Raw genomic sequence first — 53,653 nt, forward strand, 5'->3', positions numbered from 1 at the left:
GGCCTTCGTCGAGTACCAGCAGCATGTCCGCTGGCGGGGCGATCAGCGGCTGGCCGTTTTCGGCATCGCCCAGCGACAGCGACGACAGCAGCAAGGCGTGGTTGGTGACCACGATCTGCGCCTCGCGTACATCGGTGCGCGCCTTGAGTACCGGACATTGCGCCGCGTAGCTGCAGCGGCGCCCCGCACAGCCGGAGGCCGGCGTGGTGATGCGCATGCGCAGCGGCACGGAGATCTGTTCCGGCGCATCGTCCAGATCGCCATTCCAGGTGCGGGCGGCGTAGGCCTTGGCCAACCGTTTGGCCAGATCCGCATCGACGGGGCTGAGCGGGCGGTCGTACAGCGCCTGCTCGTCTTCGAACATGGCGTTCTGACTGGTGTCGCCTTCCAGTTCGGCGGCATTGCGGGTGCACAGATAGCGGGTACGGCCCTTGGCCAGCGCCACGGTCGCTTCCAGTCCGGTGGCCTTGAGGAAGGCCGGGATGTCGCGTTCCACCAGCTGCGATTGCAGCGCCACGGTGCCGGTGCTGATGACCAGTTTTTTCTTGGTCGCCAGTGCGATCGGCACGCCGGCGGTGAGATAGCCCAGGCTCTTGCCCACGCCGGTGGGCGCCTCGGCGATGCCGATGCCGCCGGAGGTGGCCAGGGCACGGGAGACCAGGCCGATCATCTGGCTCTGTGCGCGCCGCGTGGCAAAGCCCGGCGTATTGGCCTGCAGCTTGGCGTAAGCGTCGCGGATGCTGGCCTTGATCGGGTCGGTCAGGCTGCGCTGGGTGGAAACGGGCGCCGACGGCGCGGCCGGTGGGGCAACTTCACTCATCGCGCTATTTTCGCACGGACCGGCGCAGTGACTGCGACCGGCGCGCCGCACGGCTGAACAGGTTGCCTGCTTGCGGCGGCCACCCGGCCACTCCCACGCTGGTGCGACTGCTACGCGGCCGAGGGCATGGTTCGATTCTCCGATCGTGGCCCAGCACCGGCCGCCTGCAGGCGCCCGCCGCCGGCGCGACCCGGAAGGCGGCGCAGTGAATGCCGATGCACGAAACGCCGCTGTCTTTAACGCGTCGGCAGGATCGGTGCGCGCTCAGTTCCGCTGCCGGCGTGCCGGCCACGCATGGCGCGCCCACACCAGGCCGATGGCCGCCATGGCCACGCCCATCAACAGCATGCCGGCGCCGACGCCATTGGGCCCGAAACGTTCGTACAGCAGGCCGCCGCGATTGACCGCCGCCAGCGCCTGCGGATGCAGCAGCGTCCACACGCCCTGCCCGGCACAGACCAATCCAACGATCACCAGCAAGATGGCTTTGAGCGGGATCACGGGCGCGGACCAGTGCCAGCCGGCAAACGCTGCAGGCTGGCCGCCAGCGTCCACACCAGTACGCCGATGCCGACGGCCTGCATGGCCATCAGCACGAAGTGGGCGATGCCGACCACCATGCTGATCTGGCGCACGTTGCCTTGCTGCAGCAACACCATCGGAATCGCCTGGACGGCGACCTCGGCGAACAGGCAGCCCAGCAGCAGCCAGAGCGCGGCCAGCCCCGCGCGCCGCAGCGGGCTATGCGGTACGCGCCACAACAGAGCCAGCCCGAGCAGCACCGCAATCAGCATCGGCACGCGCGACAGCAGGCTGGTGACCAGGGTCAGCAGGATCGCGGTGGCATCGGCGCTGCCCACGTCAGTCGGCACTGACCAGCACGGCCTCGCGCGCGCGCAGCGCGGCATAGACCGGGTCGGTGTCCGGGCGCACGCCATGCCACAGCGCGAAGCTCTCGGCAGCCTGTTCCACCAGCATGCCCAGTCCATCGATGGCGTACCGGCATTGCGCCGCGCGCGCCCAGGCCAGAAACGCAATGGCGGTGTCGCCGTAATTCAGATCGACCGCGGCCGTCAGGCTGTTGACCAGACCCAGTGGCAATGCAAACGCACCGGCATCGCGGTCGCGACCGGCCGCAGTGGCATTGACGATCAGTTCGAAGTCGCCCAGCTCGCGCAGGTCTTCGATGTAACGCGACGTCACCCGCGCAGGCTCGCCCAGCGCATCGCACAAGGCATCGGCGCGCTCGGGCGAGCGGTTCACCACCACCATTGCGGTGATGCCCGCCTCCAGCAGCGCCGGCGCCACACCGCGTGCAGCGCCACCGGCGCCCAGCAGCAGCACGCGGCGGCCACGCAGATCCAGGCCCTGGCGTTCGGTGAGATCGCGCACCAGGCCGGCGCCGTCGGTGTTGTCGCCCTGCCACTGGCCGTCGTTGCGCACCAACGTGTTCACCGCCCCGGCCAACCGGGCGCGATCGCTCAGGCTGCTGGCCAGCGCATAGGCGGCTTCCTTCAACGGCAGGGTGACGTTGGCGCCCTTGCCGCCCTCATCGGCGAAGCGTTGCAACGCGGCGCTGAAATCCTCTAGCGGCGCGTCGATGGCGGTGTACTCCAGCGCAATGCCGGTCTGCTTCCCGAACTCGGTGTGGATGGCCGGCGACAGCGAATGGGCGACGGGGTGACCGAACACGGCATAACGGGATACGGGCATGAAACGCTCTCTGGTTGACTAGACTGTGCGCGACTTGGAGCCGCTCTTGAGGCAGGAACACCGCATGCACTATCGATGGACGCTGCTTACGCTGGCGGCAAGTTTACTCTGCGTCCCGTCTGCTTCGGGGCTTGCTGAATTCGGTATCGAGGGCATGGGTGTGGTCTCCACGCCGGCCAACGAGGCGCGCGCCACGCTCAGCCCGGACGGGCAGCGCATCGTTTGGGCCAGCGACCGGGCCGGTGGCACCGGCGGCTGGGATCTGTGGCAGGCGCAGCTGCGCGGCGGGCGTTGGCAGGACGCGCAGCCGCTGCCGATCAATACCGCGCAGGACGAGACCACCCCATTGTTCAGTGCCGACGGCCACTGGCTGCTGTTCGCCTCCACCCGGCCCGGCGGCGCGGGCGGCAGCGACCTGTACCGTGCACCAGTGGGTGCGCAAGGCGCCGTGGGCCCGGTGCAATCGCTGGGCGCGGCGATCAACAGCGCCGGCAACGAGCGCGCACCGACGCTGTCGCTGGACGGCACACGCCTGCTGTTCGCCAGCGACGGTCATGGCGGTGCTGGCGGCATGGATCTGTTCGTCGCGCGCTGGGATGGGCAGGCGTTCACCACGCCGGTGGCCTTGGTCGACATCAATAGCGCAGCCGACGAGCTGGACGCAGCCTGGCTCGGCGACGGGCGCGCATTGGTCTGGGCCCGGGGGAAGACCGATGGCCCCAGCCAGTTGCTGCTGGCCATCTGCAAGGACGGTCGTTTTGCCCAGGGCTTGCCGCTGCCACTGTCGTTCAACGGGCCGCAGGAGCGCACTTTCGGCGCGGTCGTGGATACCGCCAAGCCGGGCGAATTGCTGGTGACCGGCAGCGCCCGTGCGCCACGCGCAGGGCAGTTGGACATCTACCGGATGAAGGCACCGGCAGCCGACGGCGATGCGAGTTGCCGTTGAGGTGGATGGGTGCATCGGTCCGATCGAGACCATGTTGCCTGGGCATTCGCCGCAGAGCTGCTGATCACTTCCAATGCGGGGACAAGCAAACCGTGCGACGCGACGTGCTCATTCTTCGATAAACAGCCCGCGAACTGACTGGCGTGGTGCCTGCGCCGCTTGCTGGACCGTTGGCGGCATGGCTGCCGCCGTTAAACCACAGGAATGGGTTCATGGCGTGTCCCGCGCGCGACGAGGACAGCGCACGCTCGACCGGCGAGGCGTTGTTGATGGGTCCAACAGGTCGTCAGCCGACACAACGCTGCACCAATGCCATGCAAACGTAGAACGCTCGCCACTCGGAGTGGGCGCGTATCCGTCGTCCACGGTGGTCTGCGGCTCTCTGCTCTGCGCACCCGCACAATGCTCACTGGCCAGGTTCTGCTAGCCGATGTAAGGCGGGGCTGGCGCCGTCATCGCCGCGCTCAATACACATCGCGTCGATAACGGCCGGCCGCGGTCAGCGATTCCAATCGCGTGTCGCCGAGCAGTTCTCGCAAGGTTGCATCGACCTCGCGCGCCATGCTGTCCAGACTGCCGCAGACGCAAATGACCGCGCCGCGGTCGATCCAGTGTCGCAGCGTGTCGCCGGCGTCGCGCAAGTGATGTTGCACGTAGCGCTTTTGTGGTTGATCGCGCGAGAACACCCACTCCAGCTGCTGCAGATGCCCACTCGCCTGCCAGGCCTGCAGCTCGTCGGCGAACAGGCGGTCGTGCGCCGCATGCCGTTCGCCGAACAACAACCAGTGCCCATGCACGCCGGCCAACTCGGCCTCGCGTAGCAGCGCGCGCAGGCCCGCAATGCCGGTTCCGTTACCGATCAAGACCATCGGCATCGTTTCGAGCCGATGAAACCCGGGATTGGTGCGCAACCGTGCGCGCACCGGCGTGCCGATCGCCGCATGGCAGATCAACCACCCCGAACCCAGACCGGGACTGCCATCGACACGCGTCGTCAGCCGCACCACCACCATCGCGGTGCCGTCAGCCGGTACGCTGGCGAGCGAATAATCGCGTGTGGGCAGCCAGGCGCAAGCATCCAGCCAGGTCTGCGGATCAGGGCGATGGGCAAGCGGCGTTGCGGGCGGCTCGGGCAGGACGCGCTCGGCGGCAGCCTGCTGCAATGGCAGCAGCTGCGCATCCACGTGCACCAGTGCGTCCGGCGCCAGGCCCCATGCCGCCAGACAGGCGCGCACTTGTGCTTGGGCATGCGCAGGCTGCACTTCGAGGATGTCGCCGGCCTGCCACTGCGCATCGGCAGGCGGCTGCAGATCGACGCGCCAGATCGGCGCCCCCTCGCTGCCCGGATTCAGATGCATGCGCGAGGAAAGGGTCCATTCGGTCAATTTGGTCCGTGCCAGCGGCGCCACGCGCAAAGGTGCACCGGCGATCTGGCCCAGCTGCGCATGCCATTGCGCCAGCGCCTGCGGGTCGACGTTATCCAGTTCCACCGCAGGAAACAGCGCGCGTGCACCTTGCGCATCCAGCCACTGTTCGACACGCCGCGAGAACCCGCAGAACTGCGCATATTGGCGGTCTCCCAGCGCCAGCACCGCGTAGGTCAGGTGCGGCAATTGCAGGCGTTGCCGCAGCAGCCCACGCTCGAAACCGCGTGCCGCATCCGGTGGCTCGCCATCGCCAAACGTGCTGATCACAAACAGCGCATGCCCGGTGCGTTGTAGCGCCTGCGCATCCAGCTGCGCCAGCGAGCACACCTGCACCGGCAAGCCGGCGGCCTGCAGATGCCCGGCGGCCTGCCACGCCAGGCGCTCGGCAAAACCGCTCTGGCTGGCAAACGCAATCAACCACGGGGCCGCTTGCGAGGCCGGTGCTGCGCCTTGCAACACCTTGCGCGCAGCGCGCAGTTCGCGTTTTTTGCGGCGCCGATCCAGATACAGCATCCAGCCGGTGACGAAGAACACCGACATGCCCAGGCTGGCGAGCATCACCACGATGCGCCCGGGCAACCCGAAGAAACTGCCCGAATGCAGCGGGAACATGCTCACCGCCAATTGCTGCCCGCGCGGCAGCAGCGCGTAGTCCAGGCGCTGCAGCAGTGCTCCGCTGTCCGGCGCGATATCAAGACTGTTGTAGGCGCGATCGTGAGCGGGATGGTCGGGCAAGAACCGCACATTCAACGGCTGCCCGGCGCGCGCGGGAATGCGCAGATCCAGGGCGGCGCTGCGCGTGGCGGGAATGCCATCGAGCGTGCGCTGCACGCGTGCAAGATCGACGGTGGCCGGGCGGTTATCGCCTTTGTCGCCGCGTATTGCAGGCAGGCCGCCAAGCAAGGCCATCATGCCATCGCGATACCAGGGGTAGGACCAGGTCAGCCCGGTCAGCGCGACCAGCAAATACACCAGCAAGCACCAGGTGCCGAACACCGCGTGCAGGCTCCACAAAAAACTGCGCCCCTGCCGTCGCCATTCCACCACCCACCAGGTGCGCGGGCTCCACCACCGTCGCGGCCAGCGCAGATACAGCCCCGATGCGCAGAAGAACAGCAAGATGAAGGCGCTCGCACCGGTGACCGCCTGCCCGCGTTTGCCGGCCGTCAGATTGCGGTGCAGGTCTTCGATGAAGGCAAACGCAGTGCTCAGCCGCGGCGGCGCGACCCGCTCACCCGTATAGGGGTCGAAATACACCCGGCCCGCGCCCTTGCCGGAGAGGCGCGCGGCAGACGGGCGCGCACCAGTGGGATCGATCAACAGGCGCGTCACCGTCTGTTTCTGCCCGGCACCGGCTGGCGCCAGATCGAGCCGTTGCAGCAACACATCCACCGGCAAGGGCTGCTCGCCCGCCGCATGCCGTTGCGCCAGTTGCGCAATGGCCGGATTGGCCATGCGCACGATCTCGTTTTCGAACGACATCGCCGCGCCGGTCAACCCCATTACCGACAGCACCAGCCCGGCAGTGATGCCGAGCAGCCAATGCAGCTGGAACAGGAGCGTCTTGATCAAGACCTGGACACGAAACGGGACGGCCGCCCATTGTAGATGAGAATGAGTCTCGCATCCGATCCGCATCGATGCCGACGGCGTTCTATGGCTCGCTGCACGCCGCGCCCGGCAGCGGTCTGTCTGGTCTGACGCGTGCTGCCGCGCCGTCATCTGCCGCACATGGCGCGGTCATCGTTTGGACATCGCGCCTTGCCACCTTCCTCACTCCCTTGGCGAGCGAGCTCTGCAATGTCCTTCCTCCTGCGCGGTTGTGTGGCCCTGGCAGTGTTGTGCACGACCTCCGTGGCGATGGCCGCCACCCGTTGTCCCAGCCTCTACGCGAATGGCACCCCGCCTAGCGTGGGCAGCAGTACGACCCGCACCACCGAGGTCTGCCACACCGAATACGTGTTGCTGGCCTCGGGCGTGACCAAGGACCCGGTGTATTCGGCCGAGCACCTCACCGACCAACAGGTTGCCGGCGCCGAGGCGATCGGCCGGGTCGGCTCCTTCCACGACGAAACCGGCATCCCCGCCGCTGATCGCTCGAAAAGTTCCGACTACACCAATACCGGCTACGACCGCGGGCACATGACGCCGGCCGGCGATGCATCGACCGAAAGTTCGGAAAAAGAAACCTTTTCCATGGCCAATGTCGTCCCGCAAGACCACAAGCTCAACACCGGCGAGTGGGCGCACATCGAAGAGCAGGTGCGTCAGCTGGCCAAGCAGCACGGCGAGTTGTACGTGGTGACCGGCCCGGCGTTCGACAGCGGCACTGCAACGACGATCGGCACCGACAACGTCGCCGTCCCGACGTATGTGTGGAAGGCGATCTACGAACCGGGCGTGGGCGCGGGCGCGTATCTGTGCGTCAACGACAGCAGCATCAACTGCGACGTGGTGTCGATCGACGACCTGGTCGTGATGACCAACGTCGACCCGTTCCCCTCGCTCAGCGCCAGCGTGAAGTCGCAGGCGATCGCGTTGGTACTGCCCTGAGATGAGAGACGGGATTTGGGATTCGGGATTTGCACCACTATCAGTTGCTGGCTCGGCACTGCGCCGTCGCCAGGCGCGTTGCGCGGCTGACCCGGAAATTTCAAGCGTAGCGCGCCGGTCCTGTTGCGGCGTACGCAAGCCATACCATCAAAAGGTTTGAACGCTAGTGCATGGGAGCGACGTGCCGTATTGCATCTGATGCAGGCGGCACGTCGACTCCTCGCGATCCAGCGGGCGCTGGCGCATCTGTCAGGCTAACGACGCCCATCGAACCAGACCGCCCGCTCCAGACCCCACTGCACGCAGGCGACTGCCTGGCCGACGCGAGCGGCCCTCACTCTTGCGTAACTGAGTGGCAGCGCCGTCGCACCGTGCTCGCGCTCAGCGCGTTTCGCGCAACCAGCGCGCCACTTGCGGGGCGAAATAGGTCAACACGCCATCGGCGCCGGCACGCTTGAAGGCCATCAATGCTTCGAGCACGCACTTGCGCTCGTCCAGCCAGCCATTGGCTGACGCCGCCTTGAGCATCGCGTACTCGCCGCTGACCTGGTACGCAAAGGTCGGCACGCGGAATTGATCCTTCACCCGGCGCACCACATCCAGATACGGCATGCCCGGCTTGACCATCACCATGTCCGCGCCTTCTTCCAAATCCAGGGCGATCTCGCGCAAGGCTTCATCGCCGTTGGCCGGGTCCATCTGGTAGGTGGTCTTGTCGGCCTTGCCCAGATTGCCGGCGCTGCCTACCGCATCGCGGAAGGGACCGTAGAACGCCGAGGCGTACTTGGCCGAATACGCCATGATCCGCACGTTGAGATGATCGTCGGCATCGAGCGCGCGGCGGATCGCACCGATGCGGCCATCCATCATGTCCGAAGGCGAAATGATGTCCACGCCCGCCTGCGCATGCGACAACGATTGCTTGACCAAGGCCTCGACCGTGATCTCGTTGAGCACATAACCCTTGTCGTCGATGATGCCGTCCTGGCCGTGGGTGGTGTACGGGTCCAGCGCCACGTCGGTCATGACGCCCAGCTCCGGGAAGCGCGACTTCAACGCCCGCACCGCGCGCTGCGCCAGGCCGTCCGGGTTCCAGGCTTCGGCCGCGTCCAGGCTCTTGCCGGCCGGGTCGATCACCGGGAACAGGTCGATCACCGGGATGCCCAGCTCCAGCGCGTTTTCCGCCTCGCGCAGCAGCTCGTCCAGCGACAGGCGTTCCACGCCGGGCATCGACGCGATCGGCGCGCGGCCGGACAGTTCGTGTACGAACACCGGCCAGATCAGGTCATCGGTGGTCAGCGTGTTCTCGCGCATCAACCGACGCGAAAACCCATCGTGGCGCATGCGGCGGGGGCGATAGTGCGGGTGGGCCATGACAAGGCTCCTGTAGACAGCGCATCAGTTTACGCCCGCCATGATGCGCAGAACGCGCTGCGACGCAGTGTCGCAGCGCTGCAACGGCACGCGGGTTCTTGCTCGCTTTCTCTCAGCCACAGGTCGAGCAAGGCGCCGACGTCTGGCGATGCAGACCCTGCCGGACACGCGCGCACCCGACACATGCACACGCAGGTGCGCATCGCCGCCTTGTCGAGAGCCCGTTAGATAATGCCGCCGCCCAGGGTCAGGCGCATCACCCCGACCACGATCACCAGGCCGTTGAGCACCAAGCCGGTCTTGGCACGGCCACGGTTGCCTGCCGAGGTGAACAACAGCGCGATGGCGGCGATCAGCGCGCCCACCGCCGCGAACGGAATCAGGAACCAGTTGCCCCAACCCAGCAGCGGAATGAAGGCCAACACCATCCAGAGCAGCGCCACGATGCCCCACAACAGGCTGATCAGTCCCACGTGCCACCTCGTCTTGAAGAAAGCACGAGCTTACCGGCGCGGCCGTCCTCACGCCGTGGGCGGGTGGTCATCATGACCAATGGCGGTTTGGCGGCAGCCTCACACCGGCATGGCTAGGGTGCGCCAAAGTGCGGCGCGATTCAGTCCAGGCGCCGGATCATCGCTGCCACTACGCGGATTTCATTACCCAGCTTTCATCACCCAAGGGGGGTCCACCATGCACAAGCAATCGCTGATCAGGAACGTCGCCATCGCCGCGGCGACCGCCGCCTTGCTGGCCGGTTGCGCCAGTAGCTCCAAGGTGATGCTGGGCCAGGCGCGCGCGCCGATCGACCCGGCGCAGGTGCAGGTGTATTCCAACGCCCCGGTCGGCTCGGTGGAAATCGCCCAGCTCGAATCGACCAGCGCCGCCGGCTTCGGCACCCAGGGCCAGACCGACGCTGCCGTGCAACGCCTCAAGCGCGAAGCCGCCAAGCTCGGCGCCAACGGCGTGGTCATCGTCGGCCTAGGCTCCGAACGCTCCGGCGGCGGCCTGTCGGTGGGCGGTGGCAGCTACGGCGGCCGCGTCGGCGGCGGCTTGGGGATCGGCATCCCCACCACCCAAAAGCGCGCGGCCGGAGTGGCGATCTGGGTGCCGGCGGGGGCACAGCAGCGTCCTGCACCGGACGTCTCCCCAGCGACGCGGTAAAGCCCGCAAAGAATCACCCGCATCACTGCGCCAGGGCGCGACGGAAGGCTGTTTGCGGCCTTTTATCGCGCCCTGTTTTTTTGAACTCCACGGAGCTGGTCAGCGCTTGGCCTGTTGCGCCGGAATGAACTGCGTCTCCACCGCCTTGGCCAGCTGATCCGGTGGCAGCAGGCCCTGGTCGAGCAGGAAGTTGTTGAAGGCCAGGCGGTCGAACTTTTTACCCAGGGCCAGTTCGGTGCGCATGCGCAGTTCGAGGATGCGGGTGTAGCCGTAGAAGTAGCTGCCGGCCTGGCCGGGGGCGCGGACGGTGTAGCGGTCCAGTTCCTGGCGGGTCATGGCCGGCGAAAGGCCGACGTCGTCTTCCAGTACCTGGCGCGCGCGTTCGCGGTCGATCAGGCCCAGGTTGAGCATCGGGTCGAGCATGGCGCGGGCGGCGCGCAGCAGGCGGAACTGCAGGGCGATCAGCTGGCCGTCGAGCGGTTCGTACGGCACCATTTCTGCTTCGGCATACAGCGCCCAGCCTTCGACGTTGACCGAGTTGAAGGCGAACATACTGCGCGCCAGCGAGACGCCGCGTTCGACCATGGCGGTGAACTGCAGTTCGTGGCCGGGGCGGCCTTCGTGGGCGCTGAGCGTCCAGGCGGCCGAGCCGAAGTTGAAGTCGTCGTATTGCTCTTTCTTGGCGCCATCGGCGGTCGGGTTGCCCAGCGGCAACACGAACTGGCCCTGCTGGCCGGTATTGCCGATCAACGGGGCCGGCAGGAAGTGCGGGGCCGGTTGCGCGGCGCTTTCGGCGGCGCTGCCCAGGCGCATCTGCATCGGGCGGTTAGGCACATCGACGATGCGCTGCTGGCGGATGATCGGGTCGATCTGATCGATCACGCCGCGGTAGTGGGTTTCCAACTGGTCGTCGGCGATCTTGTTGCCCTTGAGGGCGCGGATCACCTGCACATAATCGCCGCCCTGCACGCCCTTGGCCTTGGCCACCAGCGGCGCCAGTTGGCGCATGGCCGAACGGGTCTCCATGAACTCCAGTTGCGCGCGCTGGATCAGCTGCTGCGGCGCGATATCGATCCCGACCTGCTTGAGCTGGAAAGCGTAAAGCGGCTCGGGCAGGCGAGTGTCCTTGCGCGCCTTGGGTAGCACGGTGGCGCGGGTCCACGCGGCGTAGTCCTTCAGTTGCGTGGACATGGCCTTGAGCGCCTCGTCGGCGCCGGCGATCTTGTACTTGGCGAACAGCTCGCCAATACCGGCGACGTAGGTGTCCACATTGGCCAGCGCCTGCTCCACTTCGCGCTGGGTGGGCTGCAGCAGGGCCTTGTTGCTCAGCTTTTCCTCGTAGCGCTGGCGCGCCAGCGTGGTGGTGGGCGTGCTTCCCGGTACCAGGCCGACGTAACGCTTGAGGCGATCCAGCGCCTTGGCGCGGCGCTCGGGCACGGTCTGGTCGGAGAGCAGACCGTTGAGACCACTGAAAACCGCCTCGGGAGCATCGCTCCAGGGCAACAGATACCGTTCGTTGAGCTCGCTGCCTTCGATGTTCTGCTCGGCCGCGCCGATCATGATCTGCAGGTCCTGGCGCACGTTGGCATCGCGCTCGGTGGTCAACTTCGTTTGCAGCGTGGCGCGCGCCTTGCGCATGGCATCGCGATAGCGCGCGGCGTTGTCCGGGCCGAGGTCGACGACCTGATCGTCGTAGCCGGGCACACCGAAGAAGCTGGCGTATTCGGGCTGGAACGGCGCCTGCGCATTGAGCAGGATCTGCGCATAGCCGTTGCTGGTCTGCACCCAGGCCGGGCTGGCGGGTACCTTGGCGGTGCTTTGGCTGGTCTGGGCCTGCAGCGGCAAACAGGTGCCGAGCGCCAGAGCGACGGCAATCACAAGAGGCTTCATCGAGAAGATTCCAACAGGGCGATGCGCGACCGTACGCGGAGCGCGCGGCGTCGACAACCTGCCGAAGGTCATCGTGCCTGCTGCCACAGTCCATCTTCTCACCGCACACTAAAGAATCGATGCAAGCAGACAGGCGAAGCGATTCAGACATTGAGCGGGAAAACAGAAGACTGCCCCCCTCCGAGGCCAGCTGCACGCATACCGACTTTGACTTACCATAGATAGAACGTACACTTCAAGAATCGGCACTCAAGGAATTGTCATGAAACGCTGGATAGGGATGTTTGCAGTTCTTCTGTTCACTCAGGCGGCTAGCGCAGCGGGACAAAGTGTTTATCAGGAGCTGGCATGCCGCAGCAATGACCCCTTTGTTTTTTGTACCCAGGGGTGCAAAGACGAGGACAAAAACTGGACTCCGATTGATCCGATCTCCGGAACCTGGGTCGCTGTTCCAGGCTACTGCCCATGGCCAACAAGTACCGGCCCATGTTGTGTTGGCAATGTCTGCTTCAACGTCTGGACACAGACCGCTGTCAAAGCAGTGGGCCAGTACATGAGTATTTGTCCTCAGGCGAAGAAGCAGGGCCAGTGGAAAGGAAAGCAACGGCCTGAAAAAGTTCCGTTTGACCATTAAACGGCGCCTTCCGGATACCGCTTGGTTTGAAGTGCAGCAAGCGCGGAGTTTCTTGCGAGCGCTGCACCTCTCTACGCGCAATTCTGCAGCGAGACGCGAGCCCTGCTTTATCCAAGGGTCGCCCGGCTTCAATACTATGCATTGAGCCGTCTACTCCTTAATGAGAAGAAAGCTTGAATCTCTGACCAAGGAGTAGTCGCCACTCTCTATTTTTCGTAGCTTTCGTCAGTCTCGAACAGAGCTATTCAACAGACGTCGGGCCCCCGACTGGCCCCAAGCAGCGTTTGATAAACGCTTCGGCAGTCTTGTAACGATGCAGCGCCGTGGCACCCGACATCCCATGCTTCGCACCGGGATACGTCATCAATTCGAATGGGGTGCCGCGTTGCTGCAGCGCGCTCATCAGCGCGGTGGAATTGGTGAACAACACATTGTCGTCGGCCATGCCGTGGATCAGCAGCAGCTTGGCGCGCAGGCCATCCAGATGCGTGGCGATGCGTGCCTCGCGGTAGCCTGCGGCGTTGCGAGCCGGCAGATCCATATAGCGCTCGGTGTAATGGGTGTCGTACAGGCCCCAATCTGTGACCGGTGCGCCGGCTACGCCGCAGGCATAGGCGTCGCTGTGCTTGGCCAGCAGCATCAAGGTCATGTAGCCGCCGTTGGACCAGCCCTGCACGCCGATGCGCTTGGCATCCACCCACGGCTGTTGCTTGAGCCAGGCCACGCCTTGCAACTGGTCGTCCACTTCCACCGTGCCCTGCCTGCCGTACAGCGCGCCACCGAACGCGCGCCCGCGCCGCGGCGTGCCACGGTTGTCCAGCGAAAACACCACGTACCCGCGCTGGGCCAGGTATTGGTCGAACAAGGCATCGCCGCGGCTGGGCCAGGCATCGAGCACGGTCTGCGCCGCCGGGCCGCCATACACGTAAACGATGACCGGGTAGCGCTTGGCCGGGTCGAACTTGTCGGGCTTGGTCAGCCGGTAATGCAGCGGTGTCTTGCCATCGGCAGCGGTGAGCGTGCCGAATGCGATCGGGCGCTGCGCATCGCGGTAATTGGCGTACGGATGCTGCGGATCGCTCAGATCGTTCTTCAGCAGCGTGGCGATCTTTTCGCCACTGGCGCGGAACAACTCGATCTGCGGCGGCGTGGTGGTGTTGGACCAGGTATCGACGTACACGCTGGCGTTATTTGCAAAACTGGCTGCGTGCGTGCCGTTGGTGACGGAACGCTTTTCGATCGCGCCACCGGCCAGGGGGACGGCGTAAATATGCGTTTGTGTGGGCCCGTCCTTGCTGGCGGCGAAATACACGTTGCCGGCCTGCTCGTCGACGGCGAGCAGGGCATCGACCACCCAGTTGCCGGAAGTCAGTGGCGTCAACGTGCGGCCGTCTTCGGATGCAAGATACAAATGCTCGTAGCCGCTGCGTTCGGAGTTCCAGAGAAAGCGGCCGTCCTTGAGAAACCGCAGGTCGTTGCTGAGCGGCACCCAGGTGGGCGAGGTTTCGGTGACGAGCGTGCGCTGCACGCCGCTGGCCAGCGTGGTTTCGATCAGCTCAAGGGTTTTCTGGTCGCGCGACTGCCGCTGGAAGGTCAGCCGCTGTGCATCGCGCCAATCCACGCGCGCCAGATAGATGTCCGGGTTCTTGCCCAGGTCGATCCAGCGCGGGGTGGCCTTGGCGCGCGGCGCGATCACACCTAGCTGCACCGCTACATTCGGCTGGCCGGCCTGCGGATAGCGCTGGCTGATCACTTCGGTATGGTCGGCATACACTTCCGGGCGCTTTTGCACCGGCACTTGCGATTCGTCGATGCGCGCAAAGGCGATCGCCGAGTCGTCCGGCGCCCACCAATAGCCGGTGTGACGATCCATTTCTTCGTCGGCGACGAATTCGGCCACGCCATTGCCGATGGTCTCGCTACCATCGTGGGTGAGCTGCAGCGCGTTGCCGTTGGCCAACTCGATGACCCACACGTTGCGCTCGCGCACGAAGCTGACGAAGCCGCCCTTGGGCGAGAGCTTGGCGTCGGTGGCGAAGCCTTCGCCGTGGGTGAGCTTGCGTACCGCGGCCGCGCCGGTCTTGCGCAGGTCGTACAGATACAACTCGCCACCGAGCGGGAACAGCAGCGCGTGCGCATCCGGTGCCCATTGGTAATCGACGATGCCGGTGAACGCGGCGATGCGCTGGCGTTCACGGCGGGCTTTTTCGACATCGCTCAAGACCTCGGTGCCGGGCAGCACGACCTTGGAATCGACCAGCAGGCGCGTCTGGCCGCTGGCGATGTCGTATTCCCACAGATCCAGCTGATTGCGATCATTGTCCTTGCCGCGCAGGAAGGTCACGCGCGAGCCATCCGGTGCCACCTTGGGCTTCATCAACGTGGGACCGGCAAGCGGCAATGGGCCGGTGATGGCCTCCAGGGTGAGTTTTTCGGCATGGGCCATGGGAACGGTGCTGAGCATGAGGGCAAGGGCTACGAACAGGGCGCGCATCGATGATCCTGTCTGACGACTGCGCACAGGATGCGGCGGCGTTGTGGATTTGAGAAGCGCGGCGATCCTGGCGTTGGCCGCTCAGGCGTGCGCGCGTTGGGATTGATGGGGCCGGGGATGCGCATGCATCGCAAGATGTCTGTGGACGATGGGGACTAACGCGCCGCTACGTATGGCGAGGGAGCGCAATTGGGGTCGCTGTCAGTCTCCGGCGATGCCGTACCCTCATCCCAACCCCTCTCCCGTGGGAGAGGGGCGCATGCCGCCCCGTTGATGTGCCGCGCGCGTTTGATGCGCGTGTACTGTTACGCATCCGCGCCTAAGACGTTGCTTCAACGCTTGCCGAACAGGTGCTTGCGCTCTTCATCGCTGAGCGGCTGGCCCGCATTGGGATTGACCTGCTCCTTGAGCGCGTAGGCGCGCTGGGTGGCGGGGCGGGCGGCGATGGCGTCGTGCCAGCGTTTCAGATGCGGGAAGGCCGAATAGTCCGGCTTGAGGTCGCCATACACTTCGATCCACGGATAGCTGGCCATGTCGGCGATGCCGTAGTCGTTGCCCGCCAGGAAGGCGTGGTCGGCTAGGCGCTTGTCGAGCACGCCATGCAGGCGACGCACCTCGGCGTTGTAGCGCTCGATCGCGTAAGCAATCTTTTCCGGTGCGTAGACGTTGAAGTGACCCATCTGGCCGCTCATCGGGCCCAGCCCGCCCATCTGCCAGAACAGCCATTCCAGTGCAGCGATCCGGCCGCGGGCATCGCGCGGCAGGAAGCGGCCGGTCTTCTCGGCCAGATACAGCAGGATCGCGCCGGACTCGAACACGCTCTGCGCACCGCCGCCATCGGCCGGTGCATGGTCGACAATGGCCGGCATCTTGTTGTTGGGCGAAATCTGCAGGAATGCCGGTTCGAATTGCTCGCCCTTGCCGATGTTGACCGGCTTGAGGGTGTACTGCAGCCCCGCCTCTTCCAGAAACAGCGTGACTTTGTGCCCGTTGGGCGTGGGCCAGTAGTACAGATCGATCATCGTGCGCTCCAGTCAAAGGTGATCGTTGCGGCAGGCCTGACTCAAGGGCGGCTGCCTGGCGTGCAGGCGTCGGGCCGGCAACGCACTCGCACCTGACGAATCCGCTTGCCAGGTGCGCATCCAAGGCGTGTGCCCGCTACCTCAGTGCCATCGCATCTTGAGAGAGGTTGCCATCCAAGCGCGATGGTAAGGCCAAGCGTTTGCCTATGGCGGCATGACACACCTGGCTCGGTGGAACGATGTGTGACGCGACAGGGTCGCGGCCGATGCTGCAGTGCAAATTGACTTTGTTAAGGCTGCACTAACAAATGCTCGATTGTTCCGTCGACCTTTGCCTGCCCCCGTGGGGCCGGCCTTATCTTCTGTTTGGGGAAGCAATCACCGTGAGAGAGACTCGCACCCTGCCGCGCACGCGGCGCTTGACGTCTGCCCTGCTGTTCGCCTTGTCGACTCCGCTGGCCGCGCAGACCGCGCCGGCGCCGCAATCGGCATCCACTGTCCCGGGTTCCAGTCAGGCCGACCCCGCCACCCTCGATACCGTCCAGGTCAGCGGTATTCGCGGCAGCCTTACCTCGTCGATGAACGTCAAACGCGATGCGCAAGGCATCGTCGACGGCATCGTGGCCGAGGACATCGGCAAATTCCCCGATACCAACCTGGCCGAGTCGTTGCAGCGCATCAGCGGTGTGTCGATCGACCGCTCGCTGGGCGAAGGCTCGCGCGTCACCGTGCGCGGCGTCGGCCCGGACTTCAACCTGGTGCTGTTGAACGGCCGCCAGATGCCGGGCGCCAGCATCGAAGAATCCAATGCCTCCAACTCGCGTGCGTTCGACTTCGCCAACCTGGCGTCCGAGTCGATCTCCGGCATCGAGGTGTTCAAGACCAGCCGTGCCAGCACGCCCACCGGCGGTATCGGCGCGACCATCAACATCAAGACTGCCCGGCCGCTGGATAATCCCGGCATGCATGCCAACGTGGGCCTCAAGGGTGTGCACGACTCTTCCAACGAGAACCTGCCCGGCCGCTTGCAGGGCGATTCGCTGACGCCGGAAATCTCCGGCATCTTCAGCAACACCTCGGCCGACGGACGCTTCGGCGTGTCGCTGAGCGGCAGCTACCAGGAACGCGACTTCGGCTACAGCCAGGTCGGCGTCCCCAATGGCTGGCGCGCATTCCGCGGCGATTCCACCGCCTACGGCACCATTCCGCAGCCGGGCGCACCGGGTTCGGAAAACATCGTCAACCGCCCCGGTCCGAACGATATCTATTCGGTGCCGCAGAACCTCAACTACCGCGTGGTCGGCGTCGAACGCCAGCGCACCAACGGCCAGCTGGTGCTGCAGTACAAGCCGCTGGACAACATCACCACCACGCTGGATTACACCTACTCGGAAAACAAGATCCAGCAGCAGCGCAACGAGATGTCGGTGTGGTTCAACTACGGGCCGTCCGCCAGCTCCTGGACCAAAGGACCGGTCGCCGGTCCGATCACCTATTCGGAAATCGTCAATCCGCCCACCAGCGATCTGGCCACCGCCGGGTCCAATGCGGCCACGCGTAACCAGAACAAGTCGCTGGGTTTCAACGTGGATTGGGCGGTGAACGATCAGTTCAAGCTCAACTTCGACATCCACCGCTCCACCGCCGAAGCCGGCGCGGACAGCCCGTACGGGTCGAGCAACTCGCTGGGCGTGTCCGGCTTCTACCGCGGCACCTCGGTGGTGGATTTCAGCAAGGATTTCCCGGTGCTGCAGCAGCAGCTGGGCTTCGGGCTGAACGGCCTGGACCCGTCGCGCACGCTGGTCACCGGCTCGGCGTTCCGCAACAGCTACATGAAGTCGGAAATCGATCAGGCGCAGGTCAACGGCGATTTCACCTTCGAAAACTATTCGCAGTTGAAGTTCGGCATCGGCAGCACCGAGGTCAAGAACCGCTCGGCGTTTTCCAACGTGCAGCGCGACACCTGGGGCGGCAACGGCACTGCGGCCGATTATCCGGACGACCTGTGGATTCCCAGCTCGTTCGCGCAGTACTTCGATGCGATCGACGGCAGCGGCAATCCGGCGCAGTTCAACCAGCTGTTCCTGTTCGATTTCGAGCGCGCGCGCCAGGCCGCTGCGCAAGCCGCTGGCGACGAGTCGCTGTACCGCATCTCGCCGGTGTTCACCACCGACCGCCGCGTCACCGAAAAATCCAAGAACGCCTACCTGCAGTGGGGCAATAGCTGGGACGATCTGCGCGTGCCGATCAGCCTGGCGGCCGGTGTGCGTTACGAAGAAACCAAAGTGGAAGCGCGCGCGCTGGTGCCGGTGGCCGTGGGCATCGACTGGGTCGCCAACAACGAGCTGCCGATCCGGCTGGCCGACTCGGCGTTTTCCGGTGGCAGCGGCAAGTACGAATACTGGCTGCCCAGCCTGGACCTGAGCTTCAAGCTGCGCGAAGACCTGGTGCTGCGCGGCAGCTACGGCGAAACCATCGGCCGGCCCGGCTGGGGCGACATCCAGGGCGGGCAGACGCTCAACCAGATCGGCCGCATCGAAGGCGGCTCGGGCCAGGAAGGCAATCCGGGCCTGAAGCCATTGCTGTCGCACAACATCGACCTGTCGCTGGAGTGGTATTACGGCGAAGCGAGCTACGCCTCGGTGGGGTTCTTCCGCAAGAACATCGACAACTATGTCGGCGTCACCACCCGCAACGACACCTCGCTCGGCCTGCACACCCCGGTGGGCGGCGCCTACTGGAACCAGGCGCTCGCCAATGGCTGCGCCACTGCCGACCTGACCTGCATCCGCAACTACATCTTCCGCAACTTCGCCGGCCAGCCGGGCGTGGTCCGCGGAACCGACGACACCAATGGCAATGCCACCGGTACGATCAGCGGTCAGCCGGGCGACCCGGTCGCCAACTTCTCCATCACCGCGCCGGCCAACCAGCGCTCGGCCTCGCTGGATGGTTGGGAATTCAACGTGCAGCACATGTTCGGCCAGAGCGGCTTCGGCGTGTCGGCCAACTACACCAAGGTCGACTCCGGGTTGACCTACAACAACTACGTGATCGGCGAGCAGTTCGCGCTGGAAGGCTTGAGCGATTCGGCCAACCTGGTCGGTTTCTACGACAAGGGACAATGGCAGGTCCGTGCGGCCTACAACTGGCGCGACGAGTTCCTGGCCGCGCGTTTTGACGGCAGCGGCCTGCCCAACCCGGTCTACACCGAAGCCTATGGCCAGCTGGATCTGAGCATCGGCTACCAGTGGACCGAGAACCTGTCGCTGAGCCTGGAAGCGATCAACCTCACCAACGAGATACAGCGCCAGCACGGCCGGCAGAAGAACGAGATCATCTATGCCACCCAGACCGGCCCGCGCTACATGCTGGGCCTGCGCTACAAGTTCTGGTGATGCCGCTGGGCGATGCAGGACTGACTGCATCGCTACAGCAACCCACACGTTTCCCGGCAGCCTGGCTGCCGGGAAACGTACACGGCCGTTGCACCGCCCGGGGACGTAAAGGCATCCGGGGCTTGCCGTGCAATGGCGATTCGTTGAAGCATGGGCCACGCGCCCCCGCGTGCAGTGCCAATCCCCATGACCAATGCCGTGTTGTTGAACAATCTCGATCACCGCGATCTGCGGGTGATCACCGCGCACGGCGCCGCCTACGGCGATGACGTGATGTCGGCTGCGACCTTTCCGCAGGAATTTCGCCAGTTGCAGGCGCAATACCCCATCGTGTTCCATCGCAGCGGCGAGCGCAGTTTCCAGCCGCTGGCATTGCTGGGATTACGCCTGGGCGAGAACCTGTTCCTGGATGGCGCGCGTTGGGATGCGCCCTATGTTCCGTTGGCGATTCAACGCCAGCCGTTCCTGATCGGCGAACAGCCCGATGGGCCGATGGTGCATGTGGACCTGGACAGCCCACGCGTCAGCACCACCGAGGGCCAGTTGCTGTTTCGCGAACACGGCGGCACCACCGAATTTCTGGACCACATCAGCCAGGTGCTGCGCACGCTGCACGATGGCCTGGCGGCCAGCACGGCATTCGTCGAACGTGCGTTGCGTTACGACCTGCTCGAACCCTTCGTGTTCGAAGCCACCTTGAACAACGGCCTGGAATGCCGCCTGGCCGGGCTCTATGTCGTGCACGAAGAACGCCTGCGCGCACTCGATGAGGCGGCGCTGCTCGAACTGCACCGGCATGGCGATCTGGAACCGCTGTACATGGCGGTGGCCTCGATTGCGCAATTGCGCCATCTGCTCGAACGCATGAACCGCCGTCATGCCGGCTGAGCCACGCCCCATCCAAGAGCGTCACGGCCTGGACCGGCAACAGCTGGACCCGGCCATCCTTCGCTCCACCAGCCCGCTGGTGCTGCGCGGGCTGGTGCGCGACTGGCCGCTGGCCCGCGCCGGTGCCAGTTCTGCGCAGTCTGCTGCCGCCTACCTGCGTGGTTTCGACCGCGGCGAGGCGGTGGTGGCGCAGGTTGGGCCACCGGAGATCGGTGGGCGCTTTTTCTACAACGCAGACATGAGCGGCTTCAATTTCCGCCCCGAACGCGTGCCGTTGGGCGTGGTGCTGGACACCTTGCTGCGCGACCTGCACGCCTCCCAGCCGCCGGCGATCTACGTCGGCTCCACCACGCTGGACACCTACCTGCCCGGCTTGCGCGCGCACAACCCGATCGCGCTGCCACAGGGCGAGCCGCTGGCCAGCATCTGGATCGGCAACCGCACCCGGATCGCTGCCCATCAGGACCTGCCCGACAACCTGGCCTGCGTGGTTGCCGGGCGCCGCCGTTTTACGCTGTTCCCGCCCGATCAGCTGGCCAATCTCTACATCGGCCCGCTGGATCTCACCCCGGCCGGGCAGCCGGTCAGCCTGGTGGATATCGCCGCACCGGACCTGCAGCGTTTTCCACGCTATGCGCAGGCGCTGGACCACGCCCTGGTCGCCGAGCTGGCGCCGGGCGATGCGCTGTTCATTCCCAGCATGTGGTGGCATCACGTCGAGGCACTGGAGAGCTTCAACGTGTTGGTGAATTTCTGGTGGCGGCAGAGCCCGGCCTACATGGATTCGCCGATGAACGCGCTGATGCTGGCGCTGCTGACCATCCGCGACCTGCCGGCCGAACAACGCGCCACCTGGCAGGAAGTGTTCCGCCACTATGTCTTCGAGTCCGACGAAAGCACCGCCGCGCATCTGCCTGATGCCGCACGCGGCGTGCTGGCCCCGATGGACGACGCCAGCGCGCGCAGCCTGCGTGCGCGGCTGCTGCAACGCTTGAATCGCTGAGGATTTGACCATGCCCGACACCACGCCTTCGGACCCGCAACAGCGCCCGGTACGCCGCGTCGTCATCGCCGGTGGCGGCACGGCCGGCTGGATGGCGGCTGCAGCGCTGTCGAAACTGCTGGGCCGGCACCTGCAGATCACCCTGGTGGAGTCCGACGAGATCGGCACGGTGGGGGTGGGCGAAGCCACCATCCCCAGCCTGGTCACCTTCCACCGCTTGCTGGAAATCGACGAAGCCGCCTTCATGGCCGCCACCCAGGCCACCATCAAGCTCGGCATCGCCTTCGAACACTGGCGCGATGTGGACCAGCATTACATCCATTCCTTCGGGCATGCCGGAACCGACCACTGGAGCGCCGGGTTCCAGCATTTCTGGTTGAAGGGGTGCCAGCGTGGAGTGGCGCGCGACTTCGGCGACTACTGCCTGGAACTGCGTGCGGCGCAGGAAGGCCGCTTCGCGCACCTGCCCAATGGCGGCATGAATTACGCCTACCATCTGGACGCCGGGCTGTACGCGCGCTTCCTGCGCCGCTTCAGCGAAGGCTTCGGCGTCACCCGCATCGAAGGCCGCATCGGCCAGGTGGAGACCGATGCGCAAAGCGGCTTTCTCACCGCACTGACGCTGCAGGACGGCACGCGGGTGGAAGGCGACCTGTTCCTGGATTGCACCGGCTTTGCTGGCCTGCTGATCGGCAAGACGCTGGGCGTGGGCAGCGACGATTGGTCGCGCTGGTTGTTCGCCGACAGCGCGCTGGCGGTGCAGACCGAATCGGTGGGTCCGCCGGTGACCTACACCCGTTCGCGCGCCGACCAGGCTGGCTGGATGTGGCGCATTCCGCTGCAGCACCGGGTGGGGAACGGCCTCGTGTATTCCAGCCGCTACATGGACCAGGATGGCGCCCGCGCGGTGCTGGAACGCAACCTCACCGGGCGCGCGCTGACCGAACCGCGGCCGCTGCGCTTCACGCCCAACCAGCGCCACCGCGTGTGGGAGAAGAACTGCGTGGCGCTGGGCCTGGCAAGCGGATTCCTGGAGCCGCTGGAATCGACCAACATCCATCTGATCCAGCGCGGCATCATCCGCCTGCTGCAGACCTTTCCGCAGATCATCAACGCTGCCGACATCGCCGAGTACAACCGTCAGGCGGCCCAGGAGATCACCCACATCCGGGATTTCGTGATCCTGCACTACCACGCCACCGATCGCCGCGACACGCCGTTCTGGCGCGACTGCGCGGCCATGGACATCCCCGATTCGCTGCGCCACCGGGTGGAGTTGTTCCGCCAGAGCGGGCGGGTCTTCCATCAGGCCAACGAGCTGTTCGCCGAGAACTCGTGGGTGCAGGTGATGCTGGGCCAGGGCGTGGTGCCGCAGCAGCACCACCCGGTGGCCGACCTGATGGGCGATGCGGAGCTGGGCCGCTTTCTGGAGACCATCCGCGCCCGGGTGGAGGCGGCGCTGGTGCGGTTGCCTGCGCACGCGGACTTCCTGCAGCGCTACTGCCCTGCCCCGCCGCTGCCCGAACCGGCCGCTCGCGTGCCGGCCCCGCCGGTCATGGCGACCCCGGCGGGATAAATTTCGGCGATCTGCAGCGCAACCCTTGGCTTAGACCGCCCCAGCAATGCTAGATTGCGGCATTGCCGTCCATTGCGGGAACAATGGCCGGCGCTCGCCGCAGCAACGTTATCTTTCGCACTCGGGGTAAGGGGGACGCATGTTGGATCTGACACAGGGCCGTATGGCACGCCGGATCGCGCCGGTCATTTTGCTGGTGGGCCTGGCCGCCTGCTCCAAGCAGGAAGACAAGGCCGCCACCACCACGCCGGCGACCGGCGCCACACCGGCGGCAACGGCACCCACGCCGGCCACGGCGGTCTCGCCGCAGGTGCAGTCGATGGCTGCCGAACAACTGCGCGAATCGGCCACCAAAGCGCTGCAGGACAACCGCATGTACGCCCCGGCCGGCGACAACGCGGTGGAGTACTACCTGGCCTTGCGCGAGAAGCAGCCGCAGGATGCCACCGTCAACAGCGCACTGACCGATCTGCTTCCCTATACCCTGATCGCCGCCGAACAAGGCATCAGCCGCGAAGAATTTCCCGAAGCGCAGCGTTTGATCGCGTTGATCGAGAAGGTCGACCCGCAGGCACCGGCATTGCCGCGCCTGAAAAGCGGCCTGGAAACGGGCATGAAGACTGCTGCCAACCGCTCCGAGCAGGATGCCGAGCTGGCCAAGAAGCAGGTCGAGGACAAGGCCAAGCAGGCGGCCGAGCAGAAGCGTCTGGCCGAGCAGCAGAGCCGCGAGGCCGCCGCTGCCCAGCAGATTGCCGCCCAGCAGGAAGCGGCCCGCCAGCAGACCGCCGAGGCCGAGCGCCAGGCCGCTGCGCGGCGTCAGGCCGAAGCGCCGGCACCCACACCGGCGGCACCGCGTCCGGCGCCGGCAGCCGCCGCTGCAGCCGCACCGGCCGCGCAATCGCTGCGTCCGATCAGCACCCCGGCACCGCGCTACCCCGCCGAAGCCCTGCGCTCGGGGACCTCTGGCGAAGTGCTGGTAGAACTCACGGTCGGTACCGACGGCTCGATCACCGCCTCGCGTGTGCTGCGCGCCAACCCGCCGCGCGTGTTCGACCGCGAAGCCCTCAACGCGGTCAAGCGCTGGCGCTTCGAACCGGTGGCCGCACCGGTGACCACGCGGCGTACGCTGTCGTTCAATCCGGGCGATTGATCGCTGGGTCGTTGATGACATGGAAATGCAAAAGCCCGCAGCGATGCGGGCTTTTGCGTTGTAGCGGTGGTGCAACTCTGGTGTTGCGCGTTGCAGGGTGCCGCCGGGACTTGCCGCAAACAGCCGCCACCCAATACCCTCAGCCCGAAATCGCCAGGCGCTCCTGGTGATACCGGCGCACTGCCGCATACCACAGCAATGCCGCCACACCGAAGCCGGCCAGCAGATACACCGCCCAGGTCTGCAGGTTGATGGTCTCGTGGCGGATCACCTTCAACAGCATCTGGTTCTGCGCCAGAAACGGCACCGAAAAATGCCACAGCTGCGTCTTCAGCGGATAGGCCATCAAGGCGTAGCCCGGCAGCATCGGCAGCAGCAGCAACCAGGTCATGTGCGCCTGCGCTTCCTTCATGCTCTTGGCCGCGGCGGCCAGATAGGTCAGCAGCGAAGTGCCGACAAACAGCATCGGTACCAGGATGAAGAGCATCTGCAGCATCGGCACGAAGCCGACGTTGAGCTGGCGACCCAGGTTGGATGTGGACAGCTGCGCGCTCAGCTTGAAGGCCAGCAAGGTGAGCAACAGCGACACCATGCCGATCACGCAGGCCGCGGCGATCTTGCCGCTGACGATGGCGCTACGCGGCGCCGGCGTGGCCAGCAAGGGCTCCAGCGACTGGCGTTCGCGCTCGCCGGCGGTGGCGTCCAGAATCAACGAGGCGCCGCCCAGAAACGAGGTGATCACCAGCAACACCGGCAGCAGCATCGCCATCATCTGGCCGCGCTTGGCTTCGGCAGTGGCCAGGTCCTGCGCGGCCACTTCCAGGGGCCTGGACACCTGCGCATCGATACCGCGCGCCAGCAGCCGCAATGCGCCGACCTGCTGGCTGTAGCCGGTGAGCGCGGCCTGCAAGCGCATGCTCGGCACATCGGCCTCGCGGCGGGTGCTGTCCTTGATGATCTCCACCAGCGCCGGCCGGCCTTCGCGCCAATCCTCGGCGTAGCTGTCGCTGATGCGCAGTGCCACATCCACATCCTGGTTGCGAATGGCCGCGGTCAGATCGGCTGGCGCATCCACGGCATTGAGCCCCTGCGCGGCCAGGAATCGCACCAGATTCGGTGCGTTGCTGCGGCCGAGCGTGGGGATCTCCAGCGGCTTGTCGATCTGCGTGCGCACGCGGCTTTCGCTCAAGGCGCCCATGCCCAGGATCAGGATCGGGTACAGCAACGGCGACAACAGCAACGCCAATGCCAGGGTGCGCCGGTCGCGCGAGATGTCGCGCAATTCCTTGCGCAGCACGGTCCACAGCGTGGACAACAACGATGTGGTGCTCATGCGTGCAGTCCCTCGTCCGAGCCGATCGCCTTGACGAAGGCGTCTTCCAGGTTGTGTCCACCGGTGGCAGCGCGCAGTTCGTCGGCGCTGCCGGACGCCACCACCTTGCCCTTGGCGATGATGACGATGCGGTCGCACAGCGCGGCGACCTCTTGCATGATGTGGCTGGAAAAAATCACGCAGCGCCCCTCCGCACGCAGCTGCTGCAGGAAGCCGCGCATGGCGCGGGTGGTCATCACGTCCAGTCCGTTGGTGGGCTCGTCCAGGATCACGTTGCGTGGATCGTGCACCAATGCGCGCGCAATCGCGGTCTTGGTGCGCTGGCCCTGGCTGAAGCCTTCGGTCTGGCGGTCGAGAATATCGTCCATGTCCAACGCGCTGGCCAGCAGGTGCGTGCGCTGTGCGATCTGGCTGCGCGACAGGCCATGCAACTGGCCGAAGTAGGCGATGTTCTCGCGTGCGGTCAGGCGCTTGTAGACGCCGCGTGCGTCCGGCAACACCCCGAGTGCGCGGCGCACCGTCACCGGGTCGCGGGCGGCATCCACGCCATCGACCGTGACGCTGCCCTGGTCGGGCGTCATCAACGTGTAGAGCATGCGCAAGGTGGTGGTCTTGCCGGCGCCATTGGGGCCGAGCAGCCCGGTGATCTGGCCGTCGGCAGCGCTGAAGCTGACCCCGTCGACGGCTTTCACCAGACCGGTCTTGGTCTTGAACGACTTATGCAGGGTATCGACGACAATCATGCGAGCGCCTCCGTGGCGTGGTCGATGCGACTCATGGTTCCCATCCGTTGAACGAGGTGAAGGCAGGCACGGTGTTGAGGCTGGCAACGCAGGTGGTATCCAGCGCCTTGGCATCGGCGGTCTGCATGAACTGGCTCAGCACCTTGGGCATGCAGCCCAGCCGGAACACGCCATGCCCCTGCCCGGGCGCGATCACATGCCGGCCGTTGGGCAGCCCCTGCAGCACGCGCTCGGCGTAGCGTGGCGGCGTGACCGGGTCGAGCGCGCCGGAGAGCAGCAACACCGGCAAGGTGGAGCGGAACGGCGCGCTTGCGGCGGCCGGCGCCGGCTTGGACGGCCACACCTTGCACGGTGCGAAGAACATCTCGGCGACCTCGTTGCCCAGTAACGTGGTGTCCTGGTGTGCGGGTGGGTGATAACGCCCGGCATCTTCGCTGCACAACACCGACCATTGCATCAGGCGATTCATCTGATCGGACATGCCCGATGCGCTCATCTGCGCCAAGGCCATCAACGAGGCGTAACGGCCTGCGGCAGCTTCGTCCAGCACCAACGGCAGCAACGATGCGGTTTCCGGCGCATACGAGAAACCGAACGCCAGGCCGGCCACGGTGTCGGCAGTGACCTGCTCGTGGCGTAAGCCACCGGTGCGCGGGTCGCGGTAGTCCACCGCCACCGGTGCCTGCCGCAGCCGCTCGACCACCTGGCGCAACTGCGTGGCGGTATCCACTGGAAAACGCCTGGCGCATGCAGGCTGCTGGCGACATTGCGCAGACTGCAGCGCGATCGCATCTTCGAAGGTGCGCGCGAACTCGCCGCCGATCACCAGATCGTTCGGCGCCACGCCATCGATCACCACGCTGCGCGTGTGCTGCGGATAACGCGCGGCATAGTGCTGCGCCACGCGCGTGCCGTACGAGGCACCGATCAGATTCAGCGTCTGCACGCCCAGCGCTGCGCGGACCGCATCCAGATCGCCGATGGCTTCGCTGGTGGTGTAGTAGCGCGGGTCGGCGTCGTTGCGCAAACCGTCGGCACATCGGGCCGCATACGCAGTCAATTGCTCGGCGGAGGCCTGGCTGCTGTTCTCCAGCGCCAGCGGCTTGCCCGCCGCGTCGCGACACTCCAGCGGATGCGAGCCGCCGGTGCCGCGCTGATCGACCAGAAAGATGTCGCGCTGCTTGCGCACTTCATGCAGGCCCATGTCCACGATCGCCGCGACCTCAGTGGCCGATTGCCCCGGTCCACCGGCGATGAAGAACACCGGGTCCGGCGTGCTGCCGGCGCCGGCTTCGCTTTCCAGCCAGGCAATCTTCAACGCGATGCTGCGCCCGCTCGGCGCGGCCGGATTTTCAAGCACGCGCAGGCTCGCGCATTGCGCTTCGATGTTGCCGGCAGCACCACCAGCGCTCAGCGTGCACGGCGTGAACAGCAGCGTGCCGTAACGATTGCCCGCGGCAGTGCCGGGCGGCATTTTTGAGGCGGACTGCTGCGCAGTCGTACCCGGCGCTGTCGCGGTGGATTTTGCTGCAACGTCGTTTGCTGCGGCCGGCGCTGCGGCGCGCTGGCATCCGGCAGCCAGCATCGCCATCAGCACTGCCGCCACCATCGTGGATTGCTTGACCATCGTCATCCTGTCTCCTGGCATTGCCTGTCCCCCGACGCTGCATGCGGCCACACGTGACCGTTACTGCCCGTCTTCGTAAAGAAAAACGTGCTCGATCGATTCCCCAAACAGGCGTGCGATCCGAAACGCCAACGGCAGGCTGGGATCGTACTTGCCTGTTTCCAGCGCGTTGATCGTCTGCCGCGACACACCCAGCCGTTCGCCGAGTTCTCCTTGCGACCACCCATTGGCCTCGCGCAATTCGCGCACGCGGCTATTCATTCAAAACGACGCGCGTGGATGCTTTTGGTGATGCCGTAGATGGCGCACAGCAACGGAAACACCCACAGCATCGCCGCGCTCGCCGGAACATCGATCAGCGCGGCGGCCTGCAGAAATCCGGCCGTCATGTACGCACCGCTGACCAGGCCGGCGGCAATGGCGATCGCTTCCAGCTCGATCCGTCGTTGCATCTCGTCCGAATCGCGCACGTAACGCGCCACCGCACGAATGACCAGTACCACCAGCACCGCCGGCAGCAGGGCGATCAATACGCGCGCCCAGTGCGGCCCGACATGCCCGAGCAGATAGCGCCAGAACAGCATCACCAGCACGTACAACAGCATCGGGATGCCGAATTCGCGGTAGTACCGCCGCGCCAACGCCGGACGGGTGCTATCGCGCGGATTGCCGCGCGCCAGCCACATCGGCACCGACAGCAGCATGCATGAGCCACCAATACCGGCACTGACCCCGGCTAGGTAGTTGTTCAACGGCAGCACGTGCCACAGACCCAGCAGCCCAATGCCGAGGAAGACCAGCCCCACGCAGAACACCAGCAGCGCCTTGCGCTTGCAGCTAGTCATCGCACGGCCTCGGTGAAGCCATGACGCGCTGCCCGATCGCTGCGCGCACGCCCGGCGACCGTGCGCACAGCGCATCGCGTTGCGCGGTGATGCCTGCATTCCATGTGCCTATGCTGCCGCCGCATCTCAGTCGCCTGTCAAGTACGCTTGACAGGCAAGATGCGCCCACTGGCGCTTGCTGTCAAGCACCCTTTACACATTCGAATGCGGTTTTTTTGCGTCCGCCGTCATTGCCTGGCCCAAGCGGCGAACACCCGTCGCGGGATGTCGGCAGGTAAGACAGACGACACACAGCCGCCGCAGCGTACGCACGGCACGTCCGATGCCAAGCCGCGGCCGCGTTCGCATGGCCGCTGCCTAGCGATGCTGTTGGCCCCGCGACATCACTCCGCATGTCGGCAGTGGTCTGCCGCATATGCGTTAGGCTGCCGGCTGGCACTTCAGCAGGAGCGACGATGCGTTCACATGTCTTGTTGGCGGCGGCGCTGTGCTGCGTGACGGCTTCTGCACCGGCGCAGCACGCAGCGCCGCGCACGATCCAGCTGGATCTGGCCACGGCTGGTGCGCCGGTCGATCGTTTCTACGACCTGTCGGTTGGCTCGGATTTTCCCGGCACCTTGATTCGCAGCGACACGCAGGCGCATCTGCTGCCTGCCGTGCAGGAGTTGGGGTTTCGCTACATCCGCTTCCACGATGTCTTCCATGATGTGCTCGGCACCGTCAAACAGGTCGACGGCAAACTGGTGTACGACTGGACCAAGCTGGATCAGTTGTACGACGCACTGCTGGCCAAACGCATCCGTCCCTTCGTCGAACTGGGCTTTACCCCAAGCGCGATGAAGACCTCCGAGCAGACTCTGTTCTACTGGAAGGGCAACACCTCGCACCCGGATCCTGCCAAGTGGAGGCAGTTGATCGATGCGTATGTGCGCCACATCCGCGCGCGCTACGGTGCCGAGGAAGTGCGCCAGTGGTATTTCGAAGTGTGGAACGAGCCCAATCTGAAGGATTTCTGGGAGAACGCCGACCAGCAGGCGTACTTCGATCTGTATGCGAACACGGCGCGCACCATCAAGGCGATCGACCCGCAACTGCGCGTCGGCGGTCCATCCACGGCAGGCGCCGCCTGGGTACCCGGGTTACTGGCCTTTATCGCCACCAACAAGCTGCCGATCGATTTCGTCACGACACATACCTATGGCGTGGATGGCGGGTTTCTCGATGAAAACGGCAACCAGGACACCAAGCTGTCTGCGTCGCCGGATGCCATCGTCGGCGATGTGCGGCGCGTGCGCGCACAGATCCAGGCCTCGCCGTTTCCGGACCTGCCGCTGTACTTCACCGAGTGGAGCAGCAGCTATACGCCGCGCGATTTCGTCCACGACAGTTACATCAGCGCGCCGTACATCCTGACCAAGCTCAAGCAGGTGCAAGGCCTGGTGCAGGGCATGAGTTACTGGACCTATACCGATCTGTTCGAAGAACCCGGCCCACCGCCCACGCCCTTCCACGGCGGATTCGGGCTGATGAACCGCGAAGGCATTCGCAAGCCGGCCTGGTTCGCCTACAAATATTTGAATGCACTCAAGGGCCGCGATGTGCCGCTGAGCGACGCACACTCCCTCGCCGCAGCGGACGGCACGCGTGTCGCCGCGCTGGTGTGGGATTGGCAGCAGCCCGTGCAGGCGGTGAGCAATACGCCGTTCTACACCAAACAGGTGCCCGCCACCGAAAGCGCACCGTTGCAGATGCGCATGACCCACGTGCCTGCCGGCACCTACCAGTTGCAGGTGCGCAGGACCGGCTATCGGCGCAACGACCCCTTATCGCTGTATATCGACATGGGCATGCCCAAGGCGCTTGCGCCGCGTCAGTTGACGCAGTTGCAACAGGCCACGCGCGATGCGCCCGAACAGGACCGTCGTGTGCGTGTGGGCGCCGATGGCGTGGTTGCCATCGCGGTACCGATGCGCAGCAACGATGTGGTGCTGCTGACGCTGGAGCCGGCGGCGCACTGACTGCAAGCGCCAGGGTGCCGCGCGTCAGGACGACGCGGCGCGACACGCACATGCAGGCCGTCCCGCGCGCCTGGACCATAACCGGCCGGGGATGAGCGCAATGGTGTGTCGGCCGCGCTTACTTCAGATAGGTCTTGAGGATGGCCGTGATGTCATCCACTGCCAGCTCACGCTCACCCAATGCATCCGGCGCGGCCACGTGATGCTTCAGGTGCTCGCTGAGCAACTCGACCATCAAGCCCTGCGCCGCGCCGCGAAATGCGGCCACCTGGGTCAGCAACGCGGTGCAGTCCACGTCTTGCGCCAGGGCTTTTTCCAGCCCTTCCACCTGCCCGCGGATCCTGCGCACGCGCGCGAGCAGTTTCGATTTGTCCTGATTGAGATGTGCCATGCCATATACCCCCTGGGGGTATTTAGGATACCCTCTGGGGGTACCTTAGCCAGAGCTACCGCCGATGTCGACCACGCACGCTGCGCCGCATTGCGCGCAGTCGCATACCTTTGCCAGCGCCAACCCGCTCGCCGAGCGCAGCACCCGCAAGGCGGTGATCCTGACCGTGCTCATGATGGCGGTGGAGATCGTGGGCGGTTGGACGCTCAATTCCATGGCCCTGCTCGCCGACGGCTGGCATATGAGCTCGCACGCGTTGGCGCTGGGACTGGCGTTGTTCGCCTACCGCTTTGCGCGGCAGCACGCCGGCGATGTGCGCTTCACCTTCGGCACCTGGAAGGTGGAGGTGCTGGGCGGTTACACCAGCGCGGTCCTGTTGCTGGGGGTTGCCGCGCTGATGGCATTCCAGTCGGTGGAACGCTTGTTCACGCCCAAGCCCATCCAGTATCAGGAGGCCACCGTGATTGCGCTGATCGGCCTGCTGGTCAATCTGATCTGCGCATGGTGGTTGCGCGACTCGCATGGGCATGCGCACGGTCACCACCATGGTCACGTGCACGCGCATGACAGTCACGGACATGCGCACACGCACGGGGGTCATGGTCATGGCCAGGAGGCGCACAGCGATCTGAATCTGCGCGCGGCGTATCTGCACGTGGTGGCGGATGCCGCGACCTCGGTGCTCGCCATCGTCGCACTGGTGGCCGGCATGCACTGGGGCGTGACCTGGCTGGACCCGCTCATGGGCATCGTCGGCGCGGTGCTGGTCACCGCCTGGGCCTGGGGGCTGCTGCGCAGCACCGGCAGCGTGTTGCTGGATGCGGAGATGGACGCGCCAGTGGTGGCCGAAGTGAAACAGGTCATCGCCGAGCTTGGGCATGCGATCGACATCGCCGACCTGCATGTCTGGCGGGTCGGCAGCGAGCGTTATGCCTGCGTCGTCAGCCTGGTCACTGCAGCCGATATCGATGCGGAGCTGGTGCGCCGCGCACTGCAGATCCACGAAGAACTGGTGCATGTCACGGTGGAGCTGCAGCGCCCGGCGCTTCTGGACGCTGCCGGCTAAAACCGCAGCAACTTGGCGTCACACGCTGCAGCCCACAGCACGCCTGCAGACACAGGCGGCATCGACGCGCCGCCTGCATGCCACCTCAGACCTTGGGCGGCGTGGAGCTGACGTACTTCTCGCGGCGAATCTGCGCACTCGGCAGGCCGGCGGCTTTGAGCGCGTCCAGGCAGGTATCCACCATGTCCGGGTTGCCGCACAGGTAGGCGATGTCGTGCGCGGCATCGGGCGCGAACTCGGCCAGGTGCTGCTGCACGTAACCGTGCCGCACATCGGCATGCGGCTGGGCGGGCACTTCGCGCGAGAAGCACGGCACGTAGCGGAACTGCGGGTGCGCATCGGCAAACGCGCGGAAGTCGTCGCCGTACAGCAGCTCGGTCGGGGTGCGTGCGCCCTGCAGCAACACCACCTGCACACCGCGGGTGGCGATTGCCTCGGCCAGCAGCGGCAGCATCGAGCGGTACGGGGTGACGCCGGTGCCGGTGGCGATCAGCACGTAACGCTGGTTGTGATCGCCCGGCTGCAGGCAAAAGCGCCCGTAGGGACCGCTTGCCTGCAACTGGTCGCCAATCTCCAGGCCTTCGAACAAGGCCGTGGCCGAGCCGCCGGGCACGAAGCTCACCGCAATCTCCACTGCCTCGCCCGGCCCCAGCGCATGATCGTGGATGGTCGCCAGCGAATAGCTGCGCTTGGTCGGCGTGCCATCGGCATAGTCGAAATGGATCTGGATGAACTGGCCGGGCTGGAAATCCAGCGGCTGGCCGTCGTCACGGACGAACTGGCAGTGGGCCACGGTGGGCGCAATCATGCGCCGGTCGACAAGCTTGAGGGGGAATTGAACGGGCACGAACGTATTTGGGACAGTCTGTGATCGGGGCAAGCCCCAACGGGCTTCTATAATAACGGGCTGCAACTCGCTGCGCCGTCACCCTGGCGCGAAGGACCCGGCTTGAATTCCCCATCTCCCCGTGCGCCCGCCCTGCGCGTGTGCGATCTGCGCAAGACCTACGACAACGGCACCCAGGCGCTCAAGGGCGTCTCGCTGGACGTGGCGCCAGGCGATTTCTTCGCCCTGCTCGGCCCCAACGGGGCGGGCAAGTCCACCTTGATCGGCATCATCAGCTCGCTGGTGAACCTGTCCGGCGGCCAGGTGGAAGTGTTCGGCACCGACCTGGTCGCCCACCGCAGCGATGCGATGCGCCTGATTGGCCTGGTGCCGCAGGAAATCAACTTCAACCTGTTCGAAAAGCCGTTCGACATCCTGGTCAATTACGCCGGCTTTTACGGCATGCCGCGCAGCCAGGCGCAAGCACTGGCCGAAGTGGAACTACGCCGCGCCCACCTGTGGGAGAAGGCCCAGGTGATGAGCCGCACGCTCTCCGGCGGCATGAAGCGCCGGCTGATGATTGCCCGCGCCATGATGACCCAGCCGCGCCTGCTGATCCTGGATGAACCCACCGCCGGTGTGGATATCGAAATCCGCCGCGACATGTGGCGCGTGCTCAAGGACATCAACGCCGCCGGCACCACGATCATCCTGACCACGCATTACCTGGAAGAGGCCGAGCACCTGTGCCGCAACCTGGCCATCATCAATCACGGCCAGATCGTCACCCAGGGGCCGATGCGCGAACTGCTGGCCAAGCTCGACGTGGAAGGCTTCCTGTTCGATATCGACGGTGAGCTGCCCACGCAGTTGCCGGTGATCGAAGGCACCACGCTCACCGCCATCGACGGCCACACGCTGGATCTGGACATGCCGCGCGCGATGGACCTCAACCGCGTGTTCGCCGCGCTGGGCGACGCCGGTATCCGCGTGCGCTCGATGCGTACCAAGAGCAACCGGCTGGAAGAATTGTTCGTTCGTCTGACCGGGCCTGGCGAGACCGTCGCCGCCCCGGCTCCTGCCGCAACGGCGCCCGTGCGCCCGGCAGGCCACCCATGAGTCCTTCGGAGCCGTCGATGTCCGCCACGCCCGCCACACCCCGCCAACGCAACTGGATTGCGCTGGGCACCATCGTGCGCCGCGAAGTGCAGCGCATCCTGCGCATCTGGGGCCAGACCCTGGTGCCGCCGGCCATCACCATGACGCTGTACTTTTTGATCTTCGGCGGGCTGATCGGCTCGCGCGTGGGCGAGATGGGCGGCTACAGCTACATGCAATTCATCGTGCCGGGCCTGGTGATGATGAGCGTGATCCAGAACAGCTACGGCAACATCTCTTCGAGCTTCTTCGGCGCCAAGTTCGGCCGCCACGTGGAGGAACTGCTGGTCAGCCCGATGCCCAACTGGGTGATCCTGTGGGGCTACGTGTCCGGCGCGGTGCTGCGCGGGGTGATGGTCGGGGCGATCGTGCTGATCATCGCGATGTTCTTCACCCCGGTGCGGATCCCGCATCCATTGGTCACGCTGACCACGGTGCTGCTGGGCGCGACCATCTTCTCGCTGGCCGGCTTCGTCAATGCGGTCTACGCCAAGAAGTTCGACGACGTGGCGATCGTGCCCACCTTCATCCTGACCCCGCTGACCTACCTGGGCGGTGTGTTCTACTCGGTGAAACTACTGCCCGGCTGGGCCGAAGCGGCCACCCACGCCAACCCGATCTTCTACATGGTCAACGCGTTCCGCTACGGCCTGCTCGGTAGCTCGGACGTGCCGATCTGGGTCGCCTACGCACTGATGCTGGGCTTTGTCGCCGTACTCAGCGCGCTGGCGCTGTGGTTGCTGCGGCGGGGTGTGGGGCTGCGGAGCTGATGGCCATGCGCATCCTGATCCTGGGCGCCGGCGGCACCGGCGGGTATTTTGGCGGACGTCTGGCGCAGGCCGGCGTGGATGCCACCTTCCTGGTGCGCGAAGCGCGTGCGGCGCAGCTGCAGGCCGACGGCTTGCGCATCCGCAGCCCACTGGGCGATGCCGATCTGCAGGTGGCGCATGTCACCGCGCAGGACTTGCCGGCATTGGTAGCGCAGCGGCCGTTCGATCTGGTGATCTTGAGCTGCAAGGCCTACGACCTGGACAGCGCGATCGAGGCGATTGCGCCGGCGGTGGGCGAGCACACCACGGTGTTGCCCATCCTCAACGGGCTGCGCCATTACGCGGCCCTGGACGAGCGCTTCGGTGCAGCGCGTGTGTTGGGCGGGCTGTGCTTCATCAGCGCGACCAAGAGCGAGCACGGCGAGATTCTGCACCTTGGCAAGCCGGCGGCAATCACCTTCGGCGAGCGGGATGGCAGTGCGGCGTCTGCGCGGGTGCAGGCCTTCGCCGCGGCCTGCACGCAGGCCAGCATCGACCACGTGGCCAGCACCCAGATCGCGCAGGAGCAGTGGAACAAGTACAGCTTCCTCACCGCGCTGGCCGCGGCCACGTGCCTGATGCGTGCGCCGGTCGGCGCGATCGTGGCCACCGACGACGGCCGCGCGTTGATCAACGGCCTGTACAACGAATGCCTGTGGGCTGCCGATGCGGCCGGGCAATCGATTCCCGAGCCGGCACGCGCCAAAGCGTTGCAAACGCTGCTACAGGTGGATTCGCCACTCAAGGCCTCGATGCTGCGCGACCTGGAAGCCGGCCAGGACGTGGAAGCGGCGCAGATCGTCGGCGACATGCTGGCGCGCGTGCGCGAAACCGGGCGCAATGCCCCGCTGCTGATGGCGGCCAATGTGCACCTGCAGGCGTATCAAGTGTTGCGGCATAGTTGATCATGGCGGGCAACTGGGGCCGCCTGCGCGTGTGAGCCGTGTGAGCCGTCTCCGCCATCCGCGCTTCGGGCACCTTCCCCGCAGGCGGGGAAGAGCGCGGGACAAAGGATGCGGGTCGCTACACGGCAATGGGCCAAAGGCCTGCATATCCACTCCACCGCATTGCTCTGGAACGTCACTTCTCCCGCTCGCGGGAGAAGGTGGCGCAACGCGCCGGATGAGGGTGCGCCGGGTTGGCGCAGCCTTCGCGCTGCAACGACGCAGTGCACACGATGCTCTGCTTCCCATCGTCCGCCTCGCCCCTGATGAAAGCGCTCAGCCACCTGTTTCGTGCCGGTCATTTCGTGATCCTGGCGTTCTTCGTGCTGTGCGCGGCGGGCCTGGTGACGATGGCCGGGCTGGAGCTGTGGCACGGCTTCACACCCGGCGGCAACATGGTGGTGCGCGACCGTTTCAACGTCGTGCTCGAAGCCATCGGTCTGCTGACGGTGGCGCTGGTCACGCTCGAATTGGGCCAGACCATCTTCGAAGAAGAGATCCTGCGCGACGTCAAGGTCAGCGGCCCGACGCGCGTGCGGCGGTATCTGTCGCGCTTTTTCGTGGTCATTGTGATCGCGCTGGCGATCGAAACGCTGGTGTCGATCTTCGAACTGATGCATGCCGACCCGGCCAAGCTGCCTTACGCGGCTGCCGTTGGCTCCTGCGCGGCACTGCTGCTGATCGCCTGGGGTGTGTTCGTCAAGCTCAATCGCAGCGCCGAAGAGCTGGAACCGGAGGCGATGGAAGAAACCAAGCGCGAAGACCGCGAAGTGCAGGAGTAAGCGCGCTCACGGCGGCGAGCACCACGTCGCGAGCGGTCGTCAGGCGGGTGTGGATGAAGCGCAGCAACCGCAGTGCACGTGATACATACCGCACCGAGCGCCGGCCGCGTCCACATGGCGGCAGCGCAGTCGTCTTATTCGCTGCTCTTAGCCGGCTGCCGGCAGCGGCGGCACCGCCGTCGGCTTGCCATCGGCATCGAGCGCAATCATCACGAACTGCCCGCGCGTGCACAGCTCGCGTGCGCCGCTGAGCAGGTCTTCGGCGATCAGTTCCACTTCCACCGTGATCGAGCTACGCCCCACCAACACCACGCGGGCGATGGTTTCCACCATCTGGCCCTGGCGGATCGGCAGCTTGAAATCCACCTGATCCGAACGCGCCGTCACCACAGTGCGGCGCGCATAGCGCGAGGCGGCCAGGAACGCGGCCTTGTCCATCCACGCCAGCGCCTGCCCACCGAACAGCGTGCCCAGATGGTTGGTGTGATTGGGAAACACGATCTCGGCCATGCGGGCTTCGGTCGGTGCAACGGGCGTGGAACTGGTCATGAAGAAGTGCCGTCAGAAGGAAGGAAAGCCAGCCCGATCATCTGCGCAGCCTCGGCAGGAAGCTCAGGTCCAGGTGGTAGCGCACTGGCCGCTGCGGATCGACGAACACCCGCAGCGACTGCCCCTCGCGCAGGAACGGCTGGGGATCGGTCCACAGGTTGTCGCTGCGATACTCGGTCAAGGTGTCGTGCGTGCGGTCGTGGCGATGGGCCAGGATACGGAACGGGTGCACGCCGTTGACCTGCAAAGACGCATTGCGTTCAACGCATACCAAGCGCGCCTCCACCACCGTGCCATGCCGGCGCAACCACGCAGCACGGCGCGCATGCCAGACGCGATAGCCGAGGATGCCACCACCCACACCGCCGAACGTCACGCCCAGCAGCAACAAGATCCAGCGCGCCTGATCCGGCAGCAGCGCCGCACCGGTCAACAAGCCCAACCCCGCCAGCAGGAAGCTCCAGGCGACGATGGTGACCGTGGTGTTCACGCAGGGCGCCTCGCATCGACCGGGCGCCCGTCGCCATCACAGGCCGCTGCGGACCGCCGCTTCCACCTGCGCCGGCGACTGGAAGCCGGGTAGACGCGCCACTTCACTGCCGTCGCGGTAGAGCGCCAGGGTCGGCGTCTGGCGCAGGCCCAGCTCGCGGAAAAAATCATGCCCTAATACTTCAAGCTTGACCTTTAACAACGCTAAGCCGCCTGCGGCATCGCTCTTCGCGAACCTCTCCAGAGACATATCGAGCATCCGACATCCAGGACAGTCGTCCTTATAAAAATCCACGAGCGCGCGCGGGTGCTCGGCCAGCGCGGCAATGTAGTGTTCAGGCGAGGTGACTGTAATGGTCTGCATCGTGTCAATTGTGTTGGCATTGGGCCAGGACTTGATCGGTCCAGGTAGAGATGATCTGCGCATCCGTTGCACCGTGGGGCATCTGCTCGATGGTCAAGCGCGCAAAGGGACTGGAGAAGAACTGTGCGATGCGGTGTACGGCACCGCAATAGTACTCCTCACCCCACTGTGTTTCGCCGGTGCCGAACACGGCTACGCGTGGTGGCTTCCCGATCATCTCCACCAAATCGACGATGAAACGTTTCATTTCGGCAGGCGTACGCCCTCCGTTGGCCGTCCAAGTGCCAAGCATGAACAAGTCATACTGATCTAGCGTCAGCGATGCGTTCGCCAGAGTCTGCATATCGGTTTCAATCCAATCCAATGACAAGCCATGCTCTACACAGCGAGCACGAATCATCCGCGCAACATCGCGCGTGTTGCCGCTAAGCGATGCAACCGCAAGAAGGATTTTCATGTGACGTATTCATGAGATTGCAGCTCGCGTCTTGAACGTCGCAGAGCCCTGATTGATATCTATAAGTAGCATCTTAGTTCCATGCCAACATTTCACTCAGTTAGGGCGCCGGCACACCGGCGCCCTTCCCATTTCCCCAGAGATCACGCCTGCAAATTAATGGCTAGGCAGTGAACGAAAGTGTTGACACACATTCTCCAGGCGTCCATTTCGGAACCTGGTGTACGAATGCACGAACACACTCTTGAAGAGAGTTTTCATGTTGACCTCTTGATCAAAAGAGGCGCAATGAACCGGTGGAAATGGATCTGGCTATCCTACGGAATGCGACCGGCGGCACTAGGCCTAGCGGCCAACTCTCTGTAGGATGCTCGTTGTCAGCGAGTGCAATTGTTGACGAAGCTCCAAATCTGGTGTAGTGCGGATCGCCTCTAGCATCCGTCTATCCCGGGCATCGAGTGGCTACTGTGCGTTAGCGCGCACACAGCCACTCGTTTGATCTGAATCAACTAAGTTGTAAAAGATCAATCTAGAACCCGCCCACAGTGGCGGGTTCTTTTTTGCAGCGCTTTACAAATCGTCGAAGCCGTTATCCGAATTGGTCTTCTTGTACGAGGCATTGCGCATTTCGAAGAAGTCGGTCTTGGTTTCGGTGAAGTTGTCAGCGTAGGCCTTGATCCACGGCATCACGTTGTCGTTGGCGCCTTCGTACAGCTTCTCGATGCCGAGCATGCCGGCCATCTTGTTGGCGCGGTACTTCACGTAGCGGATCATCTCGTCCACGTCGATGCCGTCGATGCCGTCCAGCACTTCGGCGGTCCACTGGGTTTCCAGGTCGATCGCGTGCTCGAAGGCCTTGTGCACGTAGTCGGTAAGCTCGTCGCCCTGCAGCGCCTGGTTCTCGCCGATGATGGCGCGGATCAGCTCGCTGATGAACTTCGAATGCGCCAGTTCGTCGCGGTTGATGAAGCTGATGATCTTGCCGGTGCCGGTCATGCGGTTCTGGCGGACCAGATTGTAGAAATACGCAAAGCCGGAATAGAAGTTGATGCCTTCCAGGATCGAGGACTGGATCAGCGAACGGATCAGCGTTTCGGCCGTCTTCTCGCGCATGAAGTCTTCGTAGGCGCCCATGATCGGCGCGTTGCGCTTGATGATGGTCGGGTGCGTGCGCGCGATTTCGAACACGCGGTTCTGGTCGGCCAGGCCGGTGATCGAGGCCAGCACGTAGCTGTAGCTCTCGTTATGGATCACTTCCTGCTGGCCGATGATCGCGGCATTGGCATGCGCGGCCGGGTCGGTGATGTATTCGGCGACGTTGTAGATGAAACGCGTCTGCGGCGAATCCAGCGTGGCCAGCAGGCCGATGATCGAATCGTAGGCATTCTTTTCGCGCGCCGACAGCTCGTTGTACTGGCGCGCATCGCCCTTCATGTCCACCTCGTCGGGGATCCAGAAGTTGGTCGACAGTTCCTTGTAGGCCCGATAGAAGGACGGGTACGGAATGTCGTTCCAGTTGAGGATGCCGGAGGTCTGACCGTTGATGATGCCGGTCGAACGGTTCGGGTTGCGCGGCTCAAGGATCTTGATGCGGTCGAGCGGTGTTGCGGACATGGGTTTCTACTCGTGTTTCAGGCGCCGCGCGTACAAACAGAAACGGCGGCGCAACAAATCAATCTGGAGGAAAGCCCCCTGGGTCAGGGGGCGCGCCAAAGGCGCGGGGTGTGGGAGCTAATGAGCCGGGGCCCACGGTTCGCAAGGCGAACCGTGGGGAGCTAAAGCGCGATTGCGCTTTAGCTCGAACACCACTCGCACTCACTGATGTCGATGTCGTTGGAGCGCACGTAGTACGTGGTCTTCAACCCTTCGCGCCAGGCGGTCATGTGCAGGTCCAGCAGCGTGCTCGCACGGATGGTGCTGGGCACGTAGAAGTTGAAGCTGATCGATTGGTCCACATGCCGCTGGCGGCGCGCGTTCTGGCGCACGCTGGCGAACTGGTCGACCTTGTAGGCACCCTTTTCGTAGTACGGCCAGGTCTCCAGCGACAGGCCGGGCGCGGCAACCGGACGACGGAAGTCCTTCTTTTCTTCGTAGTAGAACGCGCTGTAGATCGGGTCGATCGAGGCGGTGGAACCGGCGATCTGCGCGGTGCTCATGTTCGGCGCCACCGCCAGCATCCACGCATTGCGCACGCCATTGACCGCCACCTGCGCCGACAGCTCCAGCCACTGCGGACTGTTGTAGTCGCGTGCACGGAAGTACTCGCCGTTGTGCCAGTCGCTGCCGCGGAACACGCTGTAGGTGCCCTTTTCCTTGGCCAGCTCCATGCTCGCCTGGATGGTCAGGTAGTTGATGCGCTCGTACAGCTCGTCGCTGTAGTCCTCGGCTTCCTTGGCATTCCAGTGGATGGACTTCTGCGCCAGCAGATGATGCCAACCGAAGGTGCCAAGACCGATCGCGCGGTACTTCTGGTTGGTGATGGTGGCCTGCGGCACCGGCAACTGGTTCAGATCGATCACGTTGTCGAGCATGCGCACCTGGATCGGGATCAGGCGCTCCAGCACGTCGGCGCCCAGCAGATCGGCCTGGTCGGCCTGCACGGTGATCGCGCGGCCCAGGTTGATCGAGGACAGGTTGCACACGACGAAATCGCCCGCCTTCTTGGTGGTGACGATCTGATTGCCGCTGATGATCTCCTGCATCATGCGCGTGGGGCTCATGTTCTGCAGGATCTCGGTGCACAGGTTGGACGAATAGACCATGCCCTCGTGCTTGTTCGGGTTCTTGCGATTGACTTCATCGCGATAGAACATGAACGGGTTGCCGGTTTCCAGCTGGCTGACCATGATGCGCTTGAAGATCTCGATCGCCTTGACGGTCTTGCGCGTGATGCGCTCGTCGGCGACGACTTCTTCGTACTTGCGACGGAAGCTGCCGTTGGCGTCGCCCTTCTTCTCGTCATAGAAGTCCTGCAGGTACCAACCCTTGATCCGCTTCACTTCGTGCGGGTCGAACAGGTACCAGTCGCCGCGGCGCTCGACCGCTTCCATGAACAGGTCGGGGATGCACACCGAGGTGAACACGTCATGCGCGCGCAGGCGCTGGTCGCCGTTGTTCAGGCGCAGGTCCAGGAACGCTTCGATGTCGCGGTGGAAGATGTCCAGGTAGACCGCGATGGCGCCCTTGCGCTGGCCCAGCTGGTCCACCGACACGGCGGTGTTGTTGAGCTGCTTGATCCACGGCACCACGCCGCCGGACGAGTTGGACACGCCGCGGATCGCCGAACCCGACGAACGCACATAGCCCAGGTAGGCGCCGACGCCGCCGCCGTGCTTGGACACGCGCGCCACGTCGGTATTGGAGTCGTAGATGCCCTGCAGGCTGTCGTCGACGGTGTCGATGAAGCAGCTCGACAGCTGGCCGCCGACCTTGCCGGCATTGGCCAGGGTCGGGGTGGCCACCGTCATGTACAGGTTGGACAGCGCCCAGTAGGCCTCGCCCACCAGCTGCATGCGGCGCTCGCGGCTGCCCTTGCCGGTGCCGATCTCGTCCTGCATCAGGTACAGCGCGATCGTCAGCCAGCGCTCCTGCGGCAGTTCGAACACACCACGCGAGCTATCGGTGGCCAGGTAACGCGTGGCCAGCAGGTACAGGCCGTTGTAGGCGAACAGCTTGTCGCGCTCGGGCTCGATCATCTTGCCGGCTTCGATCAGCTCGTCCTTGGAATAGCGGCGCAGGATGTCGTTGGAATAGACATTGCGGTCGGCCAGGCTCTCCTGCAGGCCGACGAACGAGCCGTACTTCTGGCTGGCGTCGTAGAAACGGTTGCGGCTGGCGCGCTTGTACAGGCGGCGCAGATACAGACGCGCAGCGAAATGCTCCCACTCCGGGGTGGTCAGGTCGACGCGGGCTTCGGCCTCGCGGATCAGGTGGTCGACCAGGTCGTCGGCGTTGACGCTGTCCTTGCGCTCGACAAACCCGAACACCGAGCGCTTGTAATCGGCCACGTCCAGCTGCGGGAACTCGGCATGGATCTGGTCGATGGCGCGATTCAGGCGCTCCGGCTCGAACGGAATCTTGCGATTGCCCGCTTCTTTCGTGATCCAGGTGGAGACGTTTTGTTCTTCGATGGTCTGTGCGTGCATTGCAATGGCTTGGCGGGGAGGCGGCACGATGTCCGACGGGTCGGTCAATTCCGGCGCGCCGCAGGCGGGCGCGGCAACGCTGGCGGGAACGCTGGTGGGTGTTGCGGTACCGGCGGCGATCGCGGAAAGGGTGTCGTTGGTGGTCATGCGTCCTCCATGCGTAGGCACACGAACCTGCCGGAGCAGGCAACGACCGAGCGGCGTCCAGGGTGCACTGGCGACACAGGACGCACAGCGCGCAGGCCATGGCCTGCGGCGGCATCACCCACCAATTTCCCTCAACTCCCACGGCCGCCATCACGCGGTGTGCTGTCGCATGATGGTGTTCGGTGGCAACGCGCTGCCGTCATCGGGCCGGAAGCGACCGCGGCAATGCCGGGGCGCGTACAGGTCGCTGAGATGGGAGCCGCAGGCAATGTCGCACTTGCGCATCGCCTTCGTCTGATCGGTGCCACTTGGGGGCGGTCACCACCGAACCCCAAGATAGTGGGGTACCCCCAGGGGGTCAACACCAAATGTGCCCAAATTGCGCCGAGCCTTGCGGCACAACGGGCTGCGCTGACGAGCGGTCGCCTCGCGCGGCGGGAGGACGAATCCGACTGCGCAGGTCAAGTCGGGAGGGTCCTGATTCGTTCGCCGCACTCACTCGCCGTCGACACCAGGCGTGCTATCGGTCGCGTTTTTTTACCCGCCGGGCGCCCACGCGCCGGCCAGCCGTTCAGCGACCGCGCAAGCTCGCCGGTGATCGCTCAGATCTCGGTCGGCCCGAGATGGTGGCGCTTGCGGTAGCGGATCGACGACCACACCGAGGCGGCGATGAAGGCCACGCCGATCAGGCCGGTCAGCACTTCCGGCACGTGGTAGACGGTGCCCACCAGCATGATGATCGCCAGCACGCCGATGGCGTAATGGGCGCCGTGCTCCAGGAACACGAATTCGTCCAGGGTGCCCTTGTGCACCAGGTAGACGGTCATCGAGCGCACGAACATCGCGCCGATCGCCAGGCCCAGCATGATGATCACCACGTCGCGGGTGATCGCGAAGGCGCCGATCACACCGTCGAACGAGAACGAGGCATCCAGCACTTCCAGATACAGGAACGCGGCGATGCCCGAACGCTTGGCCGGGCCCATGCTGCCGTCTTCGCTCTCTTCGGCCTCGAACAACGCATCCACGCTGCCGACCAGCAGATACAGCAGGATGCCGCCCAGGCCTGCGAACAGCACGCTCTGGAAGATGGCCTCCGGCAGGAACAGCTTGGTGCCCAGCAGCACCGACACCGCCACGATCACCGACATCGCATCGGCCTTGCCCAGCTTGCCGACCAGCCGCTCCACCGGGCCCAGCCAGTGCAGCTTGCGTTCCTGGTCGAACAGGAAATTCAGGAACACCAGCAGCAGGAACATGCCACCGAAGGCGGCGATGGAAGGGTAGTTATCGGTCAGCACCTGGCTGTAGCGGTCCGGCTCCTTCAGCGCCATCTGCATCACCGGCACCAGGCCCATGCCGGTGGCCACCGACACGATCACGATCGGGAACACCAGGCGCATGCCGAACACGGCGATCAGGATGCCCACGGTCAGAAACAATTTCTGCCAGAACGCGTTCATGTGCTTGAGCACGCCGGCGTTGACCACCGCGTTGTCGAACGACAACGACACTTCCAGCACGCTCAGCACCAGGCACAGCCACAGCGCCTGCCAGATCCCCATCGATGAGGTATGGCCCCACCACGCAGCCAGGCCCAGGCAGATGGCGGTGACCACGAACGACATTCTGAAATCGCGAAACATTGACACTCCCAGGCGGGCCGAGACGACAGCCGGAGCAATGGGCCAGATCGAGGCCTGGCAGCCCGGCGTGCAGTGGAGGATGGGGGACCGCGGCGTGACGCAACGTCAGGCCGGGCGCGGCTCGCCCATTATAGGGAGTGTCACCGCCATCAGGGTCGCATCGTCCGGATCCGGGCGCACGCCAAAGCCCAGGCTCTGGCACATCGCCAGCATGGTGCGGTTCTCGCGCAGCACCTGGCCTTCGATCTGTTTGAGGCCCAGCCAGCGCGCGTACTCGATCATGATGCGCATCAGCTGCCAGCCGATGCCGTGGCCCTTGAGGTCCGAGCGGATCAGGATGCCGTACTCGCCGCGCTGGTAATCGGCATCGGCGTGCAGGCGCACCGCGCCGAGCATGTCGCCGGTCTTGGGGTCGATGGCCACCAGCGCGATGGAGCGGGCGTAATCGAGCTGGGTCAGCCGGGCAATGAATTCATGGCTGAAATGCTTGACCGACTGGAAGAAGCGCAGGCGCAGGTCTTCGTCGGTGACGCGGGCGAAGAAGGCGCGGAACAGCGCGTCGTCTTCCGGGCGCACCGGGCGCACCAGCGCATGGGTGCCATCGCCCAGGCCGATCTGGCGCTCCCATTCCTTGGGGTACGGGAAGATCGCAAAGCGCGGATGGCCGCGGCCCTTGTGCAGCTTGCGCGCCGGCGCCACCGCCACGCGGGCGTCCAGCGCAATCACCCCATCGCGGTCGGCCAGCAGCGGGTTGATGTCCAGCTCGGTGATTTCGGGGATGTCGGCGGCCAGCTGCGCCAGCTTGACCAGCACCAGCGCCACCGCACGCTCGTCGGCGGCCGGCACGTCGCGGTAGGCCTTGAGGATGCGCGAGACGCGGGTGCGGCCGATCAGTTCGTGGGCCAGGCGCAGATCCAGCGGCGGCAGGGCCAGCTCGCGGTCGTTGATGACTTCCACTGCGGTGCCGCCGCGCCCGAACACGATCGCCGGGCCGAACACCGGGTCGTCGGCGATGCCGGCGATCAGTTCGCGCGCCTTGGGCCGCAGCACCGTGGGCTGCACGATCACCCCTTCGATCACTGCATGGGGATGCGCGGCGCGCGCACGCGCCAGGATGCCGGTGGCCGCTTCGCGCACCGCCGCCACGCTGGACAGGTTCAGGCGCACGCCATCCACGTCGGACTTATGCGCGATCTCGCTGGACAACACTTTCAATGTCACGGTGCGGCCGACGGCCAGCAACGGGTCGGCCAGCAATGCCGCCTCGTTGGCGGTGGCGGCCACCTGCAGCGGTACGACCGGGATGCCGTAGGCGGCCAGCAGGCGGTTGGTGGCGACCGGATCCAGCCAGCGCCGGCCGGCCGCCAGCGCCTCTTCCACCAGCGTGCGCGCGATGCCGGCATCCACGACGAAGTCTTCCGGCAGGCTGGGCGGGGTTTCCATCAGCGCCGCCTGCGCCTCGCGGTAGCGCACCAGGTGGGTGAAGCCACGCACCGCATCCGATTCGGTGGCATAGGTGGGCACGCGTGCGGCGTTGAGCGCGGCGATCGCCGCATCGTCCTGGCCCAGCCACACCGCAAACACCGGTTTGTCGCGCTGGTAGCGGTTGCGCTGGTCCAGCGCGCGGGTCAACGCCTTGGCCGCATCGGCCGAGGAGGTGAACGCGGTGGGCACATTGACCACCAGCAGCGCGTCGTTTTCCGGATCGTCCAGCAGCGCTTCGATCGCTGCGGCATAGCGCGCGCCGTCGGCGTCGACAATGATGTCGACCGGGTTGCTGCGCGACCAGCCTTCCGGCAGCGATTGATCGAGTTTTTCCAGCGTCTTGGGCGACAACTCGGCCAGGGTGCCGCCGCGCAGCACCAGCTGGTCCACCGCCAGCTGCCCCACCCCGCCGCCGTTGCTCAAAATGGCCAGGCGCCGGCCCGGGAAACTGCCGAGCCGGCCCAGCGTTTCGGCGGCGGCGAACAGCTCGTCCAGCGCGCCCACCCGCAACAACCCGGCGCGTGCGAACGCCGCGCCGTACACCGCATCCGAACCGGCCAGCGCCTGCGCGTGGGTGTCGGCATTGGGATTGATGCGGTACTGGCGGCCGGATTTGACCACCACGACGGGCTTGGCGCGCGCGGCGGCACGTGCGGCCGACATGAACTTGCGCGCATCGCCGATGCGTTCGACGTACAGCAGGATCGCGCGAGTACGGTAGTCGGTGGCGAAGTAGTCGAGCAGATCGCCGAAATCCACATCCAGCGTATCGCCCAACGACACCACCGCCGAAAACCCGACCGAGCGCGCCACGCCCCACTCCACCAGCGCGGCGGCAATGGCGCTGGATTCGGAAATCAACGCCAGGTCGCCGGCCTGCGGGCAATGCGCGGCGATGCTGGCATTGAGCCGCGCATGCGGGGCGATCACGCCCAGGCAGTGCGGGCCGAGGATGCGCATGCCTTTGGCGCGCGCGGCTGCTTCCATGCGTGCGGCCGGCGAGCCGGGACCGCTGCCCAGGCCGGCGGTGAGGATGATGGCGGCCGCCACCCCACGCCGCGCGGCGATGGAGACGATGCGCGGCACGATGCGCGCCGGCGCGGTGATCACCACCAGGTCGGGCACCCATGGCAGATCGGTCAGCCGCGCCACCGTGCGCACGCCGTCGATCTCGTTGTAGCGCGGGCTCACCCAACCGATCCGGCCGGGAAACCCGGCCGCGCGCAGGTTGCGCACCACCGCTCGCCCGGCCGAGCGCTCGCGCGGGCTGCCGCCCACCACCGCGACGGTGCTGGGACGAAAGACCTGCTGCAGGTGGTACGTACTCATCGGACGGGGGACGCGAATGCCATCGCGCTACGGTACACGCACTGGCGTTTCAGGGCATGGGGTGACGGATGCATGCGCACGTGCATGCATCCGTGATTACCCGAGCGCGAGGCCTCTACAACAGCGTGCCGCTCAAGATCAGCGCGGCGATGCTGAAATAGATCACCAGGCCTGTGACATCCACCAGCGTGGCGACGAAGGGCGCCGAGGCGCTGGCCGGGTCGAAGCCGAAGCGTTGCAGCACGAACGGCAGCATCGAGCCGGACAGCGAACCGAAGGTGACGATGCCGATCAGTGCCGCGCCGATGGTCAGCGCCACCATCTGCCAGTGCGGGCCGTAGTCGTACAGGCCGGCGGTCTGCCAGATGGTGATGCGCACGATCGCCAGCACGCCCAGGATCGCGCCCAGGGTCAGGCCGGTGGGCAGTTCGCGCAGCGCCACTTTCCACCAGTCGCGCAGGCGGATTTCGCGCAGCGCCAGCGAGCGGATCAGCAGCGAGGTGGCCTGCGAGCCGGAATTGCCGCCCGAGCTCATGATCAGCGGGATGAACAAGGTCAGCACCACCGCCTTGGACAGCTCGTCCTCGAAGTGCTGCATCGCGCTGGCGGTGAGCATTTCGCCCAGAAACAGCACGCTCAGCCAGCCGGCGCGCTTCTTGATCATCTGGCCGAAGCCAATCTGCATGTACGGCTTGTCCAGCGCTTCCATGCCGCCGAACTTGTGCACGTCTTCGGTGGATTCGGCGATGAGCGCATCGAGCACATCGTCCACGGTGACGATGCCGAGCACGTGGCCGCGCGCATCCACCACCGGGATCGCCAGCAGGTCGTGGCGACGGATCAGCCGTGCCACTTCTTCCTGGTCCAGTGCGGGGTCCACGGTGACCGGGGGATTGACCTGCGCCACGTCCAGGATCGGCGCCTCCGACGCGCCGGTGATCAGGCGGCGCATGGTCACCACCTGCTGCAGCACGCGGGTGTGCGGGTCGAGCAGATAAATCGCGTAGACGGTCTCGCGGCTGCGCTCCACTTCGCGGATGTGCTGCAGGGTGCGGCCCACCGTCCAGTCCGACGGCACGGCCACGAACTCGGTGGTCATCAGCGCGCCGGCGGTGTTGGGCGGGTAGCGCATCAGCGCCTGGATCGACAGCCGCGCCTCGGCACTGAGCAGCCACAGCAGCGGCTGGCGCTGCTCGGCATCCAGGCCATGGAAGATATCGGTGGCGCGGTCGTCGGCCATCTGGCCAAGCAGCGTGGCGGCCTGCTCGGCCGGCAGCGACGCCACCAGCATGCTGGCATCGCGCAACTCCGGCTGTTCGAGCAATTTCACCGCGCGCAGCAAAGGCAATGCGGCCAGCACCTGCGCCGCGTCGTCGCGGTCGAGGGTGTTGAGATATTCCACCGCATCGGCCGTGTTGAGTTCGGCCAGGGGTGCGGTCAGTGCATCGACGCCTTCGGCAAGGCGCAGGGTTTGGTCGTACATGGTGGTTCGCCTGGTGACGACCGTCGTCGATGACAGCCGGCGAACCTGGGCCTCAGGCGCGCGCCAGCTGGGTCATCGACCCGGGTCTAGGGTGACTGTCGCTGGACATGGGTAAGGGCTCCAAAGGTGCGTACCGACCGGTGATCCGGGCGATGGCGCGGCGCAGTCTGCGCGCCTGAGTCGGCTTGGTCAATGCCCTGCGCGCAGGCCGCTTAAAGCGCGTTATGCACGTTGAGACGAGATGCGTTGGCGGCCAGCGGCACGGAGCGGGCGCCGCGCGGCTTGCCTTGGCGCCAGTCAAGCCGGCCACGTAGTACCCGCTCCGTGCCGCTGGCGGCCAACCCTCCGGGAAGCGCCCTGTGGCGTGCCGGCGCACGGGGGGTGCGCAGCGGTGCGGAAAGGCTGGGGACGCTCGCAGGGCGATACGCCAATGCGTGCCGGGCAGGCGAATTGCCAGGTGCCGATGCGCCGCCGAGATGGCGCCGCGCAACCGCCTGTCGCCGCGCCGTGCTGAACGTCACAGTTCATTGCTACAGTCCGCTTCCCGCAGCGCCCGATGCGTTGCTCTTACGCGATGGCATCGGCCATCGCATCCACGCAGTGCGTTTTCCTTCCGGAGTTTGTGCATGCCCGTTTCAAGGTCGCTTCTGTTACGTCGCATCAGCCCGCTGTGCCTGTGCATCGCCGCCGGATGGGGCGCGGTGGGCATGGCGCAAACCGCACTGCCCGAGAGCACGCCGGTGCAGGCGCACGAGACCGCGCCGCACAGCGGGCACGAATGGGGCTATACCGGCCCGGAAGGTGCCGAGCATTGGGCCGAGCTGGCCAAGGAAAATGCGCTGTGCGGCAATGGCCAGCAGAACAGCCCCATCGATCTGAAAGGCGCCATCGACGCCAACCTGGGCACGCTGCTGTTGAGCTACAGCGCCGTGCCGCTGGTCGTGCGCAACACCGGCCATTCCATCCAGCTGGATCTGCACGACGGCGGCACCATGGCGACCGGCGGCAAGCAGTATCAAGCGTTGCAACTGCACTTCCATCACCCCAGCGAGCACCTGTTGAACGGCCGGCGTTTCCCGATGGAGGCGCATCTGGTGCACCAGGGCCCGGACGGCACGCTGGGCGTGCTGGCGATCTTCTTCGAAACCGGCAAGGCCAACCCGGCGTTCCAGCGGGTGCTCGACGCCATGCCCAAGGACAAGGACCAGACCCGGCAGGTCGCCAACGCAACGGTGAGTGCCGAGGCGTTTCTTCCGCCGAGCAATCAACGCAGCTTCTATCGCTACGAAGGCTCGCTGACCACGCCGCCGTGCAGCGAAACGGTGGACTGGGTGGTGCTCAGCCAGCCGGTGCAGGTGTCGGAGGCACAGATCAACGCGTTCGAACGCGTGTACCCGTTCAATGCGCGCCCGCTGCAGCCGCTGGATCGGCGTTTTCTGCTTAAAAGCCGCTGATTGCTCGCACGGAGTGTCGACCGTGTGCGGTGCCATGCGCTGCATGCGCACTGACCGTGCAGGCGCAGGCGGTGCCGGACTGATCCGCGCGCGCATCCGCAGATAGGTGCCGGGCCGCATCGCGCAGCCGCGCGTCGTCGCCGTGCAGATGGCACACGCGTGCGCGCAGGCCAACGGAACTGCGCGTCATAATGCGTGCCTCAATGGAGAGTACGCATGCATAGCGGTGGTCTGGAACTGGCCTTGGTGCTGATGCTGGCCGCCATCGTGGCAGTGCCGGTGTTCAAGCGCTTCGGCCTGGGTGCGGTGTTGGCCTACCTGGTCGCCGGCGTGGTGCTCGGGCCCGATGGCGTGGGCGTGGTGCAGGATGCCGAACGCATCAGCGGCGCGGCCGAGATCGGCGTGGTGATGCTGCTGTTCGTGATCGGGCTGGAACTGTCGCCGGCGCGCCTGAAGGTGATGCGCCATTCGGTGTTCGGCGCTGGCGCCACCCAGGTGCTGGTGACGGCGGTGATCCTGGGCGGTTTGTTGATGGCAGCCCAGTTGGGCTGGAAGAGCGCGTTGATCGTCGGCGTGGCGCTGGCGCTCTCCTCCACCGCGGTGGGGCTGCAATTGCTGGCCGAACGCAAGGCGCTGAGCAGCGACTACGGGCGGCTGGCGTTTGCCATCTTGCTGTTCCAGGATCTGATTGCGATCCCGTTGCTGGCGGCCATCCCGCTGCTCGGCGGCAGCAAGAATGCAACGCTTCAATGGCAGGACGTGGCCAAGGCGATGGCGGCCCTGGCGCTGGTGATCGTGTGCGGGCGCTTTGTGTTGCGTCACCTGTTCAACGTGGTGGCGCGCACGCGCATGCCGGAGGTGTTCACCGCCAGCGCCTTGCTGGTGGTGCTGGGCACCGCCTGGATCATGCAGGAGGCCGGATTGAGCGCCAGCCTGGGCGCCTTCATCGCCGGCGTGTTGCTGGCCGATTCAGAATTCCGCCACGAACTGGAATCGCAGATCGAACCGTTCGAAGGCTTGCTGCTGGGCCTGTTCTTCATCTCGGTGGGCATGGGGATCGATCTCCACCGCGTGGTGGCCGAGCCGTGGTTGATCGCAGCAGGCGTGGCGATGTTGCTGGTGGTGAAGTTCTCGCTGCTGGTGGGTATCGGCAGCGTGGCCAAGCTACCGCTGCGCAGCAGCCTGATGCTGGGCAGCGTGCTGTGGCTGGGCGGCGAATTCGCCTTCGTGGTGTTCAACGAAGCCGACCGCGTGGGCCTGCTGGAGCCGGCCAATCACGACCGGCTGGTGGCCATCGTGGGCGTGTCGATGGCACTGACCCCGCTGTTGCTGCTCGGCATGCAGCGCATCCTCAACGGGCCGCTGCGCGTGCGCGCGCCCAAGACCGATCGCCCTTACGACACCATCGATGCACAGACCCCCAAGGTGCTGGTCGCCGGCATGGGCCGCTTCGGCCAGGTGGTCGCGCGCCTGCTCACCGCACGGCATGTGCCGTTCGTCGCGCTGGAACACAACCCGGACACGGTGGAAGACCTGCGTCGGTTCGGCAGCCAGCTGTATTACGGCGACCCCACCCGCCCCGAGCTGCTGCGCGCTGCCGGTGCCGAGCGCATCAAGGTGTTCGTGATCGCGGTGGACGACCCGGACACCAACATCAAGACGGTGCGGCTGATCCGTCGCCTGTACCCGCAAGCCACCGTGCTGGCGCGTGCGCGCAACCGCCAACATGCCTGGAAACTGATGGACCTGGGCGCAGAACCGTTCCGCGAGGTCTTCGCCTCCAGCCTGGAGCTGAGCGAACGCGTCCTCACCTCGCTCGGCCTGGGCGAAGCCCTCGCACACGATCACGTCAAACGCTTCCGCCAGCACGACGAAGACCTGCTACGCCGCCAGCACCTGGTCTACGACGACGAAGCCAAGGTGATCCAGACCTCGCGCGATGCACGTGCCGACCTGATGAATCTGTTCGAAGCCGACGTCAAGGCGGATGTGGATGGGGACGATGTGCCGGTGGCGGCCACGCGGGATGCGTAAATGCGCTTGCCAAACTCACAACCAGATGTGCACTGCGAGCGCGTTTGACCGAGTGACAATCAAACCCTATCGCTGAATCGCCAAGTGCACCAGACACACGACACGCAGACCACAATCACGGTGGCAAGGCCGAGCTTCCAACGCGTATACCCGTGAGAGCCAATCAGGCGCTGTGCGTCGAACCCGCACAGCAGAAGGCCCGCGCCTACGCAAATCGGAGCGGTCATTGGTGCCCACTCACCGCGTCGGTCATTTGCAAAGTCGCTGACACCATAGGCAGCCAACACACCGCTGATTCCTGCACCCAGCAAGACAGCGCAACAGACAATAGCCAGCACAATAGCGCCTTGCAGAACTTTGTGGACTCACACCATAAGCCGCCTGCGCGATACAACAGAACTGCTAGTACCTGCTGCGCGCTCGTAGGTACCCGTCACGCAAGCAAACGCGTTCAGACAATGGTTGGTGGTTGGATATGTGTAGTTTTGCATGGCGCCGCGAACCTTGGCACTTGGATTATTGCAGATCGTCAGCATGGCCTAACTTAGTCACATTATTCATCCCCCATGTAAATGCGTAATCTGACGCATCTGGGATGCTTTACTCACAGACAGCCGGCACTTAAATTATCGATGCGCTTAGATTTTCATGAAGGCTTATCCTGACATCAGTTATTACTTCGTCAGAATATAAAATCTCATCGAAAAACGCGGGAGCACCCTCATACTCAATCGAGAAAATAAATCCCCTGACACACCACACTTTAGCTGCCAACTCTTGATTACAAGCTTTAATAACTAAACTTGCAACCATGAGCTCCTGGGTTCTATTTTTGAATGCAATTTCATCATCAAAGGTTGGCCTACCCCTTGAAATTCGGTAAAAGTTTACCTCCACTCCCTGCGGCAGTCGTTGAACTTTATTTATTTTTGAAACTTGCAAACTCCATAATTCCCTTTCAGAAACAGGTAATCTTCCCGCTATCGAATCAAGCACTAATCGTTCAAGCCGCGAAAGACTTGAATTTCTCTTAAAAATTTTCAAAATTTCATGTAAGAACGCTCGCATAAACTCCTACCAAAAAATTACTAGTCGCGCAGACTTTCACTTGCGGAACCATATGTCGCACCTGAAAGGAGCCCTTTGTAGACGTCAGGCAGTCTAATCCATTGCTGCGTCACTCTTCCCGGCATCGGATTTTCTGCTTTCCAAATCCTTGGCATAAACCTATAACGATATGGATCGGAGAGCGCATGCACTCGCGTTGGCACATAATTTCCGTTCCAAAGAGATCGTGGACCACCCATTCTGTTTGGTATCCAATGCGAAAATTCCGTTCCTGCCTTTTTCCCCGCAGAACGCCATCCAGCAGCTCCACCCAAGACTATTGAATTAGCTACTCCGGCTACTTCACCAATACCGTAGCTCGAAGAACACTTGTCCACTTGGTCGTTGGTCCCGTAAGCTCCCCCGATCCGCA

44 protein-coding genes (1 of these 44 cut by a window edge) are annotated in these 53,653 nt (G+C 64.9%); 17 read left to right on the top strand and 27 right to left on the bottom strand.

From position 1 onward, the window contains the following. The 4 genes from dinG to aroE all read right to left on the bottom strand — a co-directional run. Window positions 1–820, bottom strand: the 5' end (the start) of a protein-coding gene (gene dinG, locus J7396_RS10960; RefSeq protein ID WP_209261451.1) for an ATP-dependent DNA helicase DinG. It extends 1,316 nt beyond the left edge of the window; only the first 820 of its 2,136 coding nucleotides appear in the window; the start codon lies at window positions 818–820; its stop codon lies beyond the left edge, outside the window. 264 nt (window positions 821–1,084) lie between these two features. After that, window positions 1,085–1,321, bottom strand: coding sequence for a hypothetical protein (locus tag J7396_RS10965; protein ID WP_008576468.1), 237 nt, complete (start codon window positions 1,319–1,321; stop codon window positions 1,085–1,087). Continuing rightward, window positions 1,318–1,692: a hypothetical protein gene (locus J7396_RS10970; RefSeq protein WP_031424702.1), complete on the bottom strand. Its 375-nt coding sequence runs from the start codon at window positions 1,690–1,692 to the stop codon at window positions 1,318–1,320. The genes J7396_RS10965 and J7396_RS10970 overlap by 4 nt, the downstream gene beginning before the upstream one ends. After that, window positions 1,682–2,533 carry a shikimate dehydrogenase gene (gene aroE / locus J7396_RS10975; protein WP_031424704.1) on the bottom strand — a complete coding sequence of 284 codons (852 nt, stop codon included), beginning with the start codon at window positions 2,531–2,533 and terminating at the stop codon, window positions 1,682–1,684. Before aroE ends, J7396_RS10970 begins: the two co-directional genes overlap by 11 nt. A gap of 64 nt (window positions 2,534–2,597) precedes the next feature. Between aroE and J7396_RS10980 the strand changes: the two genes are divergently transcribed. Next, window positions 2,598–3,479, top strand: coding sequence for a PD40 domain-containing protein (locus tag J7396_RS10980; RefSeq protein WP_209261452.1), 882 nt, complete (start codon window positions 2,598–2,600; stop codon window positions 3,477–3,479). Window positions 3,480–3,943: 464 nt separating this feature from the next. Here the strand turns inward: J7396_RS10980 and J7396_RS10985 are convergent, their stop codons facing one another. Then, window positions 3,944–6,478 (bottom strand): sulfite reductase flavoprotein subunit alpha, encoded by a 2,535-nt coding sequence (locus tag J7396_RS10985; protein ID WP_209261453.1) that lies wholly within the window; start codon window positions 6,476–6,478, stop codon window positions 3,944–3,946. A gap of 228 nt (window positions 6,479–6,706) precedes the next feature. On the opposite strand from J7396_RS10985, the gene J7396_RS10990 reads away from it, so the two are divergent. Continuing rightward, window positions 6,707–7,459, top strand: a complete 753-nt coding sequence (locus tag J7396_RS10990; protein WP_209261454.1) for a DNA/RNA non-specific endonuclease — start codon at window positions 6,707–6,709, stop codon at window positions 7,457–7,459. Between the two features lie 381 nt (window positions 7,460–7,840). On the opposite strand, the gene hemB is transcribed toward J7396_RS10990, so the two are convergent. Continuing rightward, window positions 7,841–8,833 carry a porphobilinogen synthase gene (gene hemB, locus J7396_RS10995; RefSeq protein WP_011348934.1) on the bottom strand — a complete coding sequence of 331 codons (993 nt, stop codon included), beginning with the start codon at window positions 8,831–8,833 and terminating at the stop codon, window positions 7,841–7,843. Window positions 8,834–9,057: 224 nt separating this feature from the next. Continuing rightward, on the bottom strand, window positions 9,058–9,300 hold the full coding sequence (locus J7396_RS11000; RefSeq protein WP_017156266.1) for a hypothetical protein: 243 nt from the start codon (window positions 9,298–9,300) through the stop codon (window positions 9,058–9,060). Between the two features lie 223 nt (window positions 9,301–9,523). Here J7396_RS11000 and J7396_RS11005 point away from each other — a divergent pair, with 223 nt between their 5' ends. Further along, window positions 9,524–9,994: a hypothetical protein gene (locus J7396_RS11005; protein ID WP_209261455.1), complete on the top strand. Its 471-nt coding sequence runs from the start codon at window positions 9,524–9,526 to the stop codon at window positions 9,992–9,994. A 99-nt stretch (window positions 9,995–10,093) separates the two neighbouring features. On the opposite strand, the gene J7396_RS11010 is transcribed toward J7396_RS11005, so the two are convergent. Then, window positions 10,094–11,884: a DUF885 domain-containing protein gene (locus J7396_RS11010; RefSeq protein WP_046933343.1), complete on the bottom strand. Its 1,791-nt coding sequence runs from the start codon at window positions 11,882–11,884 to the stop codon at window positions 10,094–10,096. 262 nt (window positions 11,885–12,146) lie between these two features. Here J7396_RS11010 and J7396_RS11015 point away from each other — a divergent pair, with 262 nt between their 5' ends. Continuing rightward, window positions 12,147–12,518 carry a hypothetical protein gene (locus J7396_RS11015; RefSeq protein WP_074053315.1) on the top strand — a complete coding sequence of 124 codons (372 nt, stop codon included), beginning with the start codon at window positions 12,147–12,149 and terminating at the stop codon, window positions 12,516–12,518. Window positions 12,519–12,759: 241 nt separating this feature from the next. Here J7396_RS11015 and J7396_RS11020 read toward each other — a convergent pair whose 3' ends face one another. Both J7396_RS11020 and J7396_RS11025 read right to left on the bottom strand, forming a co-directional pair. Further along, the gene (locus J7396_RS11020) at window positions 12,760–15,012 is read right to left on the bottom strand and encodes a S9 family peptidase (protein ID WP_033479115.1); all 2,253 of its coding nucleotides are present in this window, start codon (window positions 15,010–15,012) and stop codon (window positions 12,760–12,762) included. Window positions 15,013–15,344: 332 nt separating this feature from the next. After that, window positions 15,345–16,034, bottom strand: a complete 690-nt coding sequence (locus J7396_RS11025; RefSeq protein ID WP_008576488.1) for a glutathione binding-like protein — start codon at window positions 16,032–16,034, stop codon at window positions 15,345–15,347. Between the two features lie 383 nt (window positions 16,035–16,417). Between J7396_RS11025 and J7396_RS11030 the strand changes: the two genes are divergently transcribed. From J7396_RS11030 to J7396_RS11050, 5 genes are all read left to right on the top strand, one after another. Further along, window positions 16,418–19,432, top strand: a complete 3,015-nt coding sequence (locus J7396_RS11030; protein WP_011348939.1) for a TonB-dependent receptor — start codon at window positions 16,418–16,420, stop codon at window positions 19,430–19,432. 186 nt (window positions 19,433–19,618) lie between these two features. Beyond that, complete coding sequence (locus tag J7396_RS11035; protein WP_008576490.1) at window positions 19,619–20,320, top strand: SapC family protein; 702 nt, start codon at window positions 19,619–19,621, stop codon at window positions 20,318–20,320. After that, window positions 20,310–21,323, top strand: coding sequence for a cupin-like domain-containing protein (locus tag J7396_RS11040; protein ID WP_109290473.1), 1,014 nt, complete (start codon window positions 20,310–20,312; stop codon window positions 21,321–21,323). The genes J7396_RS11035 and J7396_RS11040 overlap by 11 nt, the downstream gene beginning before the upstream one ends. Before the next feature lie 10 nt (window positions 21,324–21,333). Next, the gene (locus J7396_RS11045) at window positions 21,334–22,899 is read left to right on the top strand and encodes a tryptophan halogenase family protein (protein WP_033479117.1); all 1,566 of its coding nucleotides are present in this window, start codon (window positions 21,334–21,336) and stop codon (window positions 22,897–22,899) included. 139 nt (window positions 22,900–23,038) lie between these two features. Beyond that, the gene (locus J7396_RS11050; RefSeq protein ID WP_046932079.1) at window positions 23,039–24,049 is read left to right on the top strand and encodes an energy transducer TonB; all 1,011 of its coding nucleotides are present in this window, start codon (window positions 23,039–23,041) and stop codon (window positions 24,047–24,049) included. A 139-nt stretch (window positions 24,050–24,188) separates the two neighbouring features. On the opposite strand, the gene J7396_RS11055 is transcribed toward J7396_RS11050, so the two are convergent. From J7396_RS11055 to J7396_RS11075, 5 genes are read right to left on the bottom strand one after another with little or no spacing between them, the layout of a single operon-like run. Beyond that, window positions 24,189–25,382 (bottom strand): ABC transporter permease, encoded by a 1,194-nt coding sequence (locus J7396_RS11055; protein ID WP_014091357.1) that lies wholly within the window; start codon window positions 25,380–25,382, stop codon window positions 24,189–24,191. Then, window positions 25,379–26,125 (bottom strand): ATP-binding cassette domain-containing protein, encoded by a 747-nt coding sequence (locus J7396_RS11060; protein ID WP_209261456.1) that lies wholly within the window; start codon window positions 26,123–26,125, stop codon window positions 25,379–25,381. Before J7396_RS11060 ends, J7396_RS11055 begins: the two co-directional genes overlap by 4 nt. 31 nt (window positions 26,126–26,156) lie before the next feature. Next, complete coding sequence (locus tag J7396_RS11065; RefSeq protein ID WP_209261457.1) at window positions 26,157–27,758, bottom strand: alpha/beta hydrolase; 1,602 nt, start codon at window positions 27,756–27,758, stop codon at window positions 26,157–26,159. Window positions 27,759–27,812: 54 nt separating this feature from the next. After that, window positions 27,813–28,013: a helix-turn-helix transcriptional regulator gene (locus tag J7396_RS11070; protein WP_008575151.1), complete on the bottom strand. Its 201-nt coding sequence runs from the start codon at window positions 28,011–28,013 to the stop codon at window positions 27,813–27,815. Continuing rightward, window positions 28,010–28,597 carry a hypothetical protein gene (locus J7396_RS11075; RefSeq protein ID WP_011348946.1) on the bottom strand — a complete coding sequence of 196 codons (588 nt, stop codon included), beginning with the start codon at window positions 28,595–28,597 and terminating at the stop codon, window positions 28,010–28,012. Before J7396_RS11075 ends, J7396_RS11070 begins: the two co-directional genes overlap by 4 nt. A 455-nt stretch (window positions 28,598–29,052) precedes the next feature. On the opposite strand from J7396_RS11075, the gene J7396_RS11080 reads away from it, so the two are divergent. After that, the gene (locus J7396_RS11080; protein ID WP_209261458.1) at window positions 29,053–30,615 is read left to right on the top strand and encodes a beta-xylosidase; all 1,563 of its coding nucleotides are present in this window, start codon (window positions 29,053–29,055) and stop codon (window positions 30,613–30,615) included. A gap of 118 nt (window positions 30,616–30,733) precedes the next feature. On the opposite strand, the gene J7396_RS11085 is transcribed toward J7396_RS11080, so the two are convergent. Next, the gene (locus J7396_RS11085; RefSeq protein WP_008575145.1) at window positions 30,734–31,006 is read right to left on the bottom strand and encodes a metal/formaldehyde-sensitive transcriptional repressor; all 273 of its coding nucleotides are present in this window, start codon (window positions 31,004–31,006) and stop codon (window positions 30,734–30,736) included. A 64-nt stretch (window positions 31,007–31,070) separates the two neighbouring features. Here J7396_RS11085 and dmeF point away from each other — a divergent pair, with 64 nt between their 5' ends. Beyond that, window positions 31,071–32,072, top strand: coding sequence for a CDF family Co(II)/Ni(II) efflux transporter DmeF (dmeF, locus tag J7396_RS11090; RefSeq protein ID WP_031424726.1), 1,002 nt, complete (start codon window positions 31,071–31,073; stop codon window positions 32,070–32,072). Between the two features lie 85 nt (window positions 32,073–32,157). On the opposite strand, the gene J7396_RS11095 is transcribed toward dmeF, so the two are convergent. Then, entirely contained in the window at window positions 32,158–32,985 is an 828-nt protein-coding gene (locus J7396_RS11095; RefSeq protein WP_031424729.1) for a ferredoxin--NADP reductase, read from the bottom strand. Between the two features lie 36 nt (window positions 32,986–33,021). Between J7396_RS11095 and J7396_RS11100 the strand changes: the two genes are divergently transcribed. The 4 genes from J7396_RS11100 to J7396_RS11115 all read left to right on the top strand — a co-directional run bounded on the left by J7396_RS11100 (window position 33,022) and on the right by J7396_RS11115 (window position 36,591). Continuing rightward, window positions 33,022–34,017, top strand: coding sequence for an ABC transporter ATP-binding protein (locus J7396_RS11100; RefSeq protein WP_011348950.1), 996 nt, complete (start codon window positions 33,022–33,024; stop codon window positions 34,015–34,017). After that, window positions 34,014–34,826, top strand: a complete 813-nt coding sequence (locus tag J7396_RS11105) for an ABC transporter permease (protein WP_029820666.1) — start codon at window positions 34,014–34,016, stop codon at window positions 34,824–34,826. Before J7396_RS11100 ends, J7396_RS11105 begins: the two co-directional genes overlap by 4 nt. Next, the gene (gene panE / locus J7396_RS11110) at window positions 34,826–35,770 is read left to right on the top strand and encodes a 2-dehydropantoate 2-reductase (RefSeq protein WP_209261459.1); all 945 of its coding nucleotides are present in this window, start codon (window positions 34,826–34,828) and stop codon (window positions 35,768–35,770) included. Before J7396_RS11105 ends, panE begins: the two co-directional genes overlap by 1 nt. Window positions 35,771–36,075: 305 nt before the next feature. Next, a complete protein-coding gene (locus J7396_RS11115) occupies window positions 36,076–36,591 on the top strand; it encodes a hypothetical protein (protein ID WP_014091366.1) in 516 nt (171 codons plus the stop codon). A 147-nt stretch (window positions 36,592–36,738) separates the two neighbouring features. On the opposite strand, the gene J7396_RS11120 is transcribed toward J7396_RS11115, so the two are convergent. From J7396_RS11120 to mgtE, 9 genes are all read right to left on the bottom strand, one after another. After that, window positions 36,739–37,140, bottom strand: coding sequence for an acyl-CoA thioesterase (locus tag J7396_RS11120; protein ID WP_011348953.1), 402 nt, complete (start codon window positions 37,138–37,140; stop codon window positions 36,739–36,741). A 37-nt stretch (window positions 37,141–37,177) separates the two neighbouring features. Next, a complete protein-coding gene (locus tag J7396_RS11125) occupies window positions 37,178–37,630 on the bottom strand; it encodes a hypothetical protein (protein ID WP_209261460.1) in 453 nt (150 codons plus the stop codon). 36 nt (window positions 37,631–37,666) lie between these two features. After that, on the bottom strand, window positions 37,667–37,993 hold the full coding sequence (locus J7396_RS11130; protein WP_008575126.1) for a thioredoxin family protein: 327 nt from the start codon (window positions 37,991–37,993) through the stop codon (window positions 37,667–37,669). A gap of 4 nt (window positions 37,994–37,997) precedes the next feature. Continuing rightward, window positions 37,998–38,450: a flavodoxin gene (locus tag J7396_RS11135; protein ID WP_008575123.1), complete on the bottom strand. Its 453-nt coding sequence runs from the start codon at window positions 38,448–38,450 to the stop codon at window positions 37,998–38,000. Window positions 38,451–39,020: 570 nt separating this feature from the next. Continuing rightward, window positions 39,021–40,064 (bottom strand): ribonucleotide-diphosphate reductase subunit beta, encoded by a 1,044-nt coding sequence (locus tag J7396_RS11140; protein WP_005914812.1) that lies wholly within the window; start codon window positions 40,062–40,064, stop codon window positions 39,021–39,023. Window positions 40,065–40,243: 179 nt separating this feature from the next. After that, window positions 40,244–42,742 carry a ribonucleoside-diphosphate reductase subunit alpha gene (locus J7396_RS11145; protein WP_008575121.1) on the bottom strand — a complete coding sequence of 833 codons (2,499 nt, stop codon included), beginning with the start codon at window positions 42,740–42,742 and terminating at the stop codon, window positions 40,244–40,246. A gap of 602 nt (window positions 42,743–43,344) precedes the next feature. Further along, window positions 43,345–44,388 (bottom strand): DUF475 domain-containing protein, encoded by a 1,044-nt coding sequence (locus tag J7396_RS11150; RefSeq protein ID WP_008575120.1) that lies wholly within the window; start codon window positions 44,386–44,388, stop codon window positions 43,345–43,347. Between the two features lie 105 nt (window positions 44,389–44,493). Continuing rightward, window positions 44,494–47,202, bottom strand: a complete 2,709-nt coding sequence (locus tag J7396_RS11155) for a bifunctional acetate--CoA ligase family protein/GNAT family N-acetyltransferase (protein ID WP_209261461.1) — start codon at window positions 47,200–47,202, stop codon at window positions 44,494–44,496. A gap of 115 nt (window positions 47,203–47,317) precedes the next feature. Then, entirely contained in the window at window positions 47,318–48,685 is a 1,368-nt protein-coding gene (gene mgtE, locus J7396_RS11160) for a magnesium transporter (protein WP_008575115.1), read from the bottom strand. Window positions 48,686–49,311: 626 nt separating this feature from the next. Here mgtE and J7396_RS11165 point away from each other — a divergent pair. Beyond that, window positions 49,312–50,139, top strand: coding sequence for a carbonic anhydrase family protein (locus tag J7396_RS11165; protein WP_014091373.1), 828 nt, complete (start codon window positions 49,312–49,314; stop codon window positions 50,137–50,139). Between the two features lie 216 nt (window positions 50,140–50,355). After that, the gene (locus J7396_RS11170) at window positions 50,356–52,173 is read left to right on the top strand and encodes a monovalent cation:proton antiporter-2 (CPA2) family protein (RefSeq protein WP_209261462.1); all 1,818 of its coding nucleotides are present in this window, start codon (window positions 50,356–50,358) and stop codon (window positions 52,171–52,173) included. Window positions 52,174–52,794: 621 nt separating this feature from the next. On the opposite strand, the gene J7396_RS11175 is transcribed toward J7396_RS11170, so the two are convergent. Further along, entirely contained in the window at window positions 52,795–53,217 is a 423-nt protein-coding gene (locus tag J7396_RS11175; RefSeq protein WP_126952869.1) for a hypothetical protein, read from the bottom strand. Window positions 53,218–53,653 lie beyond the last annotated feature (436 nt).

This window comes from Xanthomonas sp. A1809 (assembly GCF_017746015.1).
GTDB lineage: Bacteria > Pseudomonadota > Gammaproteobacteria > Xanthomonadales > Xanthomonadaceae > Xanthomonas > Xanthomonas euvesicatoria.

Coding starts and splice junctions, on each gene's coding strand:
- J7396_RS11105 (WP_029820666.1), top strand. CDS start 34,014: ATGAGTCCTTCGGAGCCGTCGATGTCCGCCACGCCCGCCACACCCCGC.
- panE (WP_209261459.1), top strand. CDS start 34,826: ATGGCCATGCGCATCCTGATCCTGGGCGCCGGCGGCACCGGCGGGTAT.
- J7396_RS11150 (WP_008575120.1), bottom strand. CDS start 44,388: ATGTTTCGCGATTTCAGAATGTCGTTCGTGGTCACCGCCATCTGCCTG.
- J7396_RS11140 (WP_005914812.1), bottom strand. CDS start 40,064: ATGTCCGCAACACCGCTCGACCGCATCAAGATCCTTGAGCCGCGCAAC.
- dmeF (WP_031424726.1), top strand. CDS start 31,071: ATGTCGACCACGCACGCTGCGCCGCATTGCGCGCAGTCGCATACCTTT.
- hemB (WP_011348934.1), bottom strand. CDS start 8,833: ATGGCCCACCCGCACTATCGCCCCCGCCGCATGCGCCACGATGGGTTT.
- J7396_RS11155 (WP_209261461.1), bottom strand. CDS start 47,202: ATGAGTACGTACCACCTGCAGCAGGTCTTTCGTCCCAGCACCGTCGCG.
- J7396_RS11010 (WP_046933343.1), bottom strand. CDS start 11,884: ATGAAGCCTCTTGTGATTGCCGTCGCTCTGGCGCTCGGCACCTGTTTG.
- J7396_RS11055 (WP_014091357.1), bottom strand. CDS start 25,382: ATGAGCACCACATCGTTGTTGTCCACGCTGTGGACCGTGCTGCGCAAG.
- J7396_RS11070 (WP_008575151.1), bottom strand. CDS start 28,013: ATGAATAGCCGCGTGCGCGAATTGCGCGAGGCCAATGGGTGGTCGCAA.
- J7396_RS11025 (WP_008576488.1), bottom strand. CDS start 16,034: ATGATCGATCTGTACTACTGGCCCACGCCCAACGGGCACAAAGTCACG.
- J7396_RS11115 (WP_014091366.1), top strand. CDS start 36,076: ATGAAAGCGCTCAGCCACCTGTTTCGTGCCGGTCATTTCGTGATCCTG.
- J7396_RS11065 (WP_209261457.1), bottom strand. CDS start 27,758: ATGACGATGGTCAAGCAATCCACGATGGTGGCGGCAGTGCTGATGGCG.
- J7396_RS11080 (WP_209261458.1), top strand. CDS start 29,053: ATGCGTTCACATGTCTTGTTGGCGGCGGCGCTGTGCTGCGTGACGGCT.
- aroE (WP_031424704.1), bottom strand. CDS start 2,533: ATGCCCGTATCCCGTTATGCCGTGTTCGGTCACCCCGTCGCCCATTCG.
- J7396_RS10990 (WP_209261454.1), top strand. CDS start 6,707: ATGTCCTTCCTCCTGCGCGGTTGTGTGGCCCTGGCAGTGTTGTGCACG.
- J7396_RS11060 (WP_209261456.1), bottom strand. CDS start 26,125: ATGATTGTCGTCGATACCCTGCATAAGTCGTTCAAGACCAAGACCGGT.
- J7396_RS11130 (WP_008575126.1), bottom strand. CDS start 37,993: ATGCAGACCATTACAGTCACCTCGCCTGAACACTACATTGCCGCGCTG.
- J7396_RS11135 (WP_008575123.1), bottom strand. CDS start 38,450: ATGAAAATCCTTCTTGCGGTTGCATCGCTTAGCGGCAACACGCGCGAT.
- J7396_RS11035 (WP_008576490.1), top strand. CDS start 19,619: ATGACCAATGCCGTGTTGTTGAACAATCTCGATCACCGCGATCTGCGG.
- J7396_RS11045 (WP_033479117.1), top strand. CDS start 21,334: ATGCCCGACACCACGCCTTCGGACCCGCAACAGCGCCCGGTACGCCGC.
- J7396_RS11020 (WP_033479115.1), bottom strand. CDS start 15,012: ATGCGCGCCCTGTTCGTAGCCCTTGCCCTCATGCTCAGCACCGTTCCC.
- J7396_RS11120 (WP_011348953.1), bottom strand. CDS start 37,140: ATGACCAGTTCCACGCCCGTTGCACCGACCGAAGCCCGCATGGCCGAG.
- J7396_RS11145 (WP_008575121.1), bottom strand. CDS start 42,742: ATGACCACCAACGACACCCTTTCCGCGATCGCCGCCGGTACCGCAACA.
- J7396_RS11005 (WP_209261455.1), top strand. CDS start 9,524: ATGCACAAGCAATCGCTGATCAGGAACGTCGCCATCGCCGCGGCGACC.
- J7396_RS11040 (WP_109290473.1), top strand. CDS start 20,310: ATGCCGGCTGAGCCACGCCCCATCCAAGAGCGTCACGGCCTGGACCGG.
- mgtE (WP_008575115.1), bottom strand. CDS start 48,685: ATGTACGACCAAACCCTGCGCCTTGCCGAAGGCGTCGATGCACTGACC.
- J7396_RS10980 (WP_209261452.1), top strand. CDS start 2,598: ATGCACTATCGATGGACGCTGCTTACGCTGGCGGCAAGTTTACTCTGC.
- J7396_RS11075 (WP_011348946.1), bottom strand. CDS start 28,597: ATGACTAGCTGCAAGCGCAAGGCGCTGCTGGTGTTCTGCGTGGGGCTG.
- J7396_RS11050 (WP_046932079.1), top strand. CDS start 23,039: ATGTTGGATCTGACACAGGGCCGTATGGCACGCCGGATCGCGCCGGTC.
- J7396_RS11015 (WP_074053315.1), top strand. CDS start 12,147: ATGAAACGCTGGATAGGGATGTTTGCAGTTCTTCTGTTCACTCAGGCG.
- J7396_RS11085 (WP_008575145.1), bottom strand. CDS start 31,006: ATGGCACATCTCAATCAGGACAAATCGAAACTGCTCGCGCGCGTGCGC.
- J7396_RS11170 (WP_209261462.1), top strand. CDS start 50,356: ATGCATAGCGGTGGTCTGGAACTGGCCTTGGTGCTGATGCTGGCCGCC.
- J7396_RS11165 (WP_014091373.1), top strand. CDS start 49,312: ATGCCCGTTTCAAGGTCGCTTCTGTTACGTCGCATCAGCCCGCTGTGC.